Annotated in this window: 52 protein-coding genes (1 of these 52 running past the window's edge); 24 read left to right on the top strand and 28 right to left on the bottom strand. The window is 68.1% G+C overall.

The window, feature by feature from the left end; genetic code table 11:
* From K5880_RS04800 to K5880_RS04785, 4 genes are all read left to right on the top strand, one after another.
* On the top strand, positions 1 to 1,042 hold the 3' portion of the coding sequence (locus K5880_RS04800) for an aromatic ring-hydroxylating dioxygenase subunit alpha (RefSeq protein ID WP_297649347.1). Its footprint begins 164 nt before the window's first position; the window shows 1,042 of its 1,206 coding nt (coding positions 165–1,206); its start codon lies off the left edge, out of view; its stop codon occupies positions 1,040 to 1,042.
* 64 nt (positions 1,043 to 1,106) lie between these two features.
* Positions 1,107 to 1,997, top strand: coding sequence for a DMT family transporter (locus K5880_RS04795; protein WP_297649345.1), 891 nt, complete (start codon positions 1,107 to 1,109; stop codon positions 1,995 to 1,997).
* 22 nt (positions 1,998 to 2,019) lie between these two features.
* A complete protein-coding gene (locus K5880_RS04790; RefSeq protein WP_297649343.1) occupies positions 2,020 to 2,877 on the top strand; it encodes a sulfurtransferase in 858 nt (285 codons plus the stop codon).
* Between the two features lie 16 nt (positions 2,878 to 2,893).
* On the top strand, positions 2,894 to 5,464 hold the full coding sequence (locus tag K5880_RS04785) for a PAS domain S-box protein (RefSeq protein WP_297649341.1): 2,571 nt from the start codon (positions 2,894 to 2,896) through the stop codon (positions 5,462 to 5,464).
* Between the two features lie 3 nt (positions 5,465 to 5,467).
* On the opposite strand, the gene K5880_RS04780 is transcribed toward K5880_RS04785, so the two are convergent.
* Together K5880_RS04780 and K5880_RS04775 are read right to left on the bottom strand one after the other, a co-directional pair.
* Positions 5,468 to 6,259: a ZIP family metal transporter gene (locus K5880_RS04780; RefSeq protein WP_297649339.1), complete on the bottom strand. Its 792-nt coding sequence runs from the start codon at positions 6,257 to 6,259 to the stop codon at positions 5,468 to 5,470.
* 84 nt (positions 6,260 to 6,343) lie between these two features.
* Positions 6,344 to 7,243, bottom strand: a complete 900-nt coding sequence (locus tag K5880_RS04775; protein WP_297649337.1) for a dienelactone hydrolase family protein — start codon at positions 7,241 to 7,243, stop codon at positions 6,344 to 6,346.
* Between the two features lie 391 nt (positions 7,244 to 7,634).
* On the opposite strand from K5880_RS04775, the gene K5880_RS04770 reads away from it, so the two are divergent.
* The 4 genes from K5880_RS04770 (at position 7,635) to K5880_RS04755 (ending at position 9,700) form a co-directional block, all read left to right on the top strand.
* Positions 7,635 to 8,306 (top strand): hypothetical protein, encoded by a 672-nt coding sequence (locus K5880_RS04770; protein ID WP_297649335.1) that lies wholly within the window; start codon positions 7,635 to 7,637, stop codon positions 8,304 to 8,306.
* Between the two features lie 4 nt (positions 8,307 to 8,310).
* Positions 8,311 to 8,859 carry an ATP/GTP-binding protein gene (locus K5880_RS04765; RefSeq protein ID WP_297649333.1) on the top strand — a complete coding sequence of 183 codons (549 nt, stop codon included), beginning with the start codon at positions 8,311 to 8,313 and terminating at the stop codon, positions 8,857 to 8,859.
* Positions 8,856 to 9,239 carry a roadblock/LC7 domain-containing protein gene (locus K5880_RS04760; RefSeq protein ID WP_297649331.1) on the top strand — a complete coding sequence of 128 codons (384 nt, stop codon included), beginning with the start codon at positions 8,856 to 8,858 and terminating at the stop codon, positions 9,237 to 9,239. Before K5880_RS04765 ends, K5880_RS04760 begins: the two co-directional genes overlap by 4 nt.
* A 101-nt stretch (positions 9,240 to 9,340) precedes the next feature.
* On the top strand, positions 9,341 to 9,700 hold the full coding sequence (locus K5880_RS04755) for a hypothetical protein (RefSeq protein ID WP_297649329.1): 360 nt from the start codon (positions 9,341 to 9,343) through the stop codon (positions 9,698 to 9,700).
* Positions 9,701 to 9,746: 46 nt separating this feature from the next.
* Here K5880_RS04755 and polA read toward each other — a convergent pair whose 3' ends face one another.
* A complete protein-coding gene (gene polA / locus K5880_RS04750) occupies positions 9,747 to 12,560 on the bottom strand; it encodes a DNA polymerase I (protein ID WP_297649327.1) in 2,814 nt (937 codons plus the stop codon).
* Positions 12,561 to 12,678: 118 nt separating this feature from the next.
* On the opposite strand from polA, the gene K5880_RS04745 reads away from it, so the two are divergent.
* Genes K5880_RS04745 through K5880_RS04730 form a run of 4 tightly spaced genes read left to right on the top strand, consistent with a single transcriptional unit; the run spans position 12,679 to position 15,596 of the window.
* Positions 12,679 to 13,008, top strand: coding sequence for a hypothetical protein (locus K5880_RS04745; RefSeq protein ID WP_297649325.1), 330 nt, complete (start codon positions 12,679 to 12,681; stop codon positions 13,006 to 13,008).
* A 10-nt stretch (positions 13,009 to 13,018) separates the two neighbouring features.
* A complete protein-coding gene (locus K5880_RS04740; protein WP_297649323.1) occupies positions 13,019 to 14,026 on the top strand; it encodes a homoserine kinase in 1,008 nt (335 codons plus the stop codon).
* Between the two features lie 14 nt (positions 14,027 to 14,040).
* Positions 14,041 to 14,844, top strand: coding sequence for a BPSS1780 family membrane protein (locus K5880_RS04735; protein WP_297649322.1), 804 nt, complete (start codon positions 14,041 to 14,043; stop codon positions 14,842 to 14,844).
* On the top strand, positions 14,841 to 15,596 hold the full coding sequence (locus K5880_RS04730; protein ID WP_297649320.1) for an iron dicitrate transport regulator FecR: 756 nt from the start codon (positions 14,841 to 14,843) through the stop codon (positions 15,594 to 15,596). The genes K5880_RS04735 and K5880_RS04730 overlap by 4 nt, the downstream gene beginning before the upstream one ends.
* 17 nt (positions 15,597 to 15,613) lie before the next feature.
* Here the strand turns inward: K5880_RS04730 and K5880_RS04725 are convergent, their stop codons facing one another.
* The 5 genes from K5880_RS04725 to K5880_RS04705 form a co-directional block, all read right to left on the bottom strand.
* Positions 15,614 to 16,177: a hypothetical protein gene (locus K5880_RS04725; RefSeq protein ID WP_297649318.1), complete on the bottom strand. Its 564-nt coding sequence runs from the start codon at positions 16,175 to 16,177 to the stop codon at positions 15,614 to 15,616.
* 9 nt (positions 16,178 to 16,186) lie between these two features.
* On the bottom strand, positions 16,187 to 16,789 hold the full coding sequence (locus K5880_RS04720) for a hypothetical protein (protein ID WP_297649316.1): 603 nt from the start codon (positions 16,787 to 16,789) through the stop codon (positions 16,187 to 16,189).
* Between the two features lie 81 nt (positions 16,790 to 16,870).
* On the bottom strand, positions 16,871 to 18,124 hold the full coding sequence (locus tag K5880_RS04715) for an alpha/beta fold hydrolase (protein WP_297649314.1): 1,254 nt from the start codon (positions 18,122 to 18,124) through the stop codon (positions 16,871 to 16,873).
* Positions 18,125 to 18,376: 252 nt separating this feature from the next.
* Positions 18,377 to 20,626: a PhoX family phosphatase gene (locus K5880_RS04710; protein WP_297649312.1), complete on the bottom strand. Its 2,250-nt coding sequence runs from the start codon at positions 20,624 to 20,626 to the stop codon at positions 18,377 to 18,379.
* A 112-nt stretch (positions 20,627 to 20,738) separates the two neighbouring features.
* Entirely contained in the window at positions 20,739 to 21,938 is a 1,200-nt protein-coding gene (locus K5880_RS04705) for a glycosyltransferase family 1 protein (RefSeq protein ID WP_297649310.1), read from the bottom strand.
* A gap of 124 nt (positions 21,939 to 22,062) precedes the next feature.
* On the opposite strand from K5880_RS04705, the gene K5880_RS04700 reads away from it, so the two are divergent.
* Positions 22,063 to 22,665 (top strand): hypothetical protein, encoded by a 603-nt coding sequence (locus tag K5880_RS04700; protein ID WP_297649308.1) that lies wholly within the window; start codon positions 22,063 to 22,065, stop codon positions 22,663 to 22,665.
* Positions 22,666 to 22,668: 3 nt separating this feature from the next.
* Here the strand turns inward: K5880_RS04700 and K5880_RS04695 are convergent, their stop codons facing one another.
* On the bottom strand, positions 22,669 to 24,315 hold the full coding sequence (locus tag K5880_RS04695; protein WP_297649306.1) for an aminotransferase class III-fold pyridoxal phosphate-dependent enzyme: 1,647 nt from the start codon (positions 24,313 to 24,315) through the stop codon (positions 22,669 to 22,671).
* Between the two features lie 61 nt (positions 24,316 to 24,376).
* Here K5880_RS04695 and asd point away from each other — a divergent pair, with 61 nt between their 5' ends.
* Positions 24,377 to 25,267 carry an archaetidylserine decarboxylase gene (gene asd, locus K5880_RS04690; RefSeq protein WP_297649304.1) on the top strand — a complete coding sequence of 297 codons (891 nt, stop codon included), beginning with the start codon at positions 24,377 to 24,379 and terminating at the stop codon, positions 25,265 to 25,267.
* A 1-nt stretch (position 25,268) separates the two neighbouring features.
* Here the strand turns inward: asd and arsH are convergent, their stop codons facing one another.
* The 11 genes from arsH to K5880_RS04635 all read right to left on the bottom strand — a co-directional run bounded on the left by arsH (position 25,269) and on the right by K5880_RS04635 (position 36,335).
* A complete protein-coding gene (gene arsH / locus K5880_RS04685) occupies positions 25,269 to 25,985 on the bottom strand; it encodes an arsenical resistance protein ArsH (RefSeq protein WP_297649302.1) in 717 nt (238 codons plus the stop codon).
* A complete protein-coding gene (arsC, locus tag K5880_RS04680) occupies positions 25,972 to 26,409 on the bottom strand; it encodes an arsenate reductase (glutaredoxin) (protein ID WP_297649301.1) in 438 nt (145 codons plus the stop codon). Before arsC ends, arsH begins: the two co-directional genes overlap by 14 nt.
* 4 nt (positions 26,410 to 26,413) lie before the next feature.
* Positions 26,414 to 27,439 (bottom strand): ACR3 family arsenite efflux transporter, encoded by a 1,026-nt coding sequence (arsB, locus tag K5880_RS04675; protein ID WP_297649300.1) that lies wholly within the window; start codon positions 27,437 to 27,439, stop codon positions 26,414 to 26,416.
* A 68-nt stretch (positions 27,440 to 27,507) separates the two neighbouring features.
* Positions 27,508 to 28,008, bottom strand: coding sequence for an arsenate reductase ArsC (locus tag K5880_RS04670; RefSeq protein WP_297649299.1), 501 nt, complete (start codon positions 28,006 to 28,008; stop codon positions 27,508 to 27,510).
* 24 nt (positions 28,009 to 28,032) lie between these two features.
* Positions 28,033 to 28,359, bottom strand: coding sequence for a metalloregulator ArsR/SmtB family transcription factor (locus tag K5880_RS04665; RefSeq protein WP_297649298.1), 327 nt, complete (start codon positions 28,357 to 28,359; stop codon positions 28,033 to 28,035).
* A complete protein-coding gene (gene arsJ, locus K5880_RS04660) occupies positions 28,356 to 29,612 on the bottom strand; it encodes an organoarsenical effux MFS transporter ArsJ (protein WP_297649297.1) in 1,257 nt (418 codons plus the stop codon). The genes K5880_RS04665 and arsJ overlap by 4 nt, the downstream gene beginning before the upstream one ends.
* A 42-nt stretch (positions 29,613 to 29,654) precedes the next feature.
* Positions 29,655 to 30,698: an ArsJ-associated glyceraldehyde-3-phosphate dehydrogenase gene (locus tag K5880_RS04655; protein ID WP_297649295.1), complete on the bottom strand. Its 1,044-nt coding sequence runs from the start codon at positions 30,696 to 30,698 to the stop codon at positions 29,655 to 29,657.
* Between the two features lie 135 nt (positions 30,699 to 30,833).
* Entirely contained in the window at positions 30,834 to 32,429 is a 1,596-nt protein-coding gene (locus tag K5880_RS04650) for a Na/Pi symporter (RefSeq protein WP_297649294.1), read from the bottom strand.
* A complete protein-coding gene (locus tag K5880_RS04645) occupies positions 32,426 to 33,772 on the bottom strand; it encodes an SLC13 family permease (RefSeq protein WP_297649292.1) in 1,347 nt (448 codons plus the stop codon). The genes K5880_RS04650 and K5880_RS04645 overlap by 4 nt, the downstream gene beginning before the upstream one ends.
* Positions 33,769 to 34,671 carry a universal stress protein gene (locus K5880_RS04640; protein ID WP_297649290.1) on the bottom strand — a complete coding sequence of 301 codons (903 nt, stop codon included), beginning with the start codon at positions 34,669 to 34,671 and terminating at the stop codon, positions 33,769 to 33,771. The genes K5880_RS04645 and K5880_RS04640 overlap by 4 nt, the downstream gene beginning before the upstream one ends.
* Positions 34,668 to 36,335 carry a cation:proton antiporter family protein gene (locus K5880_RS04635; protein ID WP_297649288.1) on the bottom strand — a complete coding sequence of 556 codons (1,668 nt, stop codon included), beginning with the start codon at positions 36,333 to 36,335 and terminating at the stop codon, positions 34,668 to 34,670. The genes K5880_RS04640 and K5880_RS04635 overlap by 4 nt, the downstream gene beginning before the upstream one ends.
* Before the next feature lie 379 nt (positions 36,336 to 36,714).
* On the opposite strand from K5880_RS04635, the gene K5880_RS04630 reads away from it, so the two are divergent.
* The gene (locus K5880_RS04630; RefSeq protein ID WP_297649286.1) at positions 36,715 to 38,196 is read left to right on the top strand and encodes a SulP family inorganic anion transporter; all 1,482 of its coding nucleotides are present in this window, start codon (positions 36,715 to 36,717) and stop codon (positions 38,194 to 38,196) included.
* A 13-nt stretch (positions 38,197 to 38,209) separates the two neighbouring features.
* Positions 38,210 to 39,073: a universal stress protein gene (locus tag K5880_RS04625; protein ID WP_297649284.1), complete on the top strand. Its 864-nt coding sequence runs from the start codon at positions 38,210 to 38,212 to the stop codon at positions 39,071 to 39,073.
* Here the strand turns inward: K5880_RS04625 and K5880_RS04620 are convergent.
* The 3 genes from K5880_RS04620 to K5880_RS04610 are packed head-to-tail and all read right to left on the bottom strand — an operon-like array spanning position 38,980 to position 42,568.
* Entirely contained in the window at positions 38,980 to 40,485 is a 1,506-nt protein-coding gene (locus K5880_RS04620) for an NAD(P)-binding protein (RefSeq protein WP_297649283.1), read from the bottom strand. The two genes, K5880_RS04625 and K5880_RS04620, sit on opposite strands and share 94 nt — an antisense overlap.
* A gap of 20 nt (positions 40,486 to 40,505) precedes the next feature.
* Positions 40,506 to 41,717: a vanadium-dependent haloperoxidase gene (locus tag K5880_RS04615; protein ID WP_297649281.1), complete on the bottom strand. Its 1,212-nt coding sequence runs from the start codon at positions 41,715 to 41,717 to the stop codon at positions 40,506 to 40,508.
* Between the two features lie 23 nt (positions 41,718 to 41,740).
* A complete protein-coding gene (locus K5880_RS04610; protein WP_297649279.1) occupies positions 41,741 to 42,568 on the bottom strand; it encodes a class I SAM-dependent methyltransferase in 828 nt (275 codons plus the stop codon).
* Between the two features lie 205 nt (positions 42,569 to 42,773).
* Between K5880_RS04610 and K5880_RS04605 the strand changes: the two genes are divergently transcribed.
* The 3 genes from K5880_RS04605 to K5880_RS04595 all read left to right on the top strand — a co-directional run bounded on the left by K5880_RS04605 (position 42,774) and on the right by K5880_RS04595 (position 44,894).
* Positions 42,774 to 43,772: an AraC family transcriptional regulator gene (locus tag K5880_RS04605; protein WP_297649277.1), complete on the top strand. Its 999-nt coding sequence runs from the start codon at positions 42,774 to 42,776 to the stop codon at positions 43,770 to 43,772.
* A gap of 76 nt (positions 43,773 to 43,848) precedes the next feature.
* Positions 43,849 to 44,550, top strand: coding sequence for a glutathione S-transferase family protein (locus K5880_RS04600; RefSeq protein WP_297649275.1), 702 nt, complete (start codon positions 43,849 to 43,851; stop codon positions 44,548 to 44,550).
* A complete protein-coding gene (locus K5880_RS04595) occupies positions 44,544 to 44,894 on the top strand; it encodes an EthD family reductase (RefSeq protein ID WP_297649273.1) in 351 nt (116 codons plus the stop codon). The genes K5880_RS04600 and K5880_RS04595 overlap by 7 nt, the downstream gene beginning before the upstream one ends.
* On the opposite strand, the gene K5880_RS04590 is transcribed toward K5880_RS04595, so the two are convergent.
* Positions 44,858 to 45,448 carry a sigma-70 family RNA polymerase sigma factor gene (locus K5880_RS04590; RefSeq protein WP_297649271.1) on the bottom strand — a complete coding sequence of 197 codons (591 nt, stop codon included), beginning with the start codon at positions 45,446 to 45,448 and terminating at the stop codon, positions 44,858 to 44,860. The genes K5880_RS04595 and K5880_RS04590 overlap by 37 nt on opposite strands.
* 219 nt (positions 45,449 to 45,667) lie before the next feature.
* Here K5880_RS04590 and K5880_RS04585 point away from each other — a divergent pair, with 219 nt between their 5' ends.
* On the top strand, positions 45,668 to 45,856 hold the full coding sequence (locus tag K5880_RS04585) for a hypothetical protein (protein ID WP_297649269.1): 189 nt from the start codon (positions 45,668 to 45,670) through the stop codon (positions 45,854 to 45,856).
* 26 nt (positions 45,857 to 45,882) lie between these two features.
* On the opposite strand, the gene K5880_RS04580 is transcribed toward K5880_RS04585, so the two are convergent.
* Positions 45,883 to 46,503, bottom strand: a complete 621-nt coding sequence (locus K5880_RS04580) for a hypothetical protein (RefSeq protein ID WP_297649267.1) — start codon at positions 46,501 to 46,503, stop codon at positions 45,883 to 45,885.
* Positions 46,504 to 46,511: 8 nt separating this feature from the next.
* On the bottom strand, positions 46,512 to 47,009 hold the full coding sequence (locus K5880_RS04575; protein ID WP_297649265.1) for a hypothetical protein: 498 nt from the start codon (positions 47,007 to 47,009) through the stop codon (positions 46,512 to 46,514).
* Positions 47,010 to 47,322: 313 nt separating this feature from the next.
* On the opposite strand from K5880_RS04575, the gene K5880_RS04570 reads away from it, so the two are divergent.
* The 3 genes from K5880_RS04570 (at position 47,323) to K5880_RS04560 (ending at position 51,380) form a co-directional block, all read left to right on the top strand.
* Positions 47,323 to 47,631 carry a metalloregulator ArsR/SmtB family transcription factor gene (locus K5880_RS04570; RefSeq protein ID WP_297649263.1) on the top strand — a complete coding sequence of 103 codons (309 nt, stop codon included), beginning with the start codon at positions 47,323 to 47,325 and terminating at the stop codon, positions 47,629 to 47,631.
* 60 nt (positions 47,632 to 47,691) lie between these two features.
* Positions 47,692 to 49,149 carry an FAD-dependent oxidoreductase gene (locus K5880_RS04565; RefSeq protein ID WP_297649261.1) on the top strand — a complete coding sequence of 486 codons (1,458 nt, stop codon included), beginning with the start codon at positions 47,692 to 47,694 and terminating at the stop codon, positions 49,147 to 49,149.
* A 77-nt stretch (positions 49,150 to 49,226) separates the two neighbouring features.
* Positions 49,227 to 51,380 (top strand): PhoX family phosphatase, encoded by a 2,154-nt coding sequence (locus K5880_RS04560; RefSeq protein WP_297649259.1) that lies wholly within the window; start codon positions 49,227 to 49,229, stop codon positions 51,378 to 51,380.
* A gap of 3 nt (positions 51,381 to 51,383) precedes the next feature.
* Here the strand turns inward: K5880_RS04560 and K5880_RS04555 are convergent, their stop codons facing one another.
* Positions 51,384 to 53,846, bottom strand: a complete 2,463-nt coding sequence (locus tag K5880_RS04555; protein WP_297649257.1) for a UvrD-helicase domain-containing protein — start codon at positions 53,844 to 53,846, stop codon at positions 51,384 to 51,386.
* Positions 53,847 to 54,083: 237 nt separating this feature from the next.
* On the opposite strand from K5880_RS04555, the gene K5880_RS04550 reads away from it, so the two are divergent.
* Entirely contained in the window at positions 54,084 to 55,061 is a 978-nt protein-coding gene (locus tag K5880_RS04550) for a GMP reductase (RefSeq protein ID WP_297649255.1), read from the top strand.
* A 76-nt stretch (positions 55,062 to 55,137) separates the two neighbouring features.
* Here the strand turns inward: K5880_RS04550 and K5880_RS04545 are convergent, their stop codons facing one another.
* The gene (locus K5880_RS04545; RefSeq protein ID WP_297649253.1) at positions 55,138 to 56,025 is read right to left on the bottom strand and encodes an alpha/beta hydrolase; all 888 of its coding nucleotides are present in this window, start codon (positions 56,023 to 56,025) and stop codon (positions 55,138 to 55,140) included.
* Between the last annotated feature and the right edge of the window lie 92 nt (positions 56,026 to 56,117).

Raw genomic sequence — 56,117 nt, 5'->3', positions numbered from 1 at the left:
CCTGCCCCAGGAGGCCGGTGGTCGCGCGCTCGTGCGAACGGACAAAGGTGTGGAACTGATCTCCAACGTCTGCCGCCACCGCCAGGCCGTCATGCTCAAGGGCCGCGGCAACCTGGGCGAGTCGCGCAGCGGGCACGCCGGCGGCAACATCGTCTGCCCCCTTCACCGCTGGACCTACAGCGGCGCGCACGGCGCGCAGGCGGGCCAGTTGCTGGGCGCGCCACACTTCGAGCACGACCCCTGCCTGAACCTCAACAACTACCCACTGCGCGAGTGGAACGGCCTGCTGTTCGAGGACAACGGCCGCGACGTGCAGGCCGACCTGGCGAACATGGGGCCGCGCGCGGCGCTCGACTTCGAAGGCATGGTGCTCGACCATGTGGAACTGCACGAGTGCAACTACAACTGGAAGACCTTCATCGAGGTCTACCTGGAGGACTACCACGTCGCGCCTTTCCACCCGGGCCTGGGTGGCTTCGTCACCTGCGAGGACCTGCGCTGGGAATTCAAGCCTGATTACTCCGTGCAGACGGTGGGCCCGGCGAACCTGCTGGGCAAGGCCGGCAGCCCGGTCTACCAGCGCTGGCACGAGCAACTGATGCAGTACCGCCAGGGCCAGATGCCCGCGCACGGTGCGATCTGGCTCACCTACTACCCGCACATCATGGTCGAGTGGTACCCGCACGTGCTGACGGTGTCCACCCTGCACCCGGTGAGCGTGGACAAAACCCTCAACATGGTCGAGTTCTACTACCCCGAGGAAATCGCCGCCTTCGAACGCGAATTCGTCGAGGCCCAGCGCGCGGCCTACATGGAGACCTGCATAGAGGACGACGAAATCGCCGAGCGCATGGACGCCGGGCGCAAGGCCCTGCTCGCGCGCGGCGACAACGAGGTCGGCCCCTATCAGAGCCCGATGGAAGACGGCATGCAGCATTTCCATGAGTGGTACAGAGCGAAGATGTGCCCCCCCGCGCCGCCTGCGGCGTCATCCCCCCTGGGGGGCGTCACCAGCGGCCTGGCAAAGCCCGTTCCGCGGTGACTCTGGACGGCTACCGCTCGATCGTGGCGAACGCTCTTTTTCGCTGCGTGAGCGCGAGGTAGCCATGCACGCGCTCTGGATGCTGCTGGCCTCGCTGTTCTTCGCCAGCATGGGCGTGTGCATCAAATTCGCGTCGGCGCATTTCAACAGCTTCGAGATCGTCTGTTACCGCGGTGTCGTGGGTGTGCTCTTTCTGATCGGCATGACGCGCATGAACGGCGTGTCGCTGCGCACCCGGTTGCCCATGATGCATTTCTGGCGCAGCGTCGTGGGCGTGACGGCCCTGGCCGCGTGGTTCTATGCCATCGCCGCCCTGCCCCTGGCCACGGCCATGACGCTCAACTACATGAGCAGCGTCTGGATCGCGGCCTTCCTGCTCGGGGGTGCGGTGCTGATGCAGGGGCGCGACACCCCGGTGCGGCGGCAGGGCCCGCTGTTCCTGACCGTGCTCGCCGGGTTTGTGGGCGTGGGCATGATGCTGCGCCCCACGCTGGACGAACACCAGATGCTGGGCGCGCTCGTGGGCCTGCTCTCGGGCATCTTTGCGGCCTTCGCCTATCTGCAGGTGGCCGCGCTCTCCAAGGCGGGCGAGCCCGAAAGCCGCACCGTGTTCTATTTCTCCCTGGGCGCCGTGCTCGCGGGTGCACTGGGCATGCTGTTCACGGGCGCGAGCGCCTGGCACTGGCCCAGTGCCCTGTGGCTGCTGCCCATCGGCCTGCTGGCGGTGTTCGGTCAGCTCTGCATGACGCGCGCCTATTCGCGCGGTGCCACCATGGTCGTGGCCAACCTGCAGTACTCCGGCATCGTCTTTGCGGGCCTGTACGGCCTGCTCTTCTTTGGCGAGCAGTTGCCTCTGATGGGCTGGCTTGGCATGGCGCTCATCGTGCTCAGCGGCATCGTGGCCACGGTGCTGCGCAGCCGCGCCGTTCCCAACGCGCCAGCCGAGGAGCACTGAGCCCCTGCAGCACAATGCGCGCATGTACACGACCGTGATCACCGCCCCCCAGTTGCAGCAGCTCATGGCCAGCGGCGCGCCGTTGCGGGTGATGGACTGCAGTTTCGAGCTGATGAACCCCGCCGCTGGCGCGGCATTGTTCGAGGCCGGGCACATCCCGGGCTCGGCCCATGTGCACCTGGACCACCATCTGAGCGACAAGGCCGCGGCGGATCGCGCCAGCGGTGGGCGCCATCCGCTGCCCTCGCGCGCCACCTTCGCAGCGCGCCTGGGTGCCCTGGGTCTGCACAACGGCATGCAGGCCGTGGTGCTGGACCGCCAGGCCATCGCCACCAGCGGCCGCCTGTGGTGGATGCTCAAGTGGTGCGGACACGAGGCGGTGGCCGTGCTCGACGGCGGGCTGGCGGCGTGGGAGGCCGCAGGTGGCGCGCTGGTGTCAGGCCCGGCCGAGCCGCCCGCCCCCGCCCGATTCGAGTTGCGAGAGCCACTGGTGGACACGGCTTCCACCGAGCAGATCGCCAGCGCACTGGGCCGCCCCGGCCTCACGCTGATCGACGCCCGAGCGGCCGCGCGCTTTCGCGGCGAAACCGAACCACTGGATCCGGTCGCGGGCCACATCCCCGGCGCGCTCAACCGGCCCTTCAGCGACAACGTGCTGCCCGACGGCCGCTTCAAGCCCGCGGGCGAATTGCGCCGCGAGTTCGAGCGCCTGCTGGCCGGCCACGACCCGGCCAGCGTGGTGCACCACTGTGGCAGCGGCGTGAGCGCCGTGCCCAACTTGCTGGCCATGGAGATCGCCGGCCTGGGCCGCACCCGTCTCTACCCTGGCAGCTGGAGCGAGTGGTGCAACACGCCTGACCTGCCGGTGGCCCGGGGCTGACGAGGCTTCGCCGTTCATGCCGACCCATTCCTCGCACCCACAGGACACGGTCGCCGACGCGACGCCATCGGAAGATCAGCGCAAGCGCGTGCTGACGCTGCTGGCGCTGCTGACTGGCCTGGCCGCCTCCGTGGTGCTGGTGATCGACCTGCTGCTCGCCAGCCCCGGGCAGCGCGAGGCCTGGATTGCCGGCGGCCTGGTGGCGGTCTCGGCCGTGGCGTATGCGATGGCGCGCTGGAACCGCATGGACTACGTGCCGCACGTGATCGTGGCGGGCACGCTGGCGGCCGCCATCTTCTCGGTCATCAGCTACGGTTCGGTGCGCACCGCGGTCGGCTTCCTGTTCGTCGCGGCCGTGGCCGGCGCGGGCACCTTTCTCGGCCGCACCGCACTGATCGTCACCGTGGTCGCCAGCGTGGGCTCGCTCGGCCTGCTCACGCTGGCGGAGGTTCATGGCTGGTTCAGCGCCACGCCGTATTTCGAAGTCGGCCTGCGCGTGTGGATCACCCATTCGGCCACGCTGGTGGTGGTGGCCGTGATGGTCTACCACAGCGGGCGCCAGTTGCGCGAGGCGTTCGAACGGCAGAAGGAAGCGCTGGAGCAGCGCAGGAGAACCGAACAGGAGCGCGACCGCAACCTCGACCGCTTCGCCCGCATCTTCCACACCAGCCCCAGTCCCATGGTGGCGCAGTCCGCGCGCTCGGGCATGATCCTGGACGTCAACCCGGCGTTCGAGCGCTGCTATGGCTACACGCGCGCGCAGGCGCTCGGGCGGCAGGACACCTTCCTGTGGGCGGATCCCGCGCAGCGTGAGGCGTTCATGGAACACCTGTTCACGACACGCCGCGCCGAACAGTTCCCCGCGCGCGGCCTGCGCATGGATGGCAGCACCTTCGAGGCGCTGGTTTCCAGCGAGATGGGTGACGACCCCGAGGAAAAGCTCATCATGACCACGGTGAGCGACATCAGCGCGCAGAACGAGGTCATGGAACGCCTGCGGCGCTCGGAAGAAAAGTTCGCCAAGGCCTTCAACTTCAGCCCGCTGAACATGACGATCAGCCGCCTCTCCGACGGATCCTTCATCGACGTCAACCGGGCCGAGGACCGCGCCCAGGGCATGGCGCCCGAGGACCTCAAGGGCAAGACATCGGTCGAGGTCGGTTCCTGGCTGACCCCACAGGACCGCGAGGCCTTTGTCGCGCAGCTGCTGCGCGACGGGCACATCGACGGCTACGAAACCCGCATGCGGCACAAGGATGGTTCGCTGGTGGATACGCGCCTGTGGGCCGAGCTGATCGAGGTCGACGGCGAGCCCTGCGTGCTCTCGTGCACCGTCAACATCAGCGAGGAAAAACAACGCGAAGCCCTGTTGCTGAGCGTGGCCCGGGGCGTGGCGGCCGAGACGGGCGAGGCCTTTTTCGGCGCGCTCACGCGCCACTTGGGCGAGGCCATCGCCGCGGACATGGTGATCGTCGGCGAATGCCGCAGCGACGGCCGCGTGCGCACGCTTGCCGTGCGGCAGAATGGGCAGGCGCGCCCCAACTTCAGCTTCGATGTGAAGAACACGCCCTGTGGCCAGAGCCTGAAGCAGACCGAGATGCTGATCTGCGCGAGCGACCTGCCCCGGCACTTCCCCCTGGCCAGGGGCCTGATCGACTCGGGTTGCCAGGCCTACCTGGGCAAGGCCCTGAGGGACGAGGACGGCACCGCCATCGGCGTCGTCTTCGCGGTGTGGCGCGAGCCGCTGCAGTTGCGGCCCGACGTGCAGGCGTTGATCGCCATCTACGCCAGTCGTGCCAACGCCGAGCTCGCGCGGCTGCGGCGCGACCGCGAGATCCAGCGCCTGAATGAAACGCTCGAATTGCGTGTGCGCGAGCGCACGGCCGACCTGCAGAAGCTCAATGCCGAACTTGACTCGTTCGCCTACTCGGTCTCGCACGACCTCAAGTCGCCGCTGCGGGCCATCGACGGCTTCACCCGGCTGCTCGACGAAGAAGTTGGCCGGCGCCTGAACGCCGAAGAACGCGAGCTGCTGGACCGCGTGCTGAGCTCGACCCGGCGCATGGGCGCGCTGATCGACGATCTGCTGGCACTGGCACGTGTGAGCCAGGGTCGACTGGAGCGCGAGCGCGTGGACCTGAGCGCGATGGCCAGCGGCATTCTGGAGAGCGAGCAGCTCAAGCAGCCGCAGCGCAAGATCGAGCTGCGCATCGCCCCCGGCCTGCACGCGCATTGCGACCCCCGCCTGGCGCGCATCGTGCTGGAGAACCTGCTGGTCAACGCGCTCAAGTACAGCCGGACAAAGGAATCGACGGTGATCGAATGGGGCCAGTTGCCGCCAGTGGGCACCGAGCCCGCCATGTTCTATGTGCGCGACAACGGAGTGGGCTTCGACATGGCCTACATCGACAAGCTGTTCAAACCATTCCAGCGCCTGCACATGCCCAGCGAGTTCGAAGGCACGGGCATCGGCCTGGCCACCGTGCGCCGCATCATCGAGCGCCATGGGGGCCAGATCACGGGCGAGGGATGGCTCGGCGTGGGCGCGCGCTTCTGCTTCTCGTTCGGGGAACAGCCGGCGGACTGACCTTCAGTGCGCCAGGCCACTCACGACGGTGACCAGCGCGATGCCCGCCAGCAACCAGGCGATCTGCGCCACCGTGGCGCCGAGGCCCAGGCGCTTCTGCAACTGGGGAATCAGGTCGGCCAGCGCCACGTAGACGAAGCTGCTGGAAGCCACCACCAGGAAGTACGGCAGGTAATCCTGCAACTGGGTCAGAAGGAAATACCCCGCCAGACCACCCAGCGCGGTCACGGTGCCCGCGAGCGACACCTTGAGCAGCGCCGCGCGCGAGGTACCGGACGTGTGGCGCAGCACCACCAGATCGCCCATGTGGTGCGGCACCTCGTGCGCCAGCACCGCCAGCGCCGTGATCACGCCCAGACGCATGTCGGCCACGAAGGCCGATGCGATCAGGATGCCGTCGCCGAAGGCGTGCACGCTGTCGCCAGCAAGCACCGTCCAGCCCCCCGATCGCGGTGCGTGGTGGTCGTGACCGTGGTGTGCATGGGCATGGACATGGCCGTGCCCGCCTTCATCGTGGTGGTGCTCATGCCCGTGGTGCCACAGCTCGGCCTTGTCCAGCAGGAAGAAGAACACCAGCCCGACCAGCAGCCACGCAAACAGGTCGTGCGCGCCGGCCTCGCTTTCGAAGGCCTCGGGCAGCAGGTGCATGAAGGCCGTGGCCATGAGCGCCCCCGCCGCCAGGCTGAGCATGTGCTGCGTGAAGCGCGCCAGCATGGCAAAGCCCAGCAGGGCGGCCAGCCAGACGCTGCCCACGCCGGCGGCAATGGTTCCGATCAGGATCGCGATCAAGGTCATGTTGTTGTCTGCTCGATTCAGCCAGATTCAGCCACAAAAAAAGGGCCGCTTTCAGCGGCCCCGGTCATCGGTGCGGGCGCGACCTCAGGCCACGCCGTGCTGCTTGAACCACGCCAGGGCGCGTTTCCAGCCGTCTTCGGCCGGCTCCTTGCGGAAGCTCGGCCGGTAGTCGGCGTGGAACGCGTGTGGGGCCTCGGGATAGACCACGAAGCTCGATGCCTTGGCCGCGGCATTGCCGGCGGCCAGAGCGGCTTTCATCTTATCAACCGTGTCAAGCGGGATGCCGGTGTCGGCGCCGCCGTACAGGCCCAGCACCGGGCCATTGATCTGCCCGGCCACGTCCAGCGGGTGCTTCGGGCTGAGGGGGCTGGCCGCGCCGACCAGCCGGCCGTACCAGGCCACGCCGGCTTTCACCGCAGGGTTGTGCGCGCTGTACAGCCAGACCTGTCGCCCGCCCCAGCAGAAACCGGTGATGCCCAGCTTGCCGGCGTCGCCACCGTTGGCGGCCGCCCACTTCACCGTGGCGTCCAGATCGCCCATCACCTGCGCGTCCGGCACCTTGGACACCACCTCGGCGATCAGCTTGCCGATCTCGCCATAGCTCTGCGCGTCGCCCTGGCGCACGAACAACTCGGGCGCGATCGCCAGGTAGCCGGCCCTGGCAAAGCGGCGCGCGGTATCGGCGATGTACTCGTGCACGCCAAAGATCTCGGAACACACCAGCACCACCGGCAACCCGGTCTTGCCGGCGGGCGCGGCGCGGTAGGCCGGCATCTTGAAGCCATTCACGTCGATCATCACCTCGCCCACCGTCAGGCCGTCCGACGGCGTCCTGATCGCTGTCTGCGCCATCAGCGGAGCGGCAGCGGCCGCATAACCCACGCCCAGCGCCGCCTTGAGCGCGGTGCGGCGAGTAGCGCCTTCGGCATTGGACTTGCCGGGAAGCAAGGCGGCGAGATCTTCGGACATCTGTTGGTGCAACACGGGGCGTCTCCATGAAAAAGGGGTTAGGGGTCGTCGCAGGGAGCGGCGGTGCGGGCCACGCCACTTTACAAGACGTGAATTCGAAGAAAACGTTCACTCCCCACCCAGAAGAAGGCACGGCTTCAGGAGCAGGTTCCGGGAACCGAACAACGAGGAGCCCCATAGAACCGGCAATGCGTGCAACTTTTCCGCTTTACCAGACTTCATTTTTACAATAGTTCTTTTTATCTATAAAAATACGAACTTCTCATAGAATTTCATTCTTTTGAGAACCTAAATACTATTCATTGCCATGACGGTACACGTCCAGTGTCCGCGCAAGCGCAGACCCAGGCAGCCGACAACCATGCTCTCAACACCTATCCCCTCCGATTCAGACACGCAGCGGAACTTGCAGCCCCGCCGCGACGCTTTGAGCTACAGCATCGACAGGCTCAGCCGGCGCAACGAGATCGTGCTGAAGTCATCCATGCGAGTGCTCGACCATCGGTTTCGGCACCGCTGGACCGCTGTCGATAGCGGTGGCGATGTGCGCATCACCGCCCATGAGGCTGGGGCCGGCGCGGGCGTCGAAGCAGCCCTGCATCTGGGTTCCAGCTTCGTCCCGGACGCCTTCTTCGTACAACTTCCCCTGCGCGCACAAGACCTTGAGACCACCTTCAACCGTATCGGAGAAGAACTCATCCAAACCCGGGATCTGCAGCGTTCGACCGATCTCAGAGTCCCTCGCGACGACGAAGTGTTTCACCTCCAGCGGTGGCCTTCAGACACCTTTCTCCACGCCGAGCATCGCCTTACGCTGGCGACGCTCCTGAGCGCCCGGCCATGTTCGGTGGTGACGCTGCAGGGTCGCTCGGCCTTGCCCATGGACTTGTGCAGGGCATTCATGAAAGAGCTGATGGGCAACGGGCTACTGCGTCCGTCCACCGAAGCAACCACCCTTTCCTCAACTCATGCCTACGGCAGATCGCGCACATCGTGGTCGAGTCCTGCGGTTGCACCGAGTGGCCTGCTCGCGCGCATACGTGCGCGCCTGGGCATCTTGCCAATCGGGCCGAGGTGACCCGATGACGACCGATCACAAGCTACTTTTCACCGGCACGATGGGTGCGGGGAAGACCACCGCCATTGCAACAATCAGCGAGGTCGCCCCCATGTACACCGAGGTGCGCAACAACGACAGATCGGTGGCCAAGGCGACAACTACCGTGGGTATGGACTACGGCGAAGTCACACTCGACAACGGCGCAAGACTCAGGCTCTACGGAACGCCCGGCCAGCAACGCTTCGACTTCATGTGGTCAATCCTGTCGCAGGGCGCGCTAGGCCTCGTGGTGTTGATCGACAACAGCCGGCCAGATCCGCTCGACGACCTCGACATCTACCTCACCGGCTTCTCCGAACTGATCGCGGACACAGCCTGCGTCATTGGTGTAGGTCGAATGAAAACCCACCCGCAGCCTGCGCTGGACGAGCATGCCGCCCGGGCGCAGCGCCATGGCGTGATCTGCCCAGTCATTGCAGCCGACGCGATCAACCCGAACGACGTGATGAGACTCCTGAACCTGCTGCTTCTGCAGCTGGAATCACGTGCCGAGAACGAGGACATGAAGTGAATTTTTCTGCGCAACTCACCAAAGCCGCCGCGCTGGGCGCCGACAAGCTCATGCGCGACGTCAAGGGTATCAAGGCCGTTGTCATAGCTACCGAAGATGGGTTCGAGTTGGTGGGACGTGTGGAGAACAACGCCACGGTATCGCGGCTCGCCGCCATGGCCAGTTCGTTGGCGGCACTCGGCGCCATGGCTGGCGAGGAAAGCCAGCTGGGAACCTGCGACAACCTGACGATCCAGGCCGCCGAGGGCAATCTATTCCTGGTTCAGGTACGTCACAACAGCGTGGGCCTGATCGTCAGCGTGGTCACCAGTCGCGACGCCATCCTGGGTCAGGTCGTCTTCATGACAAAACAAATGGCCGGATCGCTCGGTACCGCATAGGCCGCAGACAACGCCAGTCATTCACACAGCCGTCGCTCCAAGATTCGCCCGAGCGCCGGCTGACTCTTCATGGGCGATCACTGAACGAAAGACCTTGAATCGTGGCCAATATCAAAGAATCCATGGAATCACTCCTGTCCATCGACGGCGCCATGTGCGCCATGTTGGTGGACTCCAGCAGCGGCATGATGCTGGGTCAGGCCGGCACGGGCGTGGACCTCGAAGTCGCAGCGGCAGGCAACACGGAAGTGGTGCGCGCCAAGCTCAAAACGATGCGCAACCTGGGTCTGGACGACGTGATCGAGGACATCCTGATCACCCTCGGCAAGCAGTACCACATCATCCGCCCGATGACCAGGCATGAAGGCCTCTTCATCTACCTCGTGCTGGACAAAGCCAAGGCGAACCTTGCCCTGGCACGCCGCAAGACGCAGGAAGTCGAACAGAACCTGAGCCTCTGAATATCGGGCAACGGCCGGGCGCACACAGCTGCGCAGCCATGCCAGGTCAATGGGCCTTGTCCCAGTTCGGCCCCACGCCCACCTCCGCCAGCAGCGGCACCTTGAGTGCGGCCACGCCGGCCATCAAGTGCGGGATCTCGGTGCGCAGCCAGTCGACCTCGCCCTCGGGCACCTCGAACACCAGTTCGTCGTGCACCTGCATGATCATCTTCGTGCCGCGCCGCTGTTCGTCCAGCGCGCGCTGGACCGCGACCATGCTGAGCTTGATCAGGTCGGCCGCCGTGCCCTGCATGGGCGCGTTGATGGCGGCGCGCTCGGCGCCGCTGCGGCGCGGGCCATTGGGGCTGTTGATCTCGGGCAGGTACAGGCGGCGGCCGAACACGGTCTCCACGTAGCCTTTGGCCTTGGCGCTCTGGCGGGTTTCGTCCATGTAGCGCTTGACGCCCTCGAAGCGCTCGAAGTAGCGCTGGATGTAGTTCTTGGCCGCCGTGTTGTCGATGGCCAGCGCCTTGGCCAGGCCGAAGGCGCTCATGCCGTAGATGAGGCCGAAGTTGATCACCTTGGCGTAGCGGCGCTGCTCGCTGCTGACCTGCGCGGGCTCGACGCCGAACACCTCGGCGGCGGTGGCGCGGTGCACGTCCTGCCCCTCATGGAAGGCGCGCAGCAGGGCTTCGTCGCCGCTGATGTGGGCCATGATGCGCAACTCGATCTGCGAGTAGTCGGCGCTGGCGATCACGTGGCCGGCAGGGGCGACGAAGGCCTCGCGCACGCGCCGGCCCTCGGGCGTGCGGATGGGGATGTTCTGCAGGTTGGGGTCGTTGCTGGACAGGCGCCCGGTCACGGCCACGGCCTGCGCGTAGTGCGTGTGCACGCGCCCGGTGCGCGGCAGCGCCAGCTGCGCGAGCTTGTCGGTGTAGGTGCCCTTGAGCTTGGACAGGCCGCGGTGCTCCAGGATCTTCGCCGGCAGCGGGTAGTCCTCTGCCAGCTTCTCCAGCACTTCCTCGTCGGTGCTGCGTGCGCCGGTCGCCGTCTTCTTGACCACGGGCAGGCCGAGCTTGTCGAAGAAGATCTCACCGAGCTGCTTGGGGCTGCTGAGGTTGAAAGGCTGACCGGCGATGGCGTAGGCCTCCTGCTCCAGCGCCACGATGCGCTGGCCCAGTTCGTTGCTCTGGCGGGCCAGCGTGGGCGCGTCGATCAGCACGCCGTTGCGCTCGATGCGGTAGAGCGACTCGCTGCTGGCGATTTCCAGCTCGTAGATGAATTTCAGCTTCTCGTCGGCCTGCAGGCGCGGCCACAGCGCCAGGTGCACGTCCAGCGTCTGGTCGCTGTCCTCGCAGGAGTACTCGGCGGCCTTGGCCACGTCCACCTGCGCGAACGGAATCTGGTGCGCACCCTTGCCGCACAGGTCTTCGTAACTGATGCCCTGGCGGCCCAGGTGGCGCTCGGCCAGGCTGGCCAGGCCGTGCGGCTTGTGCACCTCGAGCACGTAGCTCTGCAACATGGTGTCGTGCGCATAGCCCTGCACCTCGATGCCGTGGTTGGCGAACACATGGCGGTCGTACTTCACGTGCTGGCCCAGCTTGAGGTGCTTCGGGTCTTCCAGCCAGGGCTTGAGTTTCGCCAGCACATCGTCGAAGGGCAGTTGCACGGGCGCGTCGGGCCCGGCATGGCGCAGCGGGATGTAGGCCGCCTCGCCCGGCTTCACACTGAAGCTGATGCCCACGATCTCGGCGCGCATCTCGTCGAGCGAAGTGGTCTCGGTGTCCAGCGCCACCAGCTCAGCCGCCTGCACGCGCTGCAGCCAGGTGTCGAAGGCCTCCCAGGTGAGGATGGTGTCGTAGGCCAGGTTGGTGGCGCGCGGCGCGGCCGGCACCGGCTCGTCGAACAGGCCGGGGTGGGCACTGTCCAGCGCCTCGCCCTGCACCTCGCGCAAGGCCTCCACCACCTCGGGCTTGACGCTGGTCTTGGCCGCCAGGCCCTTGAAGCCATAGGTCTGGTAGAAGGCCTTGAGCGCTTCGTTGTCGGGCTCGCCGACGCGGATCGCGTCGAGCGCGGGCAGGCCGGGCACGTAGCCGTTGAGGTCGCAATCGGTCTTGATGGTCAGCAGCGCGCGCCCGGTGGGCAGCCAGTCCAGCGCCTTGCGCAGGTTCTCGCCGGCCACGCCCTTGATCTCGCCGGCGCGCGCCACCAGCGCGTCGAGCGAACCGTATTCCTGCAGCCACTTGGCCGCCGTCTTGGGGCCGACTTTCTCCACGCCCGGCACGTTGTCCACCTGGTCGCCCACCAGGGTCTGGTAGTCCACCATCAGGCGCGCGGGCACACCGAATTCGGCCTCCACGCCGGCCAGGTCGCGCTTGCGCCCGTTCATGGTGTCGATGATGGTGATGTGCTCGTCCACCAGCTGTGCCAGGTCCTTGTCGCCGCTGGAGACGATCACGCGGATGCCCTGGCGCGCGGCCGTCACGGCCAGCGTGCCAATGACGTCGTCGGCCTCCACGCCGGGCACGTCGAGCACCGGCCAGCCCAGCAGGCGCACCACCTCGTGGATGGGCGGGATCTGCGCCCGCAGGTCGTCCGGCATCGGGCTGCGCTGGGCCTTGTATTCGGGATAGATGGTGTCGCGGAAGGTCGGGCCCTTGGCGTCGAACACGCAGGCCACGAAATCGGCCGGCACCTCCTTGCGCAGGCTCTGCATCATGTTGACCATGCCGCGGATGGCGCCCGTGGCAGGGCTGGTGGGGTCGCCGGGCACGGCCCGCAGGTCGGGCATGGCGTGGAAGGCGCGGTACAGGTAGCTGGAGCCATCGACCAGCAGCAGGGTCTGGCCGGCCAGGGCGTCGGGAGTGAGGTCTTCGGACATGGGGCGATTGTGGCGGAGTTCGCACGCGCAAGCCGCCCCCCGGGCCGCGGTCGTATCCGGTGGTAACCGGTTTGGCCCCGGGGGCCGCGTGGCCGGACGGCCCTGCCTACAATGCTGTATGAACGCTGCTCCCCGCTCCTTCCTGGCCGCACTGGCCTTCGGCCTGTGCACTACCCTTCCGGCTCTGGCCCAGGTGGCACCCGTGGACAGCCCGCGCGAGCCGGTCTCGCCGCGCGACCGCATCGAGCGCATCACGCACGAAGACAAGCTCACCCGCATCGACGAAGTGCGCGTGGGCGGGCAGACGCAGAGCATCGAGGTGAGCCCCAAGAACGGCGCACCGGCCTACCAGATCCAGCCCGAGACGGCCGGTGCTGCCGGCAGCGAGACGGGCGGCAGGCGCACCGGCAACGCCGGGCGCAGCAGCTGGCGCATCCTGAACTTCTGACCCTCTGCCCATGGCCGTTTACACCGAAGTCGCGTTCGACGAAGCCGCTGCCCTGCTCCACACCCTGAACCTGGGCGACCTCACCGAACTGCGGGGCATCCAGGGCGGCATCGAAAACACCAACTACTTCGTGACCAGCGAGCGCGACGGCGCCACGCTGGAGTACGTGCTCACCGTGTTCGAGCGGCTGGGCTTCGAGCAGTTGCCGTTCTACCTGCACTTCATGAAGTTCCTCGCCGGCCAGGGCATTCCGGTGCCCGCGCCTGCGGCCAACGCGCAGGGGGAGATCCTGCACACGGTGCAGGGCAAGCCCGCCGCCGTGGTGGACAAGCTGCGCGGCAGGAGCGACCTTGCCCCCGGCGTGGCGCAATGCGAGGCCGTGGGCACCATGCTCGCGCGCATGCACCTGGCCGGGCGCGACTTCCCCATGAGCCAGCCCAACCTGCGCGGCCTGTCCTGGTGGAACGAAACCGTGCCGGTGGTGCTGCCCTTCCTGAACACGGCGCAGGCCGAGTTGCTGCGCGCGGAGATCGCCTACCAGAACCACGTGGCCCAAGGGCCGGCGTATGCCGCGCTGCCACGCGGCCCGATCCACGCCGACCTGTTCCGCGACAACGCGATGTTCGAGGACGGCGAGCTCACCGGCTTCTTCGATTTCTATTTCGCCGGTGTCGACAGTTTCCTGTTCGACATCGCGGTCTGCCTCAACGACTGGTGCGTGCTGCACGATCAGGACCACGACGGCTCGCTCGACTCGCCTCGCTCGCTGGCGCTGCTGGGCGCCTACCAGGCGGTGCGGCCCCTGAGCTCGGCCGAACGTGCCCTGCTGCCGGCCATGCTGCGCGCGGGCGCCCTGCGCTTCTGGATCTCGCGCCTGTGGGACCTGCACCTGCCGCGCGAGGCGGCCCTGCTGCAGCCCCACGACCCGAGTCACTTCGAGCGCGTGCTGCGCGCCCGTGTGCGCGACACCCATGCCCTGGCGGCGCTGCTGCGCGAAGACGCGCTCCAGCCAGCCTGACTCCACCCCCGCGAATGAAACTCCACCTAGTTCCCGCCCGCACCGGCCTGCAATGGGTCCGGCTCGGCGCCCGGACCTTCCTGCGCCAGCCACTGGCCATGGCCGGCCTGTTCTTCATGTTCATGGCCGCCGTGTCGGTTCTCTCACTGGTGCCCGTGGTGGGCACACTGCTGTCGCTGGCCCTGGTGCCGGCAGCCACGCTGGGCCTGATGGCCGCCAGCCGTGAGGCCGCGCAAGGGCGCTTCCCGATGCCATCCACGCTGGTCTCGGCCTTTCGCGCCGGCCCGGGCAAGATGCAGGCCATGCTCGTGCTGGGCGCGATGTACGCCGCAGCCCTGATGCTGGTGCTGGGGGTGGCGGCCCTGTTCGCCACCGAAGCACCACCGCCCGCGGCCCTGCCCGGTGGACCCGAGGTATCGGCCGAGCGCGTGCGCTCGATGTTCAGCAGCCAGGGCCTGTGGGCGGCGATGGTGGTCTATCTGCCGGTGCTCATGGCTTTCTGGCACGCACCGGCGCTGGTGCACTGGCACGGGGTGAGCCCGCTCAAGAGCCTGTTCTTCAGCTTCCTGGCCTGCTGGTCCAACAAGGGCGCCATGCTGCTGTATGCCGCGGGCTGGGTGGGTGTGTTCATGCTGACGGGCCTGTTCATGAGCCTGCTGGCTTCGCTGCTCGGTGGCACGGAGGCGCTCGGCATCGTGCTCTATCCGCTGGTGCTGCTCATGGCCGCGATGTTTCACACCTCGATCTGGTTCACCTTCGTGGACAGTTTCGTCGCGCCCGACGGCCCCGCCGCCGTCACCACCGGAGAACACACATGACCCAGCACACCCTGCAAGGCCGTCGCGAGGAAGAAGTGACCTGGTTCCAGCGCCGTGACACGCTCAAGGCGGCCGCCGCCTGGGTGGCCACCGGCGGCCTGCCCGCGGCCCTGGCGCAACAGCGCAGCAACGTGGTGGACTTCGTGGGCGACATCCTGCTCAACGGCCAGCGCATGCTGCCGCAGCAGGTGGTGCAGACCGGCGATGAAATCATCACCGGTGCCTCCTCGCGCCTGGTCTTCGTGATCGGCACTGCCGCCTTCCACGTGCGGCAGAACTCGCGCCTGCGCGTCGAACGCGGCGCCACGCTCAACACGATGAGCCTGCTGCGCCTGCTCAACGGCGCGGTGGTCAGTGTCTTCGGCCGGGGCGTGGCCCGCGCCATCGTCACGCCCACGCTGACCGCCGGCATCCGCGGCACGGGCGTGTACACCGAGGTCATGGCCGACCAGGGCGGGCGCAGCTACTTCTGCAACTGCTACGGCACGGTGGACATGCAGGCCGGCGGCAACCGCGCACTCTCGGTGTCGAGCTACCACCAGTCGTTCTGGGGCGAGGTCGAACCCCGGGGCGGGCGTTTCCTCACGCCCGCGCCCGCACTCAACCACACCGACGAAGAGCTGGAGTTCCTCGCCGGCCTGATCGACCAGCGCACAGCCTGGCAGATCGCCGGGCGCACCGGCGTGAAGGACGGGCGCGGCTACATGGAGCAGCAGCCGCCCGAGATGCACCCCGCCATGCCGGCGCGCTGACACTGGCGGCGCAGCCTCTAAAGGCGCGCGATAGATCCCCGGTCCTGCGCGGCCTGCAACCAGGCGTTCACCTGCGCCACCACGGCCGATGGCTCGCGGGGCACGTCGAACACCGCGCGGTTGTCGTCGCTGAACACCTCGCGGCGCCAGCCCAGGCGCGCCAGCAGACCGGCGATCGCCGGGTTGAACGGGTTGAAGCGCAATTCCAGAAACCGCACGCCTTGTGCGGCCGCGCGTGGCAGCAACCAGGCCAGCGTGCGAAAGGTCAATCCGCCCCGTGCATCGGGCGTGGCGCTGAATGCCAGTTCCAGGCCTCCGGGGCGGTCACTGGGCACGGCCTGGCCGAGGTAGACCAGGCGCCCGGTGGCGGGCTCGCGGATGCCATAGCACAGACCGGCGACCAGCATGCGCCGCGCCGCCTCGCGCAGCACATCCGTCGCGGCGCTGGTGGTGTGCAACCGGAACGCACGTTCCTCGCGGCCCAGGGCCTGCAGGTGGGCGACCATGGCATCGGCGTCCACCGGGCCGAGAACACACACCGGCGATTCGGCGGTGGTGCCTGTCTGGCTGTGGAGTGGCATCGCGCAGCCTTAGAGTCTGGCGCCCGGGGACCGCAATGCGGGCCGCACCAGCGCCAAGAAGGCATCGAGCTTTTCCAGCCACAGCCGCGCCACCTGCGCCTGCGGCGTGATGTCCAGCGTACCGAACGACACGCCGCCGTTGGACCTCACCTGGAAACCATGTCGAGCCGCGATGGCGGCCACCGCCGGGTTCGTGTTCTCGTACACCAGGCTGAGCTTCCTGTAGCCGCGCTGTATGAGCTGCGGAATCAGCCAGGCCATGACTTCGCTGGTCAGGCCACCGCGCGCCGACGGCACGGCACTCATCGAGAACTCGGCGACGGTGCGCTCCCGTGGCGAGGGGCAGTGAAAGCTGCCCATGTAGAGCAGCGCCTGGCGCGAGGCGTCCCAGCCGCCGAAATGCACCAGCGAGGGGTCCTCATGGACAGCCTGCAGCAGCACGGTGGCGAACCGGACGAGTTGCTCCGGGCTGGCCGGGCCGGACCACCCGAAACGCATGGCCCGGTCGTCCGGGGCGAGCGCGCCGATGTGCGCGGCCACGGCGTCCCGGTCGGCCATGGTCAGGAAGGTGATGGCGGCCAGCTTGCCACCAGGATGGGTGTTGGGTTGCATGGTGTTCTGCCCCTGGAATGTGAAGGGAGATTCACCACGCCCGCGCGCGGGCGTGGTGAAGGTGAACCGTGGCGCGGCCGGTCAGAGCTTGGCGGGTGGCTTGAGGAATTCGCCGATGCGCTTCTTGACGACCAGGATGCTGTCGGGCGACGCGGTGTTGAGACCGGCCGCGTGCGTGAAGGTCGGGGGCAGGCGCAGGACGCTGATCCTCGCGCCCAGAAAGGCTGCCATGCCGATCACGTCATCCACTGATTCGATGTCGAGCAGGTCATCGGCTTTGGTGGCGATCATCAGGATGTCGGACACGCCGGAGGCCTCGTAGCCGATGTCCACCATGTCATCGGCCTTCAGGGTGCGGCGCGTGAACACGTCCGACTTCATGAGCGCCACGGTTGGCATGTAGGTCAACACCGAACGCAACTGCCACAACAGCACGTTGTGATCGGTCCGCTCGCACAGCGTTTTCACCGTCTGTTTGTAGGCTTTGACCTTGGGTTGCTTGTCGTCGAGCGCGGCCAGCACCGTGTCGATGGACCGGGCGTCGTTGGCGTCAAGCGCATGGTGGGCCACGGCGATATCGGCCCACCCCATGTCGTCCAGGTCGTAGAGCAGGCTGTGGTCCACCGGGAACTGCACCCGGTACCAGAAGTCGGTGAGCACCTGCAGCAGGGCCTTCTTCGGCTGCTTGTCCTTGGGCAGGGCGCTGTAATCGCCGCCGTGCCAGTCGGGGTCGTGCTCGAGCGTCTCCACCCACTGGCGGGCCAGGGTGCGGGTCTTCTGCGACAGTTGCAGGCCGCCCGGCACGATCAGCACCATGCGGGAGACGAAGCTGGTGTCGTGGGCCATGAAGTGCCAGGCCTGCAGCGAGCCCATGGAAGCGCCCATGAGAACGTCCACGTGGGCCACACCCAGTTGCTTGAGCGCCAGGCGCTGGATCTGCGAGACATCGGCCAGCGAGAAGTTGGGGAACGTGCCCCCGTAGGGCCTCTTCGTGGCGGGGTTGATCGCGCCGGGATGAAAGCTGTCGTTGATCACCGGTTCGAAGCTGATGACGCGGTGGGTGTCGGTGTTGATCACCTCGCCGGGGCCGATGAGCGCATCCCAGTAACCGATGCCCACGCGCTTGTTGTCCTTCACGGCCTTGTGACCGGCCGCGTGGGCACTGCCCAGGAAAAACGGGAGGATGGCGACGATGGGCTTGTCGTGGCCGTCCTTGGTTTTGGCGCTGCCGTACTCCTCCCAGGAGACGGGCAGTTTGGGGAAGGTGCCGCTGCCATCGTTGCATGGCGCGCTGTCCAGCACGAGGGTCTGCGGCTTGACGATCTGGTTGTACATGGGATGTCCTTTGGATAGGTTGAGAGAGCTTCCACACCGACCCTGAATCGGCGGGGCCTTGCCACCTTAGAACCCGATCGCCGTTTCGAACCATGCCTGCGGTGCCGCCCGCAAGGTCCGCAGCCTGCGCTGTGCACGCGATGGACAGATCGCCCAAAAGCGAAACCCCCAGGCCAGCCGGGGCCTGGGGGTTTGCGGGAGGTGCCGATGGGCTCGGCACCCGATCAGCCCGTTGGACCGGGCCAGCAGGACTCAAAGACCGATGACACCCCCGTCGGCCCGCGTGATCACGATGGTGGCCGAGCGCGGCCGGCCGGCCGGTGCGTAGTTCACCGTGCTCACGCCCGGCCACTGGCTCTGCAGCACGAACGGGCCGGTTCCGTAGGCGCCCGTGCGCTCACCCGGGTGCTGCACATTCACGAACATCGTCCGGCCATCGGCGGTCTCGGTGATGCCGGTGATCTCGCAGCCCGTGGGGCCGACCAGGAAACGGCGCAGCCTGGCTTCACCCAGCGCGGCGCCGATGAACGTGCCCTCGGTACCGGTGCTGCCACCCAGGCTGTTGTTCACCGTGACCGGCCCCCCGTCGCCCACCGCGCCGGGAATGGCGGCCAGCAGCATGCAGTTGGTCTGGTCGGTGTAGGCGCCATCGTCGGTCTGGATCCAGCAGATGCCGCTGGCCGGGCTGAACCACAGGCCGTCGGGCGAGGAAAAGTCGTTGGCGTCCGTCAGCCCCGAGAGGTTGATGTCCGCTCCCGCATCGGCCTCCGCGCCGAACAGGAAGATGTCCCAGGTGAACGCCGCTGCGCCCGGCGCCCCGCCCTGTTCGCTCAGACGCACGATGTGGCCATTGGGGTTGCCGCTGCCGGCATTGCCGTCGTTGTCGGCGTAGGCGCGCGGGTTGGCCGCATCGGTGCCGGCCACGTTGCGGCTGCTGTTGTTGGTCATGGTGAAGTACACGTCACCGTTCTTCGGGTTCACCGCACCCCATTCCGGGCGGTCCATCTTGGTGGCGCCCAGCGCATCGGCCGCGTGGCGCGCATGGACCAGCACGTCGGCCTGGTGGGCGAAGGTGTACGGCGCGTAGCCCGCGATCAGCGGGTTGGCGATGTCGAGCTCCAGCCATTCGCCCGCGCCCGTGTCGTTGAACCGGGCCACGTACAGCCTGCCTTCGTCCAGGTACTTGTGGCCGGCGGCCATGCCACCGCCCACGTCGGCCGGATCCCACGGCGCGGCGGAGACGAACTTGTAGACGTACTCGTTCTGCGAGTCGCAGCCCATGTAGAAGGCCAGCGGCTGGCCAGCCACCGGGATGCTGCAGACGGCGGCCTCGTGCGCGAAGCGGCCCATGGCCACGCGCTTGGCCGGCGTGGCGCCCGGGCGCAGTGGGTCGATCTCGACGATGTAGCCGAAGGTGTTGGGCTCGTTGCGGTAGTCCTGCGCCGCGGTCGCGCCCGGGGCGGAGACGTCCCAGCGGCCGAAGCGGCTGTCGGTGCCGGCGGAGGCCACGGCCGACCAGCCCTGCGAACCCGCGGTGGCCGCCGCATTGGGCGCGCGCATCACGCCGTAGCGCTGGCGCGCGACCTTGGTGCGGGCATCCACATCCACCGAACCGGCGGGCATGAAGAAGTAGGCCGCCCAGTTCTCCTCGCAGGCCAGGTAGGTGCCCCAGGGGGTCTTGCCGTGACCACAGTTGTTGAGCGTGCCGCGCGACGTGGCGCCGCTGGTGTCGTACTTCGTGACCATCAGGCTGCGGATGTCGGCCAGGTGCGCGGCCGGGCCGGCGATGTCCATCACGGTCTGGGCCGTGACGCGGCGGTTGAGACCCGAGTCGAGCTGCAGCGCCCAGGTGCTGCCCGTCCTGCGCACTTCGGCGATGGACACGCCGTGGTGGTTGATTTCCTTGAGCACCTCGGACTCCAGGCGGGTGCCCAGGTCCCAGCCGCCGAACTGCGAGAACTTCTTGCCACTCACGCCGTTGGTGGTCTGGCCAGTGGGGTGGAAGAAGTGCGCGTCGGCCGAGCTCTCGTGGTTGACGGCCAGCACCGCGCGGCCGGTGTCCTGCGTGGTGTAGTTGCCCAGTGCGTCGACGTAGAACAGGTCCATGCCGTCGTGGTGGTCACCGATGCGCCGGCTCCAGTCGTCGGTCTCCGCCCCCGTGTTGGAGTACGCGGTCTCGGTGCTGAAAAGCCGGTCGCCGGTGGCGTGCAGCACGCTGTAGCTGTAGCCGGCGGGCAGCACCACGTCGTCGAGCAGGCTCTTGTCGATGGCGCTGAAGCCCAGGCTGGTTTCGCCGGGCGCGGCGGGTGGCGCGGGCGCGGGGTCGCTGCCGCCGCCTCCGCAACCGGCCAGGAAAGGAATGCTGGAGAGCGCGGCCAGGCCCACGCCGCCGCGAATCAGGTGGCGACGCGTCAGCGGCGCGCGGGTGCCGCGTTCCAGCACCTGCTGGAAGTGTTCGTTGGGGGAATCGTTGAAGTTGTCGTCGTCGTCGTGGTGGGACATGAGGGTCGGTTCCGTGGTGGGTTGAAAGACCCGCGCAGTCTCCCCACAACGCATGACGATCCCGTGAATCGGACCGATGCCTCCGCACGTCGCTCTGGTACAGGCCGCTTCATCACGGTGTCACATCCGACGTGGCATGCAGGAACAGCCCCTCCACCTGACGCGCAATCTGCTGCCAGTCCAGTTGCGCCACCTGCGCACGTGCCTGCGCGCGCGCCAGTGCAATGCGCTCTGACTGTGTAGCGAGCTCCACCACCATGCGCAAGTAGCCCGCTTCGTCGTTCACCGGCACCAGCCAGCCATTGCCGTCGTGCCGCACCCAGTCGGCCGCGGCCGCGGTGTCGAAGGCGAGCACCGGCAGGCCACTGGCCAGGGCCTCGACGGTCACGTTGCCGAATGTCTCCGTGACGCTGGGGAACAGGAACAGATCGGCAGAGGCATACCAGGCCGCCAGCTCGCCGTGCTGCCGCATGCCCGCAAACACGGCCTGCGGGCAACGCTGCTGCAGACTCTCGCGCATCGGCCCGTCACCCACGAAGACCAGCTTCACGTCGTCGTGCGCCGCGCGCATGGCATCGAAGGCGCGCACCACCAGGTCCAGGTTCTTCTCGGCGGCCAGGCGCCCCACCGCCAGCAGCACGATGCTTCGCGGCGTCGTGCCCCAGGACGCTCGCAAGGCCTCGCTGCGGTGATCGGGGTTGAACTGCTGCGTGTCCACCCCGCGTGCAACCACCTGCACGTTCTCGAAGCCGATGGCCATGAGGTCGGCGCGCAGCGCCTGCGTGGGCACCATGGTCAGGCGCGTGAGGTTGTGGAACTTGCGCAGGTAGGCCACGATGGGCTTGCGCAGCCAGCCCACGCCGTAGTGCTCGCTGTAGGCGTGGAAGTTGGTGCGAAAGTCCGACGTGACCGGCAGGCGCAGCCGCCGCGCGGCCTGCAGCGCCGACCAGCCCAGAGGCCCTTCGGTGGCGATGTGCACCAGGTCGGGCCGCCTGAGCGTCCAGGCCTGGATCAGCGCGCGCTTGCCGGGCAGCCCGAGCTTGAGTTCGGGGTAGCGCGGGATCGGCATGCCGCGCATCAGCACCTCCTCGTAGCCGCTGTGGCTCAGCGCCTGGTCCACCCGCGTCTGTCGCGGCCGGACCAGCTGCACCTGGTGGTTGCGCGCGCACAGGCCTCGCACCAGATGCGAGAGCGTGAGTGAGACGCCGTTGATCTCGGGCGGCCAGGTCTCGGTCACCACCGACAGGCGCAGCGACGGGCGGGTGGCGGGGTACTCCTCCACCACGATCTGATCGGAATGCACGGTGGTCATGCCCCGATCTTGCGCAGGCATTGCAACAGTCGTGTGACAGCGTGCGCCTGTCACCGGGTTTTCACACAGGGGCGCAACCATGTCATGCGTTTGACGCGACCCCCGCAACCCACTGGAGCCTTTCGTGCACGATTTTTTCAAGACCCTCGAAGTCCAGCGCTGGGACGACCACCGCTACTACCACCACAGCCGCATCAACCAGTCGCTGCACCTGCTCAGTGCCATGAGCTTCGTGCTCGCCTATGCGCTGCTGTGGACGGACCCGATCCTCTCGGCCCTGATCGCCTGGCTGGTGTCCATGACCAGCCGCCAGGCCGGTCACTTCTTCTTCGAGCCCAAGGGCTACGACCATGTGAACCAGGCCACGCACGAGCACAAGGAAGAGATCAAGGTCGGCTACAACCTGCGCCGCAAGGTGGTGCTGATGGCCTTGTGGGCCGGCACGCCGCTGCTGGTGTGGGCAGTGCCTGGCGTGTTCGGCCTGTTCGAGCCCCACACCGACAACACCGGTTTCATCCGGCATGTCGGCGCGCTGTGGCTTGCCCTGGGTGCGGGTGGCCTGCTGTTTCGCACCGTGCACCTGTTCTTCCTCTTCGACGTGAAGACCGGCCTGGTGTGGATGACCAAGATCCTCACCGACCCGTTCCACGACATCAAGCTCTACCACCGCGCGCCGCTGTACCTGATGCGCGGCCAGCTGATCGATCCGGGTGTGGCGGTGAAGTAACCCTCAAGCCCTCAGGTGCTGCCACATCTCGCGTAGCACCTGGCGGCGGATCGCCTTGTGCGTCAACGCAGGCGACGTCCACCACCAGCCCTGTGCCTGCATGTCCTGTGCGGCGGCCAGGCAGCGGCGCAGCACCTCCTCGAATTCATCGTCATGCAGATTCAGGCCGAAGATGAGGCGCCCCGTGCCGACCCAGCTGAGCGCCAGGCCGTGCCAGCGAAGGAAGTACTGGTACATCCAGTGGTAGCGACCGGGCTCGGTGTAGTTCAGGGTCCAGATGCTCTGCAGGTTCGCCGCACGCACCGGGAAGCCCTGCGCGGACATGGTGTCGTTGAAGCGCTTCGCGCGCGCGTCCCACCTGGCGTCCTGGTCCGCGTACATCGCCTGCACCTCGGGCGTCTGCAGGCGCCGCAGGAAGGCGTTCATGCCGCCCATCACATAGGGATGGGCGTTGAAGGTGCCACGCGCGAAGCACACGTCGGCCGGGCGCTCGGGGCGGAATCGCTTCATCAGATCGGCACGTCCGCAGACGACACCCACCGGGTAGCCGCCTGCGAGGGTCTTGCCGTAGGTCACGAGGTCGGCGCGCACGCCGAAGTATTCCTGCGCGCCACCGGGCGCGAGCCGGAAGCCCAGGAATACCTCGTCGAAGATCAGCACGATGCCGCGCTCGGTGCAGACTTCGCGCAGTTGTTGCAGCCACGCGGTGTAGGCCGCGCGGTCGTAGCCGGCCGTGCGGCTGCCATCGACCAGCGTGGAGTCGCCCGGCGCGTTGCGGTTGGGGTGCAGGGCCTGCAGCGGGTTGACCAGCACGCAGGCGATGTCGCGCCGCGTGCGCAACACCTGCAGGCTCCTGTCGTCCATGTCCTTGAGCGTGTAGGTTTCGCGCGGCGGCATCGGGTTGCCGGGGCCGGGCTGCACGTCCTCCCACCAGCCGTGGTAGGCGCCGCAGAAGCGCACCAGGTGTTTGCGTCGCGTGTGGTAGCGCGCCAGGCGCACGGCCTGCATCACCGCCTCTGTGCCCGACATGTGGAAGGACACCTGCTCCTGGCCCGAGAGGGCCTTCAGCCGCGCGATGTTGTCGGCCACGCAGGGGTGGTAGGCACCCAGCACCGGGCCCAGCGCCTCGCCGATCTGCGCGCCTTCGGCCATGCAGGCCTTGTAGAAGTCGACGCCGAACACGTTCACGCCGTAGGAACCGGTGAGGTCGATGAAGCGGTTGCCGTCGAGGTCGGTCACGCTGCACCCCTCGGCCGACTGCACGAAAGCGCCCACCTTGAGGCGCTCGCGCACGATGGGGCTGAACTGGAACGGCACGCGGTAGCTACCGGTGAACTGCAGGTCGGCCAGGCCTTCACGGGCCTCGGCGCTCAAGGCCAGGCTTTTCTCGTAACGCTCGGCGTAACCGGCGCAGAGCATCTCGAACGAGGTCCTGCGCAGGCGGGCAATGTCTTCGGGTGCACCATCGCAATCGAAGAAGCGGCGCTCGTCGCAGGCATAGCCCGGCAACCAGCTCGCCAGGCGTTTGGCCATGCGCGAGTGGCCGGCCAGCGATCGGTGTTTGGCGCGCGAGAGCTGCAGGCGCTGGCGCAGGTACGGCAGCGCCAGCACCAGGGAGCCCAGCGGCAAGGCATAGGAAAGATAGGACATGCGGCACACGCTCCAGGGCGGTTGATGTGTGTCGTTTGTAGGTCGCCCACATGACGCAGGTATGAACATTTCAAGACAGCTCCAGCGCCTCGCGCTCAACGAAGATCTCAACTTCCTGCTGACCAACCGCGTGCCGCGTGCCGCGCTCACCCGGTTCATGGGATGGTTCAGCCGCATCCGCCACCCCTGGGTACGCGACGCCTCCATGGCGGTGTGGCGCGCCTTCACCGATCTCGACCTGAGCGAGGCGAAGAAGACGTCCTTCGACAGCCTGCACGACTGCTTCGTGCGCGAACTGCGGCCCGGCCTGCGCCCGATCGACCCGCGCCCCGGGGTGCTGGCGAGCCCCTGCGACGCCATCGTGGGTGCCTGCGGGCGCATCGGCAGCGACCCGGGCGCGCAGGTGTTCCAGGCCAAGGGCTTCCCCTACCCGCTCACCGATCTTCTGGGCAACGGCGCGCGCGCGAACGCGATGATCGACACCCTGCGTGGCGGCAGCTACGTCACGTTGCGGCTGACCTCCAGCATGTACCACCGCTTCCACGCGCCGGCCGCGCTGACGCTGGAACACGTGACCTACCACAGCGGCGACACCTGGAACGTGAACCCCATCGCCTTGAAGCGCATCGAGCGCCTGTTCTGCAAGAACGAACGCGCGGCGCTGCACGCCCGCCTGGACGATGGCACGCCGCTGCTGCTGGTGCCGGTGGCGGCCATCCTGGTGGCCAGCATGCGGCTGCGCGCGGCGGACGTGGCGCTCAACGCGCAATACCGCGGCCCGCACGAACTGCCTTGCAGCGCAGGCTACGACAAGGGCGAGGAGATGGGCTGGTTCGAGCACGGATCGACCATCCTGGTGTTCACGCCGCCGGGTTTTGCCCTGTGCGATGACATCGAGGCCGGCCACCGCATCCGCATGGGCGAGGCGCTGCTGAGGCGCGACCCGCCCTGAATCAGATCGCCGTCTGGTTCACCCGCCGCATGAGCTGTTCGGCGCTTTCCTTGCGTTCGCTGTAGCGGTCCACCAGGTAGGGCGCCACGTCGCGCGTGAGCAGGGTGAACTTCACCAGTTCCTCCAGCACGTCCACCACGCGGTCGTGGTACGCCGATGGCCTGAGGCGGTCATGCTCATCGAATTCCTGCCAGGCCTTGGCGATGGACGACTGGTTGGGGATGGTGAGCATGCGCATCCAGCGACCGAGCACGCGCATCTGGTTGACCGCATTGAACGACTGCGAGCCACCGCTGACCTGCATCACCGCCAGCGTCTTGCCCTGCGTGGGCCGCACCGCGCCGAGCGAGAGCGGAATCCAGTCGATCTGCGCCTTCATGATGCCGGTCATGGCGCCATGGCGCTCGGGCGAGCACCACACCATGCCCTCGGCCCAGGCCGCGAGTTCGCGCAACTCGGCCACCTTGGGGTGGGTCTCGGGCGCGTCGTCGGGCAGCGGCAGGCCGCTGGGGTTGAACACGCGCGCCTCGGCGCCCATGGCCTGCAGCAGGCGGGCCGACTCCTCCACCACCAGGCGGCTGAACGAGCGCGCGCGCAGCGAACCGTAGAGCAGCAGGAAACGCGGCGCGTGCGTCGACGGCTGCACCGGCCGCAAGCGTTGCGGGTCGGGACGCTGGAAGTGTTCAGCCGCCAGTTGCGGCAGGTCAGCGAGGGCCATGCACGCGCGCCCCGTTCTCGTCGACCACGCGCTCGCCGTCTTCCTTGCTGAAGGCGCCCTGTTGCGCCCGGGGCAGGATGTCGAGCACCACCTCGGAAGGCCGGCACAGGCGTGTGCCCAGGGGCGTGACCACGATGGGCCGGTTCATCAGGATCGGGTGCTGGCCGATGAAGTCGAGCAACTGGTCGTCGCTCCAGTGCGCGGCGCCCAGGTCGAGCTCGGCGTAGGGCGTACCCTTCTCGCGCAGGATGTCGCGCACCGTACAGCCCATGTCGGCCACGAGGCGCTGCAGCGTCGCGCGGTCCGGTGGCGTCTTGAGGTATTCGATGACCCGCGGCGCTTCGCCGCTGTTGCGGATCAGGGCCAGCACATTGCGCGAGGTGCCGCAGGCGGGGTTGTGGTAGATGGTGACGTGTTGGTTCATGGCGTCATGCCGCTGCGGCTTGTTCAGGGGGTTTCCAGGCGTTGACCAGGGCCACCAGCGAGAGCATCACCGGCACCTCGACCAGCACGCCGACCACGGTGGCCAGCGCCGCGCCCGAGTTCAGGCCGAACAGCGAAATCGCCACCGCCACGGCCAGTTCGAAGAAGTTGGAGGTGCCGATCAGGCAGGCAGGCCCGGCAATCTCGTGCCGCAGCCGCAGCCGCTTCGCGCCCCACCAGGCGATGAAGAAGATACCGTAGGACTGCAGCACCAGCGGCACGGCGATGAGGCCGATCACCAGCGGTTGCGCCACGATGGTCCGTGCCTGGAAGCCGAACAGCAGCACCACGGTGGCGATGAGGCCGGCCACCGACCAGGGCTTGAGCCGCGCCACGAAGTCGCCCACGGCGTGCTCGGAGCGGCGCGCCAGCAGCTGCCGCGTGGCCAGGCCGGCCAGCAGCGGCAGCACCACGTAGAGCACGGTGGAAAGCAGCAGCGTTTCCCAGGGCACGGTCAGGTCGGTCACACCCAGCAGGAAGGCGGCGATGGGCGCGAAGGCCACGACCATGATGAGGTCGTTCACCGAGACCTGCACCAGCGTGTAGTTGGCGTCGCCTTTGACGAGCTGGCTCCAGACGAACACCATCGCGGTGCAGGGCGCGACACCCAGCAGGATCATGCCGGCGATGTATTCGCTGGCCGAGGCCGGATCGACCCAGGGCGCGAACAGGTACCGGAAGAACAGCACGCCCAGCGCGGCCATGGTGAAAGGTTTGATGAGCCAGTTCACCACCAGCGTGAGCACCAGGCCCTGCGGGCGCCGGCCCACGTCCTTCACCGACGACCAGTCGATCTGGATCATCATCGGATAGATCATCACCCAGATGAGCACGGCCACCACCCCGTTGACGTGCGCGAATTCCAGCGCGGCCACCGCCTGGAACACACCGGGCACCACCAGCCCCAGGCCCACGCCGGCCAGGATGCCCAGGGCCACCCAGACCGACAGATACCGTTCGAACACACCCATGTGTCACCACCCTGAAAGACGAAAGGCCCGGACGCAGCGCGCGCCCGGGCTCCGGGGACCATTGTCGATCAGGCGCGCACCTGCCCGATGCCGGCCAGTTCCTTGTTGAGCGCGAGCCGGTCGAGCTTCTCGATCGGCAGCACGGTCAGCAGCGCCACGCGGCGGCTCAGGACCATGAATGCGTCGTTGAACGCGCGCTGGATCACGTCCTCACCGCCCTTGACCGATGCGGGGTCTTCGACACCCCAGTGCGCCGACATCGGCTGACCCGGCCAGACCGGGCAGATCTCGCCGGCGGCCTTGTCGCACACGGTGAGCACGAAGTCCATGTGCGGCGCATCCGCCGCGGCGAACTCGCTCCAGTTCTTGCTGCGCAGGCCCTCGGTCTTGAAACGGTTGCGCGCCAGCAGGTCGATGGCGCGCGGATGGACCTGCCCCGCCGGATGGCTGCCCGCGCTCCAGGCGCGAAAGCGCCCGGCGCCCTGCTGATTCAGGATGGCCTCGGCCATGATGCTGCGCGCCGAGTTGCCGGTGCAGATGAAGAGAACGTTGTAGCTGGACTTCGACATGGGGACCTTTCGGTGGAGTGGGTTTCAGGAACAGTCGGTGCAGTCGACTGCGTTGACTTCGCAGGGCTGCCCTTCGCAGCAGTGCGCGGTGAGAAAGCCCAGCAGCCCGTTCATCCGGTCGAAGCGGGCGCGGTAGATCAGGTGGCGGCCGCTGCGCTCGCTGCTGGCCAGGCCGGCATGCAGCAGTTCCTTGAGGTGGAACGAGAGCGCGGTGGAAGCGATGCCGAGTTCCTCGGCCAGCTGGCCTGGTTGCATCCCCCGTGGCCCGGCCACCACCAGCATGCGAAAGATGCGCAGGCGCGTTTCCTGCGCGAGCGCACCGAGCGCGCGGATCACTTCGTCTTCATTCATGGCGCGGTCCTTGGGTTGTCGAGGGACACATCGGCCTGCTTCTTCATGGGCAGTTGCAGCGTGAGCAACCAGCACACCGCCAGCATCGCGGCCGAGCCCGCCAGCGCATACAGCAGACCGCCCCACTGGTACAGCAGGCCCGAGAGCAGCGTGCCCATGAAACGGCCCAGCGCGTTGGCGGCGTAGTAGAAGCCCACGTCCTCGGCCGCTTTTTCCGAACCGGCGTAGGCCAGGATCAGGTAGGAATGCACCGAGGAGTTGACCGCGAAGGCGAAGCCGAACACGCCCAGCCCGCCGACCACCACCCACTCCAGGTGCGGCACCTGCGCGTACACCGCCGCGGCGATGCCGACGGGCACCAGCGCCAGCAGCGCAGACCACAGGCGCGCGGCCGGCACCTCGGCGCTCAGTCCGTCGGCGCTGCGGCGCACCAGCTGCGGCGCGAGCGCCTGCACCATGCCGTAGCCGATGGTCCAGGCCGCCAGAAAGCCGCCGACCATGGTGAAGGTCCAGCCCTGCGAATACAGGAACACCGGCACGCCGACCACGAACCACACGTCGCGCGCACCGAACAGCACCACGCGCGCGGCGGCCAGGGCGTTGATGCCGGCGTTCTTCGCGAACAGCTCCTTCGCCGACTTCGAGGCCTGGCTCTTGCCCATCATCGCCGGCAGCGAGCTGAGCACGCCCAGCAGCACCAGCGCGAGCAGGCCCGCCATGCACCACAGCGACACCTGGAACCCGAACGCTTCGAGCAGCAGACCACCCAGGAAGAAGCCCACGCCCTTCATGGCGTTCTTGCTGCCGGTGAACCACGCCACCCACTTGAACAGCTGGCCCGAACCCTGCTCTTTCGCCTGCGCCGCGGTGACCTTGATCGCCGACTTGCTCGCGGTCTTGGTCAGGTCTTTCGCCACGCCGCAGATGCCCTGCGCCAGCACCACCCAGGCGACCGACATGACCGCCGTCCAGCCCGGGTCGAGCAGGGAGAGCAGCGTGAAGCCCGTGATCTGCGTGACCAGGCCCACGGTGAGCATGCGAGTGATGCCGTAGCGCGTGGCCAGCCAGCCGCCGATCAGGTTGGCCAGCACGCCGGCGGCCTCGTAGAGCAGGAACAGGAAGGCCAGCGCGAACGGCGAATACCCGAGCTTGTAGAAGTGCAGCAGCACCAGCATGCGCAGCGCGCCGTCGGTGAGCGTGAAGCCCCAGTAGGCGGCGGTGACGATGGCGTAGTTGCGGGCGGCGATGTTCATGTGTGTGCGAGGGCTTCGACAGGCTCAGCCCGAACGGTGGTGTCAGACGCCGAGGCTTTCCATGTGGCAGGCCAGGTCGACCATGCGGCAGGCGTAGCCCATCTCGTTGTCGTACCAGGCGTAGACCTTGAGCAGCGTGCCATCGGTCACCAGGGTCGAGAGCGCGTCCACGATGGAACTGCGTGTGTCGCGTGCGTAGTCGGCGCTGACCAGCGGCCGCGTCTCATAGCCCAGGATGCCGGCCAGCGAGCCCTTTGCCGCATGGGCGAACAGCGCGTTCACCTCCTCGGCCGTGGTCTCGCGCTTGAGTTCGAACACGCAATCGGTCAGCGACGCGTTGAGCGCCGGCACGCGCACCGCGTGGCCGTTGAGCTTGCCCTTGAGTTCGGGGTAGATCAGCGCGATCGCGGTCGCGCTGCCGGTGGTGGTGGGCGCCAAGTTCGTGAGCGCGCTGCGGGCGCGGCGCAGGTCCTTGTGCGGCGCGTCCACCACCAGGTTGGTGTTGGTCGGGTTGTGCAGGGTGGTGATCTGGCCATGGCGGATGCCGATCGCCTCGTGCACCACCTGCACCACTGGGGCGAGGCAGTTGGTGGTGCAGGACGCGGCGGTGACGATGCGGTCGCGCGTGGGGTCGTACTGCGTGTGGTTCACGCCCACGACGATGTTGAGCACATCGCCCACCTTCACCGGCGCGGCGACGATCACGCGCTTCGCGCCCCGGTCCAGATGTCCCTGGATGGTTTCGGGCGTGAGGAACTTGCCGGTGCACTCCAGCACCAGGTCCACACCCAGATCGCCCCAGGGAATGTCGCCAGGCGCGGCGTGCGCGCTGAAGCCCATGCGGCGCTGGCCGATGCGCACACTGTCCTCGCCCTCGGCGGCGATGTCCGCGCGCCAGCGGCCCTGCACGCTGTCGAAGGCCAGCAGGTGCGCGGTGGCAGCTGCCCCGCCCTTGATCTCGTTGAGGTGCACCACCTCCAGTCGGTTGCCCGCGCGCGGGTCGTCGTCCTGCCGCTCGACGGCCCCCATGGCGGCGCGCAGCGCCAGTCGTCCCATGCGGCCCATGCCGTTGATGCCCACCTTCATGTTTTGCTCCGTTCCGAAGTCATTGCAATGATTCAACAAGTGTTGAACTATCTCATGGATACGTGTCAGGGATATGACACGGCCCGGAAGCACCCGGCGACCCCGGGGTCAAGGCAGCAGGCCGGGCGCCTCCTTTCAGGCCACGCGCCCGGCACCGATCCGCTGCCGGGCCTTGGCGGCTTGCTGGACAGCGCGGCGCAACGCGCTGAATCGCCGCAGCATGCGCTCCATCTCGGGCAAAGCCAGGCGCGCGGCGGCGCCCGACGTCAGCAGGGCGGCCTTCAGGTCCTCGTAGCGGGCATGCATGGCGCGCGTGTCCGCGTCCAGGGCTTCGAGGTCCGGTGCCGCGAGCGCCGGCTCGCTGCGGTCCAGCAACGCCCGGGCGGCACCGGCAAACGCCAGGTGGGCATCCACCAGCGGCGGGTCGGCAAGGGGAGGCAACGGCAAGGCCGCGGCCAGCTGCGCCTGCTCCGCGCAGGTCTCGTGGTAGCGCTGCACGCGCAGCAGCTGGGCCAACCGGGCGCTGGACGCCTGCGACATGGCGGTGCGCCGCAGCCGTTCCACAAAGCGCTCGATCGCCGCATCGAGCCCCGCCACGACGGCCTGGTCGCGGGCCGCCGCCGCCGGGTCCGCGCCTGCCAGCACCGCCCGGGTCATGCGGTGCGCCACCTGCCCGGTTCGCGCCACCTCCTGTTCGAGCGCATCCAGCGCCAGGGTCGGCACCGCGAGCACGTTGTCGTCCAGAAAGCGGGGTTGGGCTTCGTCTTCCTCGCGGGCACGGAAGCGCCGCAGGAGCCAGCGGGTCAAAGGCTCGGCCAGTGGCCAGATCAACAGCACGCCCAGCACGTTGAAGGCGGTGTGGAACAGCGCCAGCTTGGCGGCCGGGTCGGGCGGCAGGTCGAGGGCCTCGCGGGCCTGGCCCAGCACACCCATGATCCAGGGCAGCAGCAGCAGAGCCACGGTGCCCGTGAGCAGGTTGAAGACCACATGGGCCACGGCGGCACGCCGTGCGTTCGGCGTGGCACCGATGGCGGCGAGCACCGCCGTCACGGTGGTGCCGATGTTGGCGCCGATGACCACCGCCGCCGCCCCTTGCATGTCGAGCAGCCCGCCCTGCGCCGCGGTGAGCGTTATCGCCATGGCCGCGCTGGACGACTGCATCAGCACCGTCATCAGCACACCGATGGCCAGTTGCGTCAGCACGGTTGCCGCACCGTCCCCCTGCGGCAGGCTGAGCTGCCCGGCGAAGCCGCCAAAGGCCTCCTGCAGCAGGGCGATGCCCATGAACAGCAGGCCGAAGCCGGCCAGCGCGGTGCCGAGGGCGCCGCGCCGCCGGCCCTCGCCGGTCAGGCGCAACAGGACACCCAGCCCCACCAGGGGCATGGCCAGTGCCTCCACCTTGAACTTCAAGCCCACCAGCGCCACGATCCAGCCGGTCATGGTAGTGCCGACGTTGGCGCCAAACAGCACCCACAGGGCCGGCCCGAGCGCCAGCAGACCGGCGTTGACAAAGCCGATCGTGGCCACGGTGACCGCGCTCGACGACTGCACGAGTGTCGTCACCAGCGCACCCGCACCCAGTGCCTGCATGCGGGTGCGCGTGGCACCCGCCAGGATGCGGTGCAAGGCAGGGCCGGCCGCCAGCCTCAGGCCATCGGTCATCAGCCCCATGCCCAGCAGGAACAGGCCCAGCCCGCCCGCCATCAGCCCAAGCGTATGGAGGGTGCTCATGCCAGGAACCCGGTGGCCAGTGCGGTGATCACCGCGATGCAGACCAGGTTCAGCACCAGGCCACAGCGCATCATCGTGGCCTGCGTCACTTGCTCCGTGGCGTAGACGAGCGCGTTCGGTGGCGTGGCCACCGGCAACATGAAGGCACAGGAAGCCGATACCGCAATGGCCGCGGCAAACAGCGACGGCGGCAATCCCAGCGTGGCGGCCACCCCGAGGAAGATGGGCACCAGCAGTGCCGCCGAGGCGGTGTTGCTCACCAGCTCGGTCAGGAACACCACGAAGGCCACCACGCCCAGCAGCAAGAGCACCGTTGGCGCACCCTGCAAGGTGTCGGTCAGCGCGCCGGCCAGGAAGCGGCTCGCACCGCTGCTGCCCATGACTTCACTCAGCGCCAGCCCGCCGCCAAACAGCAGCAGCACGCCCCACTGCGTGCGCTGCTCGATCTGCGGCCAGTTGATGGCGCCGCTGGCCACCAGCGCCACGATGGCAACCACCGCGACGACACTGTCGACATCGGCCGAGACGCCCAGCGCGCGGCCCAGTGGCACAGCACCGATCCAGCCCGCGGCCGTGAGGCCGAACACCAGCAGCGTGATGCGCTGCAGGCGGGTCCACGGCTCGGCAGGCATGGGCCCGGCAGGCGCGGGCTCCCGCCCGCCCAGCCGCGGGCGCAGCAGCAGGAACAGCACCCCCACCATCAAGGGCAGCAACACCACCACCAGGGGCACGCCGATGCGCATCCACTCGGCAAAGCCCAGGCCGGCCTGCGCCGCCGCGATGGCATTGGGCGGACTGCCCACCAGGGTGCCGATGCCACCAATGCTCGCGCTGTAGGCCACGCCCAGCAGCACAAAGCTGCGCTCGCGCACGCCGTCTCCCTCGCGCATCAGACCCATCGCCAGCGGCAGCATCATCGCGGCGGTGGCCGTGTTGCTGATCCACATCGACAGCAGGGCCGTCAGGCCAAACAGCATCGCCACCGCGGCGGCGCGCCGGCCCGCGGCCAGGCGCAGAACGGCCACCGCCAGTGCGCGGTCCAGCCCCTGCTGCCGCAAGGCCGCCGCGAGCGCAAAGCCACCAAGGAAGAGGAAGAGGATGGGGTGCGCGAACGATGCCAGCGCCACGCGCAGGTCCATCAGCCCAGTGAGCGTGGCCAGCAAGGGCACGAGCAAGGCGGTGACGCTCAGGTGCAGGGCCTGCGTCATCCACAGCCCACCGATCAGCACGAACAGCGCCAGCCCGGTGCGCAGCGCCTCCGGCTGCGGTGCGTTGCCATAAACGAGCGTGGCCACCGCCAGGCAGCCCAGCGCGCGCAGCAACGGCGCAGCAGGCCAGGTCATGCCTCGCACGTCGTTGACACCAGCACGTCGGTGCTGCCTTCGGCCAGCACGTGTTTGCTGACGCTGCCCAGCAGCAGATCTTCGGTGGCCGAGCGGCCGTGTTTGCCCAGCACGACCAGGTCGCAATCCTTCTCCTGCTCGAACTCGATGACGCGCTGGGAGGCGTCTCCCTCGACGATGCAGGGCTCCCAGTCGCCCGGCTGCAGGCCGCTGGCGGTCGCCAGCGAGCCGACCTGCCGGATGGCGTCCGCACGGGTCTGCTGGCGGTAGTGGTCGATCGTCGCGGCGTCGACACCGGCGTAATGCAGCTTGGACTCGAACGGCACCTGGTAAGCGTTGAACAGCACCAGCCGCGCGTGTGGCGCCACCTGCCGAGCCAGCGTGACGGCATGGGCCGACCAGGGCGAGAAGTCCAGCGCCACCAGCACACGTCGGTAGGGCTCGTGCGGCATCTGCCGCACCACCAGGACGGGCCGCGTCGTGCGGCGCAGCAGCCGTTCCGCCGTGCTGCCCAGCACGAGCCGGCGCAGGAAGCCGGCGCCGCGCGCCCCCACCACCAGCAAGCCGGCATTCTGCGCCTCGGCCTCGCGGCCCATCTCCTGCGGCGGGTCCCCGGCGGCTTGCACCGCCCGGATGCTCAGCGGGCGGATCGCATGGAGCGCGTCAACGGCTGCCTGGAGCTGCCATTGCGCATCATCGTGCAGTTGCTGCTCCATCGCGTGGCCCATGCCCAGCCACTGGCGAAGTTCCTGCAAGGCGCCACCTGGCAGCACGTGCATCAGCGTCAGCGCCGCACCGCTTTCCTGCGCCAGACGGGCCGCGCGGTCGGCAGCATGCCGGGCCGGCGCCGAGAAGTCGGTGGCCGCGAGGATGGGGCCCAGCGATGTCCGGTTGCTCATGTCGTCTTCTCCTGTTCATGGATGTCGTGCGCCAGACGCGCCGCCGCATGGTCGGCCGCGTCGTCGAACGGGTTGAGCACCTGGCGGACACCGGCGGCCGCCAGCGCGCGCCCGTGGGCGGCATCGCGCACCGCGCCCACCACCCTGCCGCGATAGTGCACCACCTGCAGCGCATGCAGCAGCGCCCGGTTGGACTCCCATTGCGGAAAGGTCGTGATCACCCAGCGCGCCTGCCGCAGCGGCAAGGTTTCCAGGAAGTCCGGGTCCTCGCCATCACCGAACAGCACCGGCAGACCCTTGCCCTGCAGCGCGCGCACGGCCTCGGGGTCGAAGTCGACGCCCACCACCGCCACGCCGTCGGCATGCAGTTGCTCGAACAGGCGGCTGCCATAGCGGCCCAGCCCGAACACGATGGCCTGGGCGTTGCGCACCGTGTTGCCCTGCGACTCGGCCGCGATCTCGCGCATCGGGTGATCACGCTCGAAGATCCGCAGCCACGGTGACAGCCGCTCGTACAGCGGCTGAGCGTAAAGGATCATGTAGGTCGACACGGTGATCGTCACCAGACCCACCAGCGTGGTCAGCCCCAGGGCCTGCACGCCCACGTGCCCGAGCGTGATGCCCATGGCCACGAACACGATCGAGAACTCGCTGATCTGCGCCACGGTCAGACCGGCCATGAAGCTGGTGCGCCGGCGGTAACCCATGTACCCCATGATGGCCATCACGATCAGCGGGTTGCCGATCAACACGAACAGCGACAGCACGATGGCCGGCAGCACCTCGGCACCGAGCGTCGAAAAGTCGAGCCGGGCGCCCAGGTCGATGAAGAAAAACAGCAGGAGGAAGTCGCGGATGCCGGTCAACCGCGCGTTCATGGCCTCCCGGTAGGGCGTGGAGGCAAGGGAGAAGCCGGCCAGGAAGGCGCCTGCCTCCTTGCTGAAGCCGGCCCACTCGCCCAGCGCGGCCAGCGCCACGCCCCAGGCAATGGCAAAGACCAGCAGCAGTTCCTGAGAGCGCGCCATCGAAGCCACGACCACCGGCAGCACCCAGCGCATGAGCGCGTACAGGGCCGCGGCCGCCAGCGCCAGCCGCCACGACAGGGACACCAGCACCGCCATCCAGCCCGCGGCGCCATCGCCCGCGTCGCCGGTGCTGCGCAGGGCGCTCATGGTCATCATGGCGATCACCACCGCCAGGTCCTGCACGATCAGGAAACCCACCGCGATGCGACCGTGCAGGCTGTCGAGTTCGCGCTTGTCGGACAGCAGTTTGACAATGATGATGGTGCTGGAGAAGGTCAGCGCCACGGCCACGTACAAGGCCTCCATCGCGCCTTTGCCCAAGGCCAGCACCAGGGCGAATCCGATCACGATGGTGAAGGTCAGCTGACCCAGGCCGGTGGCCAGCGCCACCGGGCCGATGTGGCGCACATGGTGCAGATCCAGCTTCAGACCGACCGCGAACAACAGCACCGCCACGCCCACTTGCGCCAGCAGGTCGATCTGGTCGTGCGCCGTCACAAGACCCAGGCCGGCCGGACCGACCGCGATGCCCACGACGATGTAGGCGATCAGAACCGGCTGGCGCAGCCGCACGAAGACCGCGCCAGCCAGTGCGCAGACCAGCAGGAGGGCGGCGAATTCGGTGAAGGGGCCGGGCATGGGGGGGGGGGGCAGGATAGGCGGAGGTTGAGGCGGTGTCGATCCGGCGCGAGCGTGCATGTTCGGCGATGCGCGCGCGCAGGCGGTTGACCCAAGTCAAGGCCTGCGAGCCGGGCTCCGTGCGCCCTGCTGGCCGCATCGCCTGAACCCCTGCCGATACAATGACGCGGTGCAACATGCCCTGGCGACCTCCACCCACACCCCGGCGTCCTGCCCGGGCTGGGGTCTGCCACGTGGGTATTTCTGCTCGGTGACGCCACCGTAGTCCCCGGCCGGGCAGCCCCGCTGCTTTCCTTGCGCCCCGCCTGACCGGCACTGCCTGGTCATCCCTTCCCGCCCTGTTGTCCCGCCTTCGCCCTGCCGCGAGGGCCTTCATTCCATGTCCATCCAAACCCTTCGCCAGGACTGGCTGTCCAACGTGCGCAACGACCTGCTCGCCGGCCTGGTCGTCGCGCTCGCGCTCATTCCGGAGGCGATCGCCTTCTCCATCATCGCCGGCGTGGACCCGAAGGTGGGCCTCTACGCCTCCTTCTCCATCGCCACCATCATCGCTTTCATGGGCGGGCGCCCTGGCATGATCTCGGCCGCCACCGGCGCCATGGCGCTGGTGATGGTCACGCTGGTGAAGGACCACGGCCTGGAATACCTGCTGGCGGCCACGGTGCTCACCGGCGTGCTGCAGGTGATCGCCGGCTGGGTGCGGCTGGGCGCGCTCATGCGCTTCGTCTCGCGCTCGGTGGTCACCGGTTTCGTCAACGCGCTGGCCATCCTCATCTTCATGGCCCAGCTGCCCGAGCTCACGAACGTGACCTGGCACGTCTACGCCATGACGGCGGCCGGTCTCGCCATCATTTACGGCCTGCCGTACATCACCAAGGCGGTGCCGTCCCCTCTGGTGACCATCGTCGTGCTCACCGCGGTCGCCATCGCGATGGATCTGGACATCCGCACCGTGGGCGACATGGGTGAACTGCCGGACAGCCTGCCGGTGTTCCTGATCCCGGACATCCCGCTGAACTGGGAGACGCTCGCCATCATCTTCCCGTACTCGCTCACGCTGATGGTGGTGGGCCTGCTGGAATCGCTGATGACCGCGACCATCGTGGACGACCTGACCGACACCAAGAGCAACAAGGACCGCGAGTGCGTGGGCCAGGGTGTGGCCAACATCGCCACCGGCTTCATCGGTGGCATGGCGGGCTGCGCCATGATCGGTCAGTCGGTCATCAACGTGAAGTCGGGCGGGCGCGGGCGCCTGTCCACGCTCACGGCGGGCGTGGTGCTGCTCATCCTGGTGGTGTTCCTGGGTGACTGGGTGGCGCAGATTCCCATGGCCGCCCTGGTGGCCGTGATGATCATGGTCTCCATCGGCACCTTCAACTGGGGCTCCATCCGCAACCTGCGCGACCACCCGAAGAGTTCCAGCGTGGTCATGCTCGCCACCGTGGTCATGACCGTGGCCACGCACGACCTGGCCAAGGGTGTTCTGACCGGCGTGCTGCTCTCGGGCTTCTTCTTCGCCCACAAGGTCGGCCGGATCCTGCGAGTGACGTCGCAGAGCGAGGACGAAGGCCGTGCGCGCAGCTACCAGATCATGGGCCAGGTGTTCTTCGCCAGCGCCGAGCGCTTCGCCAACGCCTTCGACTACAAGGAAGTGATCGACAAGGTCCGCATCGACGTGAGCCGCGCACACTTCTGGGACATCACCGCCGTGAGCGCGCTGGACAAGGCGGTGCTGCGGTTCCGGCGCGAGGGCACCGAGGTCGAGGTCATCGGACTGAACGAGGCCAGCGCCACCCTGGTGGACCGTTTCGGCGTGCACGACAAGGATGGCGCGGACGACCTGCTCATGGGCCACTGAAGGAGGACGCGACATGAATGAAGACAAGAAAGTTCTCGCCTGCGTGGACCAGTCCCCCTATGCCGCGAGCGTGACGGACGCCGCGACCTGGGCGGCCCGCCAGATGCAGGCCCCCCTGGAACTGCTGCACGTCATCGACCGGCATCCCCGGCTGGAATCTGGCCAGGACCACAGCGGTGCCATCGGCCTCGGTGCGCAGGAGGCCCTGCTCCAGCAGCTGAGCGACGAGGACGCGGTGAGAACGCGCGCCGCCCGCGAGGCGGGCCGCGTGCACCTCAATGGCCTGCGCGAACGTGCGCTGGCGGCCGGCGCGGCCGTGGTCGATGTACGGCAACGCCACGGCGACCTGGAGACCACGCTCGCCGAACTGCAAGGCGATGTGCGCCTGTTCGTGCTGGGCCGTCGTGGCGCCTCGGCAGGCGCCACACAACGCGACCTGGGGCGCAACCTCGAATGGGTGGTCCGATCGGTGGACAAGCCCGTGCTGGCGGTACCGGATGCGTTCACCGCCCCCACCCGGGTACTGTTCGCGTTCGACGGCTCCCGCGTGACCCGGCAGGGCATCCAGATGATTGCCGCGAGCCCCTTGCTCCAGGGCCTGCCCATCCACCTGCTGATGGCGGGCAAGGCGCAGGCGCAAGGTCCGAAGCAGCTGGAAGACGCCCGCGCGGTGCTGGAGGCGGCGGGCTTCGCGGTGTCGGTGGGCGTTCAACTGGGCGACCCCGAGACCGTGATCGCCGGCGCGGTGCAGTCGCTGCCATGCGACCTGCTGGTCATGGGCGCCTACAGCCACTCACCGTGGCGCAGCCTGTTCGTCGGCAGCAAGACCACGGACCTGTTGCGCTCGGCGGCGGTGCCGACGCTGCTGCTGCGCTGACCGTCGCCCCCGTCGGCTGCGCGCAGCAGCTCGGCCATGCGCTCAAGCCCCGGGCCACGGACCTGTCTCAGCCTCGACTGCAATGCCGTCCAGGCCGGGTCCGCCTCGCTCTGCATCCGCTCGAACAGGCCCGTGTAGGCCTCCAGCCGGGAACCTCTGAACCAGTCCTGCAGATCGTCTCGCTTCGACCAGCGCATCTGGTTCTTCGCGGTCTGCAGGTGCATGCGCAACCAGTCGAGCGGCACCTGCGGCACCAGCACGGGCTCGCACAGGGCGTTCTTTTCGGACTCATCGAAAAGCGTTGCTTCGACGTGCGCGATGAAGGCGGCGCTGAAGGTCGGTGAACAGCGGCGCACGTACTGCGGCACGATGCGCTTGCCCTGGAACACGGCCTGCGCCGGACCACGCGGCAAGCCGCCCGCGCTGCAATGCACATGCACGTGCCCGGCGGTGGTCGGGATCTCGCCATGATCGAGCACGATGCGGTCGATCCCGATGGCCCGCACATGGCCCAGGCGCACGACGTTCCTGATCCTGCGCAACTGCGCCAGCTCGGCCTCGCTGACGATGGCGCAGCGGTACATCGTAGGTTGTACCGTGGGGTCGATGCGCTGCAGCAGCCGTGCCGCTTCCAGCCGGGCGAACAGATCCGGCAGCGACGTGGCGTCGCGCGCGGCCTCGAGCTCGGCCACGATGGCGCCCAGCGTCTGGTGGGCGAAGGCTGGGGTGGGCTGCACGTGGGCCCGGTTGAGCAGCCAGGCCTCACGCGGCCGGATCCAGGTGATGGTGTCGTGTGCCACGCCATGCTCCAGCAGCCACAGGGCGGTGTCCATCGCCGTCTTGCCGCCGCCGACGATGACGTGGCCCGCCGCCGGCTGCTGCCACTGCGTCAGCTCGGTCGGTGTGAGGCAGGTCACGCCGTCGGCCACGTCGAAACGCGGCCCATGCGTGGCCGGCACCTGGGTGTCGGCCTGGGTCGCGTCCACCCAGCGCCGCCGGGCCACCAGGCGCTGGCGCTGGCCGTTCACCAGCGAGACGGCCACGCCGTGCTCGTCCACGTCGTGCATCGGCAACCAGGTCACACGGCCTCCGGGCAACAGCTGCTCCTGCATCACGCGCTCGTAGTAGGCGCAGATTTCGGCGCCGCTGGCCAGTTCGTTGAGCCCCACGTTCAGCCCGATCTGGTCGATGCGGCCGCTTTCCAGCGCCATCGAGTTCACGCCGTAGTAGGCCGAGGGGCCGTGCAGGCGCACGAAGGGATAGGCGTCGTTCCAGTGGCCGCCGGGCCGGGCGCGGCGGTCCACGATGACGATGCGGGCCGAGGTTTCTTCCGCCAGCGTGTCGGCGATGGCCATGCCCACGGCGCCCGCGCCGACGATCACGTAGTCGGCTTCCAGGGTGGTTTCGTTCATGTGGATCTCCTGGAGGCGCGTCAATGTTCTGCCGCGCTGCGCTGCAGGGCCCATTCGCCGATGCGCTGTCCCATGGCGAGGCCCACCTCGGTGGAGTTGCGGTAGTGCACGCCACCGAGGATGCGCGCCTGCGCCACCTCGCGCATGAACTCGTCCGGGCTGTTCCAGCGGCGCACCACACCGGGCAGCGTGGCGCTGGTGGTGCTCAGCACCGGCAGCGGCCCCTTGCGCCCTTCGGCGTTCAGCACCGTGGCCACGGTACCGGCCAGGATGCAGTGCGCGCAGGGGTACTCGGGGTGCATCGGCGTGTCGATCAGCGGCGCCCAGCCGGCGTCGCGCTCGGTGCCGTCGTGGCCATCGAGATCGCCATTGCGGATAGCCGTGACCGGCCGCCAGAAGTTGTGGTGGTACTTGGCGTCCATCACCGCAATCAGCGCGTCGTCCATGGACTGCGCCACCACCGCGAAGAGACGCGCGTTGGCCAGCACGCCACGCCCGGGCTGCTGCGCCACCGAGCGCACCACGCCGTGGTAGATCGCCGGCAGCGAGTAGTCCCAGAAGCGCCCGGTTTCCGTCTGTTCCGCGCTGCGCTGCTTGCTGTCGCGCGCGCCCATCGACTTCAGCTCGTTGTAGTCGCTCTCCCAACGCGCGCTGTTCAGCGCCGGTGGTGGTCCGGGGCGGAACTGGTCGGCGCGCTGCAGCAGCCAGGGTTTGCGCAACGGCCATTGCGACGCGGCCGGGCTCGCGGTGGGTACGTACACACCGGGGCTGGTGCGCGGGCGGTAGGCATCGGCGCCGCCGGGCATGTCACCAGCGCGCGCCGCGAGCACGCGCTGCGCGGCGCGCTCGCCCGCCACAAGGTGTGCGGCCCGCGCGGCATCGTCCGGCAGTGCAGCCAGCGCGGCCTGCACGGCGGCTTCGACAGCCGTGCGTTGCGCCGGCAGCAGTTGCGACAGCGTGGCGCGGTGGGCGCCCGCCACCGCGGCATCCACGGCATGCGGTGGTGCCGAAGGCGCGCGCGAGGCTTCTCGCGCCGCCTCCCAGGCGGCGGTCTGCACCAGCGCCATCACGCGCACGGCAGGCGGCGTGCCGATGCGCGCCTCGCCAACGATCTGCGCGGAACGCTGGTTCCAGTCGGTGATGGCATCGGCCTGCGCCGGCGAAGCCAGGGTGGCGAGCAAGGCACCTGTAAGTGGCGCCACCAGGGTGGCGATCGATAGATGGATCTTCATGGTGATTTTTCCCTGGGGCAGGTTCAGTGTTTGGTGACGACGATCTCGAGGTACTCGCTGGGCACCACCAGCGAGTCGGGGCCGGCGACGTTCAACTCGTCGAGCAGGGCCGTGATGGCGCGCTCCAGCGACTGCGCACCCGCTGCATCGAGCGCCGCGAAAGCCTTGTGCGTGGGGCCATACAGCTCGCGGAACACGGCCACGAAGTGCGCTGCCGAGCGGTAGCGGAAATTGAAGTGACGGCGCTGGCATTCGATCTGCGCGGCCTGGCCACCGAACAGCTCGACCACGTGCGGCTCGCTGCCCCACAGCGCGGGCGACTGCACACCTGCAGGTGGCGGAACATGGGCACCGATCACCTTGAACAGGCGGCCGATGAAGCCGGTGGGTGTCCAGTTCGCCAGAGCGACGCGGCCACCAGGGCGCAGCACGCGCAGCATCTCGCTGGCCGCGCGCTGGTGGTCGGGCGTGAACATGACGCCGAAGGTGGAGAGCACCGCATCGAAGCTGGCATCGGCAAAGGGCAAGGCCTCGGCATCGGCGAGCTGGTACTGCATGGACAACTGCTCGGCCTGTGCGCGGGCGCGGCCCTTGTCCAGCAGCGCCTGCACGTAGTCGGTGGAGGTGACCTTCGCGTAGCGGCGTGCGGCGGCCAGCGAGGCGTTGCCGTTGCCGGCGGCCACGTCGAGCACGGCTTCGTCGGCGCGCACGTCGGCGGCCTCGGCGAGCGTCTCGCCGACGATCTGCAGGGTGGTGCCGATGACGGCGTAGTCGCCGCTGGCCCAGGTGGCCTGCTGGCGCTGCTTGATGGCGGCGAAGTCGGGGGTGGTCTTGTCGATGACGGTGTTCATGGTGTCGTGCTCCTGAGGATGGGTATTCGATGTGCATCGGCACGGCATGTGCCGATGGATGAATTCTCGAAAACCAGCGCCGTTGACGCTGCACGTTCCGTCCGGCATATTTGCTCGCGCGTCCGCCTCTGGCGGCGCGGAGCGCCGGGACTTTGCCGAGCGTCCGCGCGGCTTGACCGAAACACCGGACGAAGCCCCACCCGCCATGAGCCATGACCCTTTGTCCGATGTGCTGCGCAGCGTGCGCCTGCGCGGCGCGATCTTTTATTACGTGAGCTTCGACGGCGAATGGGCGGCGGAGACGCCCCCGTCGCCGCAACTCGCCGGTGCGCTCATGCCGGGCGCCGACCACGTGCTGGCCTACCACCTGATGGCCAGGGGAGAGGGCTGGGCCGCTTCCGACGGTCAGGCGCCGGTGCGGCTGGCCACGGGCGACATCGTGATGTTCCCGCGCGGTGACGGCCATGTGATCTCCAGCGCGCCGGGCATGCATGCGATCGCCGATGAGAGCAGCTGGCGCTATGACACACGCAACGACCCCAAGCCGATCGCCGTGGCCTACCACCGCGGTGTGCTGCGCCCCGGCCTGCCCGGCCCCGCCGATGACGCCCGCTCCGTCATCGTGTGCGGCTTCGTGGCCTGTGACATGAAACCCTTCAACCCGCTGATCAACGCCTTGCCACCGCAGCTGCACCTGCGCGCCGGCGCCCTGGGGCCCTGGACGACACAGCTGCTCGACCAGGCCGTGGCCGAATCGCGCGAGCGCCGCGCGGGCAGTGCCGCCGTCCTGGAGCGTGCGAGCGAATTCGTGTTCGTCGATGCGGCGCGGCGCTACCTCGAATCGCTGCCACCGGGCGCGGTCGGGTGGCTGGGCGCGCTGCGGGACCGGCATGTCGGCCAGGCCATTGCCCTGATGCACGAGCGTCCGTCAGAGCCCTGGAGCGTGGAGGAACTGGGGCGGCAGGTCGGGCTCTCGCGCTCGGCCCTGCACGAGCGCTTCGTCGAACTGACCGGGCAGGCGCCGATGCAGTACCTGACGAACTGGCGCATGCAGCTGGGCGCGGGCCTGCTGCGCAAGGGCAACGCCAAGGTGGCCGCCGTCGCGCAGGAAGTGGGCTACGACTCCGAAGCTGCGTTCGCGCGCGCCTTCAAACGCCTGGTGGGCCAGCCACCCGCCGCGTGGCGGCGCGCGCAGACTGGGTGATTTGCCACTTTCGGGCCGGCAAAGCGTCATGGGTGAGCGTCCCGTTCGTGCGGACCGCCCCCTGGAGCCACCACCCATGTCATCCCTTCGCCTGTACCACCACCCCATATCCACGTCGAGCCGTCCGGTGATGATGTTTGTCGCGGAGCACCACCTGCGGATCGACCACCGGGTGGTCGATCTGTTCTCCGGCGAGCAGCACGGCCCGGCATTCACGGCGATCAATCCGAACCAGGCGGTCCCCGTGCTGGAGCACGGCAGTTTTCGGCTGACCGAGTCGTCTGCCATCCTGAAGTACCTCGCGGACCTCGCAAAGTCGGACGCCTACCCGGCCGACATGCAGAAACGCGCACGGGTGAATGAAGCGATGGACTGGTTCAACACCGGTCTGTCGCGCGAGCTGGCCTACGGATTCGCCTACCCGCAGCTGTTCCCGAACCACGGTCGTCCCGGTGCCCAGGCGCAGGCGGACGGGCTGGCGTGGGCGCGGCCGCGCGCAGAGCGCCTGCTCTCGATCCTCGACGCCTCGATGATCGGCCCCGACAGGCGCTTCGTGCTGAGCGAGCGCATCACCCTGGCTGACTACCTGGGGCTGGGCATCGTCACCGTTGGCGAGGCCGCGGGCATGGACTTCGCACCCTGGCCCAACCTGCGGCGCTGGCTGAGCACCATGAAGGCCAGGCCCGCCTACGCGCAGACGCACGCCATCTTCACGGACGCGTTCGGGCATGCACAGACCCGCAGCGCGATGGCCCTGACCGGAGAAGGCGCATGCTGACCAAGATCACCGCGCAGTACCGATGGTTCGAAGGCGCAACGTTCGACCACGCCTACTACGCCACAAAGCACATGAAGATCACGCTCGACGCTGTGAAGGGCTTTGGCCACGTCCGGCTGGAATCCGAGCAGGTGCAGTGGCCGCAGGGCGAGAAAAGCGGACAGGTCGTGGCGGCCACCAGCGTCTATTTTCCGGACATGTCCCGCGCCCAGGCAGCGCTTGCCGCCGCAGGGGATGCGCTGCGGACGGATCTGGTGAACTACACCAACATCCGCCCCGAGATGCGCATCGCGCAGGTCAGTTCACATCAACCAGCTTCCTGGCAATTCGGACCGGCCGGCTGACACTTGGCGACTTCCACGCTGTCGTAGTCCAGCACCTGCCCTTGCCGGGAGAGCGCCACCCGGCAGCACTGCACGAACTCCTCGCGCAGCAGGCGGCGACCGCGGCTGGCCCGCGTCTTCACCGCCGACAGCGACAGGCCTTGCTGCTCGGCCACCTTCTGCAGCGGCAGGCCATCAAGATCCGCGGCGATGACAGTGTCGCGGTAGGTGCCAGGCAGGCGCCCGGCCACGGTGCGCAGGCAACTGGCGAGTTCGATCACCGCCGCGTCGTCTTCGTCCGGCTCCGCGTCGGCCAGTTCGTCGGGCAGTTCATCGGTCGGGCGGTGCCGCCGGTGGTGGTCCATGGCGGCGTTGCGCGCCACCGCGTACAGCCAGCCGGTCATGTTCTGTGGCGCCCGAGCCTCGTCGCGCGCGGCCGCCAGCGCCTTGATGACGACATCGTGCAACAGGTCTTCCGCGACCTGGGCGTCACCCGTGTGCTTGCGCAGAAAGGCCAGCAGCGCGTGCCGCAACTCGGCGTACAGCTCGGCCACCTGGCGTTCTGATTCGGTCATGGGTGGTTCTCCGGAGAAACGGGGCGCGGTGCGCATCGACGGCGCGCGCGCACGGCTGACTGGCAGGGAGCAACAGGCGCGATTGTGGCGCCAGCGCAGACAAGCGGGTGACGCAAAGACGTCCGCGGGCGCCCAGGGTGGCAAAAAATGCGACTTCCGGCGCGCCGGCGCGTCTGTGCTGGCGTGACCCTTCCGACCCAACCTCACCAGGAGAAAGCCATGTCCCGTTCCCACGCCCCGGCGCGCAGCAGCCTGCCCTGCTGCGCCACCGTCATCCGCACACGCGGCACCAGCCCGGTGGCCCGCCTCACCCGCTGGTTCGACGAGCTGATGGACCGGCTGGTGGCCTGGCGCTGCCGCCGGCATGAGGCCTGGCTTCGGCGTGGCTGGCCAAAGCTCCCCTTCTGAACCCTCACCGCGCGACCCGGTGATGTTCATGGGCGCGGATCGGCTTCGCTCGCAAAGAGTGCGGGCAGAAAGCGCTCGAACTGCCCGACTTCCTCGACATTGTGGCGGATCCAGGCCCGGGCTCGTTCGGCATCGAAGACGAAGCGGCGCATCAGGGCGTTGAGCGGCCGGGCCCAGGGCGAGGCAAAGCCCACCGTCAGGCTGTTGACGTAGCGTGTACCGCCCGCCACCGGCTCGAAGCGGTAGTCCATGGCGGCTACCCGCAGGCCGTGCCAGCGCGGCCGGTGCCCGAAGCCCTGTTCGTCAAGCCGCACGATGTCGCTGAGCGCGTCTACCCGGTGGCGGGGGTTGCCGCCGAACACCTCGACGATGTGCAGCTGCGCACCCACGCCGACACTGCCGTCGGCCAGGCGCCGCGTGTACGAGACCTGGACATGGTCCCGGGGGTGCCACACGTGGTAACGCGACAGGCGCTGGCCTTCGAAGTCCATCTCGCCCTCAAGGTGGCGGAACCACCAGTCGAGCATGGGCGGTGTGACGCCCCGCAGGGTGTCGTGCTCGATCCAGCAGCGCAGGCGGCCGTCCGGCAGCACCTCGACGCCACTGCGCGCGCTGTCGACGGATTTGGGATGCCATGGGATGGTCATGCGGGGCCTCACGGGAACTGCACAAAGGGACCGGCCGGCGTCTTGCCCGGCGGCAGCCAGGCGGGCGCGGGTTCGCCGGCCGGCCCCGCGGCCTGGATGTAGCGGTAGATGGCGCTCAGATCGGTGTCGGACATGGCGCGCAGATTGAACCACGGCATGGGTGGCCGTGGCTCCATGGCGCGGGCATGGGCGAGCCACTGCGCTTCGGTGATGCGGGCAAAGTAGAGCCGCAGGTTGGTGGCGTAGGTGGTGCCCCAGGGGCCTCTCCAGCCCAGGCTGTCACCGGTCAGCCACTGCGTCTCGGCCACACGGCCGGCCGACGCCATGTAGCCCGGCGTGTGGCAGTCGTTGCAGCCGGTGGTCTGCACCAAGTAGCGCCCCAGTGCTACGGCGTCGCGCGGGCGTTCGGGTGCCGGGGGCGCCTTGGGTGTCTGCGCCAGCACCCCGCAAACCGCGAGGCCCGCGGCAATGGTGATGGCAAGGGCGAACTGCCTTGTTGTTTTCATGGTGTGCTCCAGATGAGGGATGGGCACCCGGCACGGCCGGCCGGGCTTGCGCGCAGGTGCATCGACCTGCGCAGGGAAAGACGCCCCCGCACGCCCAGGGTGGCAGAAGCCCATGCGGTCACACGGCCTGCCACCTCGGCCCGCGTCGTGCGTCTATCCCTGTGAACACTCTGCTTCCGCCACCGCCACAGGACACCCCATGACGCGCACTCCGACCCGGCTGCATCACCACTGCCCCGCAAGGGCTCGGCTTGACGCATTGGCTGGGTCTCGCTATATTCCTTCGCAATTCTACGAATTACGAACAAACCACATGGTCAAGACCCGCTGCGCGCCGTCGACGGTTGACAAAGAGCTCGACGCCGAAGAACTCGCCCTGCTGCTCAAGGCACTGGCGCACCCGGCGCGCATCCGCCTGCTGCAGCATCTGGCGCATCACGGCACCTGCTACTTCGGCAACCTGTCGGATGTGGTGGAACTGGCACCGTCCACCACCTCGCAACACGTCAAGGTGCTCAAGGACGCGGGGTTGGTGCTGGGTTCGGCCGAGGAGCAGCGCACCTGCTACTGCGTCAACCCGGATCGTGTCGCCGTGCTCAAACGGCTGGTCGAGGCGCTCTGAGCGGAGCGATTTTCCGGGTTCATTAATTCGTTCATCGACGAAATACGAAGGAGCTACATCATGGCCGTTTCACCCATCTCCCCATCCCCGGTGGCTGTCATCGGCGCCGGCCCGGTCGGCCTGGCCGCGGCGGCCCATCTGCTGCAGCGCGGCCTGCCCGTCGTCGTGCTGGAAGCGGGCGACAGCGTGGCCGCCCACCTGGGCAGCTACCGGCATGTGCGGCTGTTCTCGCCCTGGCGCTACAACGTCGACCGCGCGGCGCGCGCGCTGCTGGATGCAGCGGGCTGGGTGGCACCCGACGCCGACGCCCTGCCGACGGCGGGCGAACTGGTGGACCACTACCTGGCCCCGCTGGCGCGCACCCCGGCCCTGGCACCGCACATCCGGTTCGGTACGCGTGTGATGGCCGTGTCGCGCGACGGCTTCGACAAGGCAAGGACCGCGGGCCGCGAACACGCCGACTTCGTGCTGCAGGTCCAGTCCGCCGAAGGCTTGCGCGAACTGCGGGCCCGCGCGGTGATCGACGCCTCGGGCACCTGGTCGCAGCCGAACCCGCTGGGCGTGCACGGTCTGCCCGTGCCGGGCGAGGCGGGGACGCGCACGCACATCGTGCACGGCATGCCCGATGTGCTGGGCACGCAGCGCAGCCGCTACGCCGGGCGCAAGGTGCTGGTGGTGGGTGCCGGCCATTCGGCCGCGGGCAACCTGCTGGCCCTGGCCACCCTCGCCGAGCAGGAGCCCGGCACCCGCGTGGCCTGGGCGGTGCGGGGCAAGGACCTGCGCAGGCTCTTCGGTGGCGGCGAGAACGATGGACTGCCCGCTCGCGGTGAACTGGGCGTGCGCATGCGCACCCTGGTCGAACAGGGGCGGCTGGAGCTGCACCTGGGCTTCGGCATCCGCGAGGTGGTCGCAGGCCCCCAGGGTTTGAGTGTCTTCGCGGTGGACGCCAGCAAGGCCGCGATCGAAGGCATCGACGAGATCATCGCCGCCACCGGTGCCCGGCCCGACCTCGGCATCGCGCGGGAACTGCGCCTGCGGCTGGACCCGTGGCTGGAGAGCACCGACGCGCTGGCTCCCCTGATCGACCCCAACGTGCACAGCTGCGGCACGGTGCGCCCGCACGGACACCGCGAGCTGGCGCACCCGGAACCGGGCTTCTACGCGATCGGCGCCAAAAGCTACGGCCGCGCACCCAACTTCCTGCTGGCCACCGGCTACGAACAGGCGCGCTCGGTGGTGGCCGCGCTCGCGGGCGACTGGCGCGCGGCCGACGACGTGCGGCTCGAACTGCCGCAGACCGGTGTGTGCTCGGTGGACTTCGCGACCTCCGCGCCCGCGGTCTCCGACGCGGCCTGCTGCGGCGGGCCGGCCCAGGCCGACAGCAGCGCCTGCTGCGCGCTCGACGAGTCGAGCAAGGCCGAGGGCAAGACAGGTTGCGGGTGTGGCGCGAAGGTGGCGATAGCGCCACCCGATGTAGCCGCAACACCGGCGAAGTCATCCACAGGCTGTTGCGGGTGAACGGGTCCGGCCTGTCACCGGCTTTTCACACAGCCTGCAGATGATCCGCGGTGATTCATCCACCCACGGTCATTGCCATGCCCCACGACAACATCCGCCCCAGCGCCCGGTTCAACGACGAAGACTCCAACACCAGCCCCAACCCGGGCTTCGACAGCGTGCTCGACGCGCGCCTGAGCCGGCGCGGTCTGCTGCGCGGCAGTGCCGCTCTCGGAGGTGCTGCAGCCCTCGGTGGTTGCGCCACCATGGCGGGCCCTGCCGCCCCGGTCAGCGCGCTTGGCTTCGCACCTGTGGCCAGGACCCTGGCTGACCAAGTCACCGTGCCGGCGGGCTACACAGCGCGCGTGATCTACGCCCTGGGCGACCCGCTCACCGCCGCCACGCCGGCTTTCAGCAACGACGGCACCGACGTGGACTACGGCAACCGCGCGGGTGACCACCACGACGGCATCGAGTGGTTCGGCATGGACGCGGCCGGCCAACCCTCCGACAGCTTCGCCTCACGCGGGCTGCTGGCCATGAACCACGAGGCCACCACCGACGAGAAGCTCAGTTCCTTCTTCATCCACGCCAACGGCGGCACGGCCTCCCTGCCCCGCCCCGCGGCCGAGATCGACAAGGAACTCATGATCCACGGCATTTCGGTGGTGGAGGTGCAGACGGATGGCAAGGCCTGGGCCACGAAACCGGGCTCTGCCTTCAACCGCCGCATCACCACGATGACGCCCGTGGCCATTCACGGTCCGGCGCGTGGCAGCGAGCACCTGATGACGAAGTACAGCCCCGACGGCACACAGGCGCGCGGCACGCTCAACAACTGCGGCACCGGCCGCACGCCCTGGGGCACCTTCATCTCGGGCGAAGAGAACTGGTTCGGCTACTTCTTCCGCGACGCGAAGGACGATGACGCACGCAAGAAGGACAAACAGGTGCAGGCCCTCAACCGCTACGGCCGCAAGGCCGGCGCGGCCAGCCGCCACGGCTGGGAAAGCGGCGGCACGGCCGACACCTACGCGCGCTGGAACAACAGCGCTGTGGGCACCAGCGCGAAGGACGACTTTCGCAACGAGATGAACACCTTCGGTTACATCGTCGAGATCGACCCCTACGACAAGTCACAGGCCCTGCGCAAGCGCACGGCGCTGGGCCGCCTGGGTCACGAGAACGCGACCTTCGCGCGTGCGGTGGCCGGCCAGCCGGTAGTGGCCTACATGGGCGACGACGCGCGCGGCGAGTACATCTACAAGTTCGTCTCGACCGCGAAGTGGGATCCGGCCGACGCCCGCCCGGCCAACCGCCTGGCCGCCGGCGACAAGTACCTCGACAAAGGCACGCTGTACGTGGCGCGCTTCAAGGCCGACGGCAGCGGCGAGTGGCTGGAACTGTCCATGAACAACCCGGTGATTGCCGGCAGCTCGTACTTCGAGTTCAGGAACGAGGCCGACATCGCGGTCTTTACCCGCCTGGCCGCCGATGCCGTGGGCGCCACGAAGATGGACCGCCCGGAATGGGGCGGCGTGAACCCGAAGAACGGTGAGGTCTACATCACGCTCACCAACAACAGCGCGCGCACGCCTGCCACCACCGACGCCGCCAACCCGCGCGCCTACGTCGACATGAAGGGCAGCAAGGAGCAGAAGGGCAACGTCAACGGGCACATCGTTCGCCTGGCCGAGAAGCAGCCCGCCGACGCGGCCTTCCTGTGGGACATCTACCTGTTCGCCGCGCAGGCCGACGCCGACAAGACCACGGTGAACCTGTCGAATCTGAGCGACGGGAACGACCTGTCCTCGCCCGACGGCCTGGTGTTCAGCCAGGCCACCGGCGTGTGCTGGATCCAGACCGACGACGGCGCCTACACCGACACGACCAACTGCATGCTGCTCGCCGCCCTGCCCGGCCAGCGCGGCGACGGCGCCAGCAGGACGCTGTCCTATGGCGACAAGAAGGTGACCACGCACGTGGGCAGGCCGCAGACCGCAGCCACGCTCAAGCGCTTCCTCGTCGGTCCGAAAGGGGCCGAGATCACCGGCATCACCGAAACACCCGACGGTCGCGCGATCTTCGTGAACATCCAGCACGCGGGCGAAAACACGAAAATGAGCGACGTGAACGACCCGTCGAAGTACGAGAGCCAGTGGCCGTCGAACGCCGGCTACGGCGCCGGCAAGCGCCCGCGCTCGGCGACCATCGTCATCACGAAAAACGATGGTGGCGTGATCGGCACCTGAGGGTCAGGTGATCGGCGTGAGCTTGGCCACGCTGAGCGCCAGCCACTTGGTTCCGTGGCGCGTGAAGCTGACCTGCGCGCGGGCGTCGTCGCCCGCGCCCTCCACCGCCAGCACCTTGCCTTCGCCGAACTTGTTGTGGAACACGGCCAGGCCGGCATGAATGTCGGTGCCGCGGTCGGGCTCGGGCGCGTTCTGGCCCAGGCCCTTGGGGTCGCCGCGTTCCTTGAAGCCCGGTGACCACGCAGGTTGCAAGGCGGCTGGTGCACCGAAGGCGCGCCGCCCGTTCTGCCACTGGCCGCCTCCGCCGCCGGGTGCGCTCCACGCGGGTTGTTGTGGTGTGAGCCACTTCAGGCAGGCCTCGGGCAGTTCGTCGAAGAAGCGGCTCTTGAGGTTGTAGCGCGTCTGCCCGTGCAGCATGCGGGTCTGCGAATGGCTCAGGTACAGGCGCTTGCGCGCGCGCGTGATCGCCACGTACATCAGGCGGCGCTCTTCTTCGAGGCTGGCGCGGTCGCTCATGGAATTCTCGTGCGGGAACAGGCCCTCTTCCATGCCGGTGATGAACACGCAGTCGAACTCCAGGCCCTTGGCCGCGTGCACCGTCATCAGCTGCACCGCGTCCTGCCCGGCCTGGGCCTGGTTGTCACCGGACTCGAGCGCGGCGTGCGTGAGGAAGGCGGCGAGCGGGCTGAGGGTTTCGCCGGTTTCAGGCTCCACAAAATCCGTTCGCCCTGAGCTCGTCGAAGGGCTTGCGGGGTCTTCGACAAGCTCAGACCGAACGGATGCGGGTTCCTTCGAAGGATCCAGCCCCTGGCTCGCCGGGCTTTGTGTCAGCGGCTTGCCCAGCTCGTCCACCGGCAGCGCCACCGCATCGCGGCCGAAGCCTTCGATGCTCACGAAGCTCTCGGCCGCGTTCACCAGTTCCTCCAGGTTCTCCACCCGGTCCTGCCCTTCGCGCTCGGCGCGGTAGTGCTCGACGAGCCCGCTGTGCGCGAGCACCAGTTCGATGATCTCGCGCAGCGTGCTGCCCTCGGTCTGCTCGCGCACGATGTCGAGCTTGGCGACAAAGGCACCGATGGCCACGCCGGCGCGGCCGGTGACCGCGCTCACCGCGTCGTGCAGCGAGCAGCCCGAGGCGCGCGCCACGTCCTGCAGCTGTTCGATGCTGCGCGCGCCGATGCCGCGCGGCGGGAAGTTCACCACGCGCAGGAAGCTGGTGTCGTCGTGCGGGTTCTCCAGCAGGCGCAGGTAGGCCAGCGCGTGCTTGATCTCGGCGCGTTCGAAGAAGCGCAGGCCACCGTACACGCGGTAGGGCATGCCGGCGTTGAACAGCGCGGTTTCCACCACGCGGCTTTGCGCGTTGCTGCGGTAGAGCACGGCCATTTCGCTGCGCGGCACGTCCTCGCGCGCGAGCTGCTTCATCTCGTCGACCATCCACTGCGCCTCGGCGAAGTCGCTGGTGGCTTCGAACACGCGCACCGGCTCGCCCGCGCCCTCGTCGGTGCGCAGGTTCTTGCCCAGGCGACTCGTGTTGTGGCTGATGAGCTGGTTGGCCGAGTCGAGGATGTTGCTGGCGCTGCGGTAGTTCTGTTCCAGCTTGATCTGGTGGCGCACGTTGAACTCGCGCACGAAGTCGGCCATGTTGCCCACGCGCGCGCCGCGAAAGGCGTAGATGCTCTGGTCGTCGTCGCCCACGGCGAACACCGCATTGCCCGAAGCCGGCAGGCCTTCGAGTGGCGGCGTGCTGAACATCTTGATCCAGGCGTACTGCAGGCGGTTGGTGTCCTGGAACTCGTCGATCAGGATGTGGCGGAAGCGCCGCTGGTAGTGCTCGCGCACCGGGTCGTTGTCGCGCAGCACCTCGTAGCTGCGCAGCATGAGTTCACCGAAGTCCACCACGCCCTCGCGCTGGCACTGCTCTTCGTAGAGCGCATAGAGCTCGACCTTCTTGAGCGTTTCCGCGTCGCGCGCGACCACGTCGCGCGGGCGCTGGCCGTCTTCCTTGCAGCCGCTGATGAAGTACTGCACCTGTTTCGGGGGGTAGCGCTCGTCGTCCACGTTGAACTGCTTGCACAGGCGCTTGATGGCCGAGAGCTGGTCCTGCGTGTCCAGGATCTGGAAAGTGGCGGGCAGGTTGGCCAGCTTGTGGTGCGCGCGCAGAAATCGGTTGCACAGGCCGTGGAAGGTGCCGATCCACATGCCGCGCACGTTCACCGGCAGCATGGCCGACAGGCGCGTCATCATTTCCCTGGCCGCCTTGTTGGTGAAGGTGACGGCCAGGATGCCACCGGGCGTGACCTGCCCGGTCTGCAGCAGCCAGGCGATGCGCGTGGTGAGCACCCGCGTCTTGCCCGAACCGGCGCCCGCCAGGATGAGCGCATGCTCGGGCGGCAGCGCCACGGCGGCAGCCTGCTCGGCATTGAGGCCCGCGAGCAGCGGGGACGGGGCAACGGGGTCTTCAAACAGCATGCAGCGATTGTAGGAAGCGCACCGGCCCACGGTTGCACATACAGACTCCCGTATACACCTCATACTCAAAGGGCCAGGTACGCCGGAAACCCTTCCGCGCCCGGGGCGCCTACAATCGGGCACCGGGCCCAAGCTTCTTGCGCCCGGTTTTTTGTTGGCGCTCCACCGCCAGCACGACCGGCCAGACCAAGCGCTCTCTTCGTTCCTCAACGACCTTTCTGGAGCCTGGTTCTCAAAATGGAAATCTTCGACTACGACAACGTCCTGCTGCTGCCACGCAAGTGCCGCGTGGAAAGCCGATCGGAATGCGACGCCAGCGTGGAACTCGGCGGGCGCAAATTCCGCCTGCCGGTGGTGCCGGCCAACATGAAAACGGTGGTGGACGAGTCCATCTGCGCCTGGCTGGCGCGCAACGGCTACTTCTATGTCATGCACCGCTTCGACCTGGACAACGTGCAGTTCGTGCGCGACATGCGCGCAGCCGACGCGTTCGCCTCCATCTCACTGGGTGTGAAGACACCCGACTACGCCACGGTGGATCAGCTGGTGGCCGAGGGCCTGGCGCCCGAATACATCACCATCGACATTGCGCACGGTCACGCCGACAGCGTGAAGAACATGATCGGCTACCTCAAGAACAAGCTGCCCATGTCTTTCGTGATCGCAGGGAACGTGGCCACGCCCGAGGCAGTGATCGACCTGGAGAACTGGGGTGCGGACGCGACCAAGGTCGGCGTGGGCCCGGGCAAGGTCTGCATCACCAAGCTCAAGACCGGTTTCGGCACCGGCGGCTGGCAGCTCAGCGCGCTCAAGTGGTGCGCGCGCGTGGCGACCAAGCCCATCATTGCCGACGGCGGCATCCGCAGCCACGGCGACATCGCCAAGAGCGTGCGCTTTGGTGCGTCGATGGTGATGATCGGTTCCCTGTTCGCGGGGCACGAGGAATCGCCCGGCAAGACGGTCGAGGTCGACGGTGCGCTCTACAAGGAGTACTACGGCTCGGCCAGCGACTTCAACAAGGGTGAGTACAAGCACGTGGAGGGCAAGCGCATCCTGGAGCCGATCAAGGGCACGCTGGCGGGCACGCTGGTGGAGATGGAGCAGGACGTGCAAAGCTCGATCAGCTATGCGGGCGGAACGAAGCTGATGGACATCCGCAAGGTGAACTACGTGATCCTGGGCGGGGACAACGCGGGTGAGCATCTGTTGATGTAACGTCCCTCGGGTCTTGGGTATTTCGCGCCACCACCTCGCGGGCCCGGGGTGGCCGGTACAGCAGGAGAGAAAAACCTCAGACCCCGAGCAACCCACGCACCATCCTGTGCAAGCGCTGCTTCGGATCGGCCAGCGCGTCCACGATGCTGAAGTGGTTGAGTCCCTTCAGTTCCTCGCACACCGGCACCACCCCCTCGCCCCAGGCCTGCTGGATCAGGCGGTTGTGGCGCAGGAACTCGTCGCTCTCCAGCGCACCCACCACGGCGCTGAGCTGGCCCCGGCCTTGCGGGCGCACAGGCGGCGCAGGCAGACGCGCCGGACTCGCCATGGCCACCTGTTGCGGCGTGAGATGCAGTGATGCCTGCACCGACGGCGTGTGCATGACGGGTTCGAGGTCGAACAGGCCCGACATGGCCAGCGCGTTCTTCACCAGGGACACCGGCAGGTCGTCGCCCACGCGCGTCCAGTCGCAGGCCAGCATCATGGCCGCCAGGTGGCCGCCGGCCGAATGCCCCACCACCGTGATGCGGTCCGGGTCGCCGCCGTGCGCGCCGATGTGGCGGACCACCCAGGCCAGGGCCTGCACCATCTGCAGCGTGATCTGGGGAATGGTCACCGCCGGGCACAGTGCGTAGTTGGGTACCACCACGCAGGCACCGCGCTGCACGAACGGCGGCGCGATGAACGAGTGGTCGGACTTGTCCAGGCTGCGCCACCAGCCGCCATGAATGAACACCAGCACCGGCGCGGGCGGCGAGCCCGGCTTGCGCTGCGCGGGAAAGACGTCCAGCGTCTCGCCCGCGCCGTGTCCGTAGCTCACGTCGATCAGGGCGCGGCCGCTCTGGCGCGCCACCGCGGAGTCCCGCGCCCAGCGCTCGAAATGCACGGGGTGCTCGGGCACACGGGCGCGGTTGTTGTACTCGCGCTCAAGCCAGGCAGGGTCGAAGCGGGGAGAGCTTTTCATGGTGGCGCATTGTGTCATGGGGTCTTTCGATCTGCGGCCAACACCGACGGGGGTATTACCTGTATTCTGTATACGGAGTTCAGATTCCACGC

The organism is Hydrogenophaga sp. (assembly GCF_025699295.1).
Classification (GTDB): domain Bacteria; phylum Pseudomonadota; class Gammaproteobacteria; order Burkholderiales; family Burkholderiaceae_C; genus Hydrogenophaga.
The sequence above is the reverse complement of the archived record's forward strand: the minus strand, read 5'-3'. Positions and strand labels throughout refer to the sequence as shown.

Bases quoted from the DNA above. Each gene is read 5' to 3' on its own strand.
- K5880_RS04725 (WP_297649318.1), bottom strand. From the start codon at position 16,177: ATGCCACTCCACAGCCAGACAGGCACCACCGCCGAATCGCCGGTGTGT.
- arsC (WP_297649301.1), bottom strand. From the start codon at position 26,409: ATGAACCAACACGTCACCATCTACCACAACCCCGCCTGCGGCACCTCG.
- K5880_RS04610 (WP_297649279.1), bottom strand. From the start codon at position 42,568: ATGAACACCGTCATCGACAAGACCACCCCCGACTTCGCCGCCATCAAG.
- polA (WP_297649327.1), bottom strand. From the start codon at position 12,560: ATGTCCGAAGACCTCACTCCCGACGCCCTGGCCGGCCAGACCCTGCTG.
- K5880_RS04545 (WP_297649253.1), bottom strand. From the start codon at position 56,025: ATGAAAAGCTCTCCCCGCTTCGACCCTGCCTGGCTTGAGCGCGAGTAC.
- K5880_RS04585 (WP_297649269.1), top strand. From the start codon at position 45,668: ATGTCCCGTTCCCACGCCCCGGCGCGCAGCAGCCTGCCCTGCTGCGCC.
- K5880_RS04790 (WP_297649343.1), top strand. From the start codon at position 2,020: ATGTACACGACCGTGATCACCGCCCCCCAGTTGCAGCAGCTCATGGCC.
- K5880_RS04580 (WP_297649267.1), bottom strand. From the start codon at position 46,503: ATGACCATCCCATGGCATCCCAAATCCGTCGACAGCGCGCGCAGTGGC.
- K5880_RS04745 (WP_297649325.1), top strand. From the start codon at position 12,679: ATGAACGCTGCTCCCCGCTCCTTCCTGGCCGCACTGGCCTTCGGCCTG.
- K5880_RS04710 (WP_297649312.1), bottom strand. From the start codon at position 20,626: ATGTCCCACCACGACGACGACGACAACTTCAACGATTCCCCCAACGAA.
- K5880_RS04720 (WP_297649316.1), bottom strand. From the start codon at position 16,789: ATGCAACCCAACACCCATCCTGGTGGCAAGCTGGCCGCCATCACCTTC.
- K5880_RS04655 (WP_297649295.1), bottom strand. From the start codon at position 30,698: ATGAAGGTGGGCATCAACGGCATGGGCCGCATGGGACGACTGGCGCTG.
- arsJ (WP_297649297.1), bottom strand. From the start codon at position 29,612: ATGAACATCGCCGCCCGCAACTACGCCATCGTCACCGCCGCCTACTGG.
- K5880_RS04665 (WP_297649298.1), bottom strand. From the start codon at position 28,359: ATGAATGAAGACGAAGTGATCCGCGCGCTCGGTGCGCTCGCGCAGGAA.
- K5880_RS04575 (WP_297649265.1), bottom strand. From the start codon at position 47,009: ATGAAAACAACAAGGCAGTTCGCCCTTGCCATCACCATTGCCGCGGGC.
- K5880_RS04740 (WP_297649323.1), top strand. From the start codon at position 13,019: ATGGCCGTTTACACCGAAGTCGCGTTCGACGAAGCCGCTGCCCTGCTC.
- arsB (WP_297649300.1), bottom strand. From the start codon at position 27,439: ATGGGTGTGTTCGAACGGTATCTGTCGGTCTGGGTGGCCCTGGGCATC.
- K5880_RS04640 (WP_297649290.1), bottom strand. From the start codon at position 34,671: ATGAGCAACCGGACATCGCTGGGCCCCATCCTCGCGGCCACCGACTTC.
- K5880_RS04555 (WP_297649257.1), bottom strand. From the start codon at position 53,846: ATGCTGTTTGAAGACCCCGTTGCCCCGTCCCCGCTGCTCGCGGGCCTC.
- K5880_RS04550 (WP_297649255.1), top strand. From the start codon at position 54,084: ATGGAAATCTTCGACTACGACAACGTCCTGCTGCTGCCACGCAAGTGC.
- K5880_RS04765 (WP_297649333.1), top strand. From the start codon at position 8,311: ATGACGACCGATCACAAGCTACTTTTCACCGGCACGATGGGTGCGGGG.
- K5880_RS04650 (WP_297649294.1), bottom strand. From the start codon at position 32,429: ATGAGCACCCTCCATACGCTTGGGCTGATGGCGGGCGGGCTGGGCCTG.
- K5880_RS04705 (WP_297649310.1), bottom strand. From the start codon at position 21,938: ATGACCACCGTGCATTCCGATCAGATCGTGGTGGAGGAGTACCCCGCC.
- K5880_RS04560 (WP_297649259.1), top strand. From the start codon at position 49,227: ATGCCCCACGACAACATCCGCCCCAGCGCCCGGTTCAACGACGAAGAC.
- K5880_RS04795 (WP_297649345.1), top strand. From the start codon at position 1,107: ATGCACGCGCTCTGGATGCTGCTGGCCTCGCTGTTCTTCGCCAGCATG.
- asd (WP_297649304.1), top strand. From the start codon at position 24,377: ATGAACATTTCAAGACAGCTCCAGCGCCTCGCGCTCAACGAAGATCTC.
- K5880_RS04590 (WP_297649271.1), bottom strand. From the start codon at position 45,448: ATGACCGAATCAGAACGCCAGGTGGCCGAGCTGTACGCCGAGTTGCGG.
- K5880_RS04615 (WP_297649281.1), bottom strand. From the start codon at position 41,717: ATGAAGATCCATCTATCGATCGCCACCCTGGTGGCGCCACTTACAGGT.
- K5880_RS04595 (WP_297649273.1), top strand. From the start codon at position 44,544: ATGCTGACCAAGATCACCGCGCAGTACCGATGGTTCGAAGGCGCAACG.
- K5880_RS04715 (WP_297649314.1), bottom strand. From the start codon at position 18,124: ATGTACAACCAGATCGTCAAGCCGCAGACCCTCGTGCTGGACAGCGCG.
- K5880_RS04780 (WP_297649339.1), bottom strand. From the start codon at position 6,259: ATGACCTTGATCGCGATCCTGATCGGAACCATTGCCGCCGGCGTGGGC.
- K5880_RS04620 (WP_297649283.1), bottom strand. From the start codon at position 40,485: ATGAACGAAACCACCCTGGAAGCCGACTACGTGATCGTCGGCGCGGGC.
- K5880_RS04625 (WP_297649284.1), top strand. From the start codon at position 38,210: ATGAATGAAGACAAGAAAGTTCTCGCCTGCGTGGACCAGTCCCCCTAT.
- K5880_RS04645 (WP_297649292.1), bottom strand. From the start codon at position 33,772: ATGACCTGGCCTGCTGCGCCGTTGCTGCGCGCGCTGGGCTGCCTGGCG.
- K5880_RS04730 (WP_297649320.1), top strand. From the start codon at position 14,841: ATGACCCAGCACACCCTGCAAGGCCGTCGCGAGGAAGAAGTGACCTGG.
- K5880_RS04695 (WP_297649306.1), bottom strand. From the start codon at position 24,315: ATGTCCTATCTTTCCTATGCCTTGCCGCTGGGCTCCCTGGTGCTGGCG.
- K5880_RS04605 (WP_297649277.1), top strand. From the start codon at position 42,774: ATGAGCCATGACCCTTTGTCCGATGTGCTGCGCAGCGTGCGCCTGCGC.
- K5880_RS04600 (WP_297649275.1), top strand. From the start codon at position 43,849: ATGTCATCCCTTCGCCTGTACCACCACCCCATATCCACGTCGAGCCGT.
- arsH (WP_297649302.1), bottom strand. From the start codon at position 25,985: ATGGCCCTCGCTGACCTGCCGCAACTGGCGGCTGAACACTTCCAGCGT.
- K5880_RS04735 (WP_297649322.1), top strand. From the start codon at position 14,041: ATGAAACTCCACCTAGTTCCCGCCCGCACCGGCCTGCAATGGGTCCGG.
- K5880_RS04630 (WP_297649286.1), top strand. From the start codon at position 36,715: ATGTCCATCCAAACCCTTCGCCAGGACTGGCTGTCCAACGTGCGCAAC.
- K5880_RS04565 (WP_297649261.1), top strand. From the start codon at position 47,692: ATGGCCGTTTCACCCATCTCCCCATCCCCGGTGGCTGTCATCGGCGCC.
- K5880_RS04785 (WP_297649341.1), top strand. From the start codon at position 2,894: ATGCCGACCCATTCCTCGCACCCACAGGACACGGTCGCCGACGCGACG.
- K5880_RS04670 (WP_297649299.1), bottom strand. From the start codon at position 28,008: ATGTCGAAGTCCAGCTACAACGTTCTCTTCATCTGCACCGGCAACTCG.
- K5880_RS04635 (WP_297649288.1), bottom strand. From the start codon at position 36,335: ATGCCCGGCCCCTTCACCGAATTCGCCGCCCTCCTGCTGGTCTGCGCA.
- K5880_RS04570 (WP_297649263.1), top strand. From the start codon at position 47,323: ATGGTCAAGACCCGCTGCGCGCCGTCGACGGTTGACAAAGAGCTCGAC.